The sequence below is a fragment of the Haloferax sp. Atlit-109R genome, assembly GCF_003665865.1.
Taxonomy (GTDB): domain Archaea; phylum Halobacteriota; class Halobacteria; order Halobacteriales; family Haloferacaceae; genus Haloferax; species Haloferax volcanii.
Genome location: NZ_QPLO01000002.1, coordinates 1,454,029 through 1,511,699, shown reverse-complemented (window position 1 = coordinate 1,511,699; position 57,671 = coordinate 1,454,029). Strand labels below are relative to the sequence as shown.

The 57,671-nt window shown below is 66.2% G+C and carries 48 protein-coding genes (2 of these 48 only partly in view); 23 read left to right on the top strand and 25 right to left on the bottom strand.

What is annotated here, in order from left to right:
• Together DVK03_RS15965 and DVK03_RS15960 are read right to left on the bottom strand one after the other, a co-directional pair.
• Positions 1 to 696, bottom strand: the 5' portion of a protein-coding gene (locus tag DVK03_RS15965; RefSeq protein WP_081606137.1) for an inositol-3-phosphate synthase. 501 nt of this gene lie to the left of the window's left edge; 696 of the gene's 1,197 nt are visible here — the first part of the coding sequence; its start codon is at positions 694 to 696; its stop codon lies beyond the left edge, outside the window.
• Between the two features lie 81 nt (positions 697 to 777).
• A complete protein-coding gene (locus DVK03_RS15960; RefSeq protein WP_115803354.1) occupies positions 778 to 987 on the bottom strand; it encodes a hydrogenase expression protein HypA/HybF in 210 nt (69 codons plus the stop codon).
• A 181-nt stretch (positions 988 to 1,168) separates the two neighbouring features.
• Here DVK03_RS15960 and DVK03_RS15955 point away from each other — a divergent pair, with 181 nt between their 5' ends.
• The 6 genes from DVK03_RS15955 to DVK03_RS15925 all read left to right on the top strand — a co-directional run bounded on the left by DVK03_RS15955 (position 1,169) and on the right by DVK03_RS15925 (position 9,079).
• Entirely contained in the window at positions 1,169 to 1,948 is a 780-nt protein-coding gene (locus DVK03_RS15955) for a TatD family hydrolase (protein WP_006600115.1), read from the top strand.
• Between the two features lie 3 nt (positions 1,949 to 1,951).
• Positions 1,952 to 2,827, top strand: a complete 876-nt coding sequence (locus DVK03_RS15950) for a sugar phosphate isomerase/epimerase (protein ID WP_115803355.1) — start codon at positions 1,952 to 1,954, stop codon at positions 2,825 to 2,827.
• Positions 2,828 to 2,872: 45 nt separating this feature from the next.
• Positions 2,873 to 3,835, top strand: coding sequence for a UbiA family prenyltransferase (locus DVK03_RS15945; protein WP_115803356.1), 963 nt, complete (start codon positions 2,873 to 2,875; stop codon positions 3,833 to 3,835).
• A 95-nt stretch (positions 3,836 to 3,930) separates the two neighbouring features.
• Positions 3,931 to 4,782, top strand: coding sequence for a sugar phosphate isomerase/epimerase (locus DVK03_RS15940; RefSeq protein ID WP_115803357.1), 852 nt, complete (start codon positions 3,931 to 3,933; stop codon positions 4,780 to 4,782).
• A 451-nt stretch (positions 4,783 to 5,233) separates the two neighbouring features.
• Positions 5,234 to 7,204: a PGF-CTERM sorting domain-containing protein gene (locus tag DVK03_RS15930; protein WP_233521831.1), complete on the top strand. Its 1,971-nt coding sequence runs from the start codon at positions 5,234 to 5,236 to the stop codon at positions 7,202 to 7,204.
• Positions 7,205 to 7,423: 219 nt separating this feature from the next.
• On the top strand, positions 7,424 to 9,079 hold the full coding sequence (locus tag DVK03_RS15925) for a multicopper oxidase family protein (RefSeq protein WP_115803684.1): 1,656 nt from the start codon (positions 7,424 to 7,426) through the stop codon (positions 9,077 to 9,079).
• 16 nt (positions 9,080 to 9,095) lie between these two features.
• Here the strand turns inward: DVK03_RS15925 and DVK03_RS15920 are convergent, their stop codons facing one another.
• Both DVK03_RS15920 and DVK03_RS15915 read right to left on the bottom strand, forming a co-directional pair.
• Entirely contained in the window at positions 9,096 to 9,701 is a 606-nt protein-coding gene (locus DVK03_RS15920; protein ID WP_008606005.1) for a YqaA family protein, read from the bottom strand.
• 199 nt (positions 9,702 to 9,900) lie between these two features.
• A complete protein-coding gene (locus DVK03_RS15915) occupies positions 9,901 to 12,927 on the bottom strand; it encodes an FAD-binding and (Fe-S)-binding domain-containing protein (RefSeq protein ID WP_115803358.1) in 3,027 nt (1,008 codons plus the stop codon).
• A gap of 153 nt (positions 12,928 to 13,080) precedes the next feature.
• On the opposite strand from DVK03_RS15915, the gene DVK03_RS15910 reads away from it, so the two are divergent.
• A complete protein-coding gene (locus DVK03_RS15910; RefSeq protein WP_004041332.1) occupies positions 13,081 to 13,962 on the top strand; it encodes a GAF domain-containing protein in 882 nt (293 codons plus the stop codon).
• A 182-nt stretch (positions 13,963 to 14,144) separates the two neighbouring features.
• Positions 14,145 to 14,909 (top strand): IclR family transcriptional regulator, encoded by a 765-nt coding sequence (locus DVK03_RS15905; protein WP_004041333.1) that lies wholly within the window; start codon positions 14,145 to 14,147, stop codon positions 14,907 to 14,909.
• A gap of 80 nt (positions 14,910 to 14,989) precedes the next feature.
• Here the strand turns inward: DVK03_RS15905 and aceB are convergent, their stop codons facing one another.
• On the bottom strand, positions 14,990 to 16,300 hold the full coding sequence (gene aceB / locus DVK03_RS15900) for a malate synthase AceB (protein WP_115803359.1): 1,311 nt from the start codon (positions 16,298 to 16,300) through the stop codon (positions 14,990 to 14,992).
• Between the two features lie 862 nt (positions 16,301 to 17,162).
• Positions 17,163 to 17,624: a nucleoside deaminase gene (locus DVK03_RS15895; protein ID WP_255409753.1), complete on the bottom strand. Its 462-nt coding sequence runs from the start codon at positions 17,622 to 17,624 to the stop codon at positions 17,163 to 17,165.
• Between the two features lie 1,152 nt (positions 17,625 to 18,776).
• On the opposite strand from DVK03_RS15895, the gene DVK03_RS15890 reads away from it, so the two are divergent.
• Positions 18,777 to 19,973, top strand: a complete 1,197-nt coding sequence (locus DVK03_RS15890) for an ABC transporter substrate-binding protein (RefSeq protein ID WP_115803360.1) — start codon at positions 18,777 to 18,779, stop codon at positions 19,971 to 19,973.
• A gap of 6 nt (positions 19,974 to 19,979) precedes the next feature.
• On the top strand, positions 19,980 to 21,092 hold the full coding sequence (locus tag DVK03_RS15885; RefSeq protein WP_004041337.1) for an iron ABC transporter permease: 1,113 nt from the start codon (positions 19,980 to 19,982) through the stop codon (positions 21,090 to 21,092).
• 45 nt (positions 21,093 to 21,137) lie between these two features.
• Here DVK03_RS15885 and DVK03_RS15880 read toward each other — a convergent pair whose 3' ends face one another.
• On the bottom strand, positions 21,138 to 22,700 hold the full coding sequence (locus tag DVK03_RS15880; protein WP_115803361.1) for a PAS domain-containing sensor histidine kinase: 1,563 nt from the start codon (positions 22,698 to 22,700) through the stop codon (positions 21,138 to 21,140).
• Positions 22,701 to 23,030: 330 nt separating this feature from the next.
• Here DVK03_RS15880 and DVK03_RS15870 point away from each other — a divergent pair, with 330 nt between their 5' ends.
• From DVK03_RS15870 to DVK03_RS15860, 3 genes are all read left to right on the top strand, one after another.
• Complete coding sequence (locus DVK03_RS15870) at positions 23,031 to 24,215, top strand: outer membrane lipoprotein carrier protein LolA (protein WP_115803363.1); 1,185 nt, start codon at positions 23,031 to 23,033, stop codon at positions 24,213 to 24,215.
• Positions 24,216 to 24,567: 352 nt separating this feature from the next.
• On the top strand, positions 24,568 to 24,939 hold the full coding sequence (locus tag DVK03_RS15865) for a helix-turn-helix domain-containing protein (protein WP_004041341.1): 372 nt from the start codon (positions 24,568 to 24,570) through the stop codon (positions 24,937 to 24,939).
• 1 nt (position 24,940) lies between these two features.
• The gene (locus tag DVK03_RS15860; protein WP_004041342.1) at positions 24,941 to 25,252 is read left to right on the top strand and encodes a hypothetical protein; all 312 of its coding nucleotides are present in this window, start codon (positions 24,941 to 24,943) and stop codon (positions 25,250 to 25,252) included.
• Between the two features lie 122 nt (positions 25,253 to 25,374).
• On the opposite strand, the gene DVK03_RS15855 is transcribed toward DVK03_RS15860, so the two are convergent.
• A complete protein-coding gene (locus DVK03_RS15855; protein WP_115803364.1) occupies positions 25,375 to 26,799 on the bottom strand; it encodes a DUF6498-containing protein in 1,425 nt (474 codons plus the stop codon).
• A 151-nt stretch (positions 26,800 to 26,950) separates the two neighbouring features.
• Between DVK03_RS15855 and DVK03_RS15850 the strand changes: the two genes are divergently transcribed.
• A complete protein-coding gene (locus DVK03_RS15850; RefSeq protein ID WP_233564214.1) occupies positions 26,951 to 28,255 on the top strand; it encodes a DUF6498-containing protein in 1,305 nt (434 codons plus the stop codon).
• On the opposite strand, the gene DVK03_RS15845 is transcribed toward DVK03_RS15850, so the two are convergent.
• The 6 genes from DVK03_RS15845 to DVK03_RS15820 form a co-directional block, all read right to left on the bottom strand.
• A complete protein-coding gene (locus tag DVK03_RS15845) occupies positions 28,177 to 28,917 on the bottom strand; it encodes an ABC transporter ATP-binding protein (RefSeq protein ID WP_115803365.1) in 741 nt (246 codons plus the stop codon). The genes DVK03_RS15850 and DVK03_RS15845 overlap by 79 nt on opposite strands.
• Entirely contained in the window at positions 28,917 to 29,804 is an 888-nt protein-coding gene (locus tag DVK03_RS15840) for an ABC transporter permease (protein WP_115803366.1), read from the bottom strand. The genes DVK03_RS15845 and DVK03_RS15840 overlap by 1 nt, the downstream gene beginning before the upstream one ends.
• Positions 29,801 to 30,739: an ABC transporter permease gene (locus DVK03_RS15835; protein ID WP_115803367.1), complete on the bottom strand. Its 939-nt coding sequence runs from the start codon at positions 30,737 to 30,739 to the stop codon at positions 29,801 to 29,803. Before DVK03_RS15835 ends, DVK03_RS15840 begins: the two co-directional genes overlap by 4 nt.
• Positions 30,740 to 30,741: 2 nt before the next feature.
• Positions 30,742 to 31,845, bottom strand: a complete 1,104-nt coding sequence (locus DVK03_RS15830; RefSeq protein WP_004062008.1) for an extracellular solute-binding protein — start codon at positions 31,843 to 31,845, stop codon at positions 30,742 to 30,744.
• Between the two features lie 161 nt (positions 31,846 to 32,006).
• Entirely contained in the window at positions 32,007 to 32,981 is a 975-nt protein-coding gene (locus DVK03_RS15825) for a deoxyhypusine synthase (RefSeq protein ID WP_004062009.1), read from the bottom strand.
• Between the two features lie 97 nt (positions 32,982 to 33,078).
• Positions 33,079 to 33,522 carry a DoxX family membrane protein gene (locus tag DVK03_RS15820; RefSeq protein WP_004041354.1) on the bottom strand — a complete coding sequence of 148 codons (444 nt, stop codon included), beginning with the start codon at positions 33,520 to 33,522 and terminating at the stop codon, positions 33,079 to 33,081.
• Positions 33,523 to 34,214: 692 nt separating this feature from the next.
• On the opposite strand from DVK03_RS15820, the gene DVK03_RS15815 reads away from it, so the two are divergent.
• The 9 genes from DVK03_RS15815 to DVK03_RS15775 all read left to right on the top strand — a co-directional run bounded on the left by DVK03_RS15815 (position 34,215) and on the right by DVK03_RS15775 (position 46,481).
• Positions 34,215 to 34,952 (top strand): 2-phosphosulfolactate phosphatase, encoded by a 738-nt coding sequence (locus DVK03_RS15815; protein ID WP_006600132.1) that lies wholly within the window; start codon positions 34,215 to 34,217, stop codon positions 34,950 to 34,952.
• Complete coding sequence (locus DVK03_RS15810; protein WP_004041356.1) at positions 34,945 to 35,742, top strand: sugar phosphate isomerase/epimerase; 798 nt, start codon at positions 34,945 to 34,947, stop codon at positions 35,740 to 35,742. Before DVK03_RS15815 ends, DVK03_RS15810 begins: the two co-directional genes overlap by 8 nt.
• A 282-nt stretch (positions 35,743 to 36,024) precedes the next feature.
• Positions 36,025 to 36,888, top strand: coding sequence for a hypothetical protein (locus DVK03_RS15805; RefSeq protein WP_223174106.1), 864 nt, complete (start codon positions 36,025 to 36,027; stop codon positions 36,886 to 36,888).
• Between the two features lie 19 nt (positions 36,889 to 36,907).
• Positions 36,908 to 38,749 carry an ABC transporter ATP-binding protein gene (locus DVK03_RS15800; RefSeq protein ID WP_115803369.1) on the top strand — a complete coding sequence of 614 codons (1,842 nt, stop codon included), beginning with the start codon at positions 36,908 to 36,910 and terminating at the stop codon, positions 38,747 to 38,749.
• Entirely contained in the window at positions 38,746 to 39,705 is a 960-nt protein-coding gene (locus DVK03_RS15795) for an energy-coupling factor transporter transmembrane component T (protein ID WP_115803370.1), read from the top strand. The genes DVK03_RS15800 and DVK03_RS15795 overlap by 4 nt, the downstream gene beginning before the upstream one ends.
• A 236-nt stretch (positions 39,706 to 39,941) precedes the next feature.
• Positions 39,942 to 41,198, top strand: a complete 1,257-nt coding sequence (locus DVK03_RS15790; RefSeq protein ID WP_115803371.1) for a sensor histidine kinase KdpD — start codon at positions 39,942 to 39,944, stop codon at positions 41,196 to 41,198.
• 120 nt (positions 41,199 to 41,318) lie between these two features.
• Positions 41,319 to 41,960: a rod-determining factor RdfA gene (rdfA, locus tag DVK03_RS15785; protein ID WP_115803372.1), complete on the top strand. Its 642-nt coding sequence runs from the start codon at positions 41,319 to 41,321 to the stop codon at positions 41,958 to 41,960.
• A 361-nt stretch (positions 41,961 to 42,321) separates the two neighbouring features.
• A complete protein-coding gene (locus tag DVK03_RS15780) occupies positions 42,322 to 44,310 on the top strand; it encodes an archaea-specific SMC-related protein (protein ID WP_115803373.1) in 1,989 nt (662 codons plus the stop codon).
• 956 nt (positions 44,311 to 45,266) lie between these two features.
• Entirely contained in the window at positions 45,267 to 46,481 is a 1,215-nt protein-coding gene (locus DVK03_RS15775) for an inorganic phosphate transporter (RefSeq protein ID WP_006600136.1), read from the top strand.
• Here DVK03_RS15775 and DVK03_RS15770 read toward each other — a convergent pair whose 3' ends face one another.
• The 11 genes from DVK03_RS15770 to DVK03_RS15720 form a co-directional block, all read right to left on the bottom strand.
• On the bottom strand, positions 46,482 to 46,805 hold the full coding sequence (locus DVK03_RS15770; RefSeq protein ID WP_115803374.1) for a hypothetical protein: 324 nt from the start codon (positions 46,803 to 46,805) through the stop codon (positions 46,482 to 46,484).
• A gap of 276 nt (positions 46,806 to 47,081) precedes the next feature.
• Positions 47,082 to 48,380: a P-loop NTPase gene (locus tag DVK03_RS15765; RefSeq protein WP_004041365.1), complete on the bottom strand. Its 1,299-nt coding sequence runs from the start codon at positions 48,378 to 48,380 to the stop codon at positions 47,082 to 47,084.
• Between the two features lie 2 nt (positions 48,381 to 48,382).
• On the bottom strand, positions 48,383 to 49,213 hold the full coding sequence (locus DVK03_RS15760) for a HEAT repeat domain-containing protein (RefSeq protein ID WP_004041366.1): 831 nt from the start codon (positions 49,211 to 49,213) through the stop codon (positions 48,383 to 48,385).
• Positions 49,210 to 50,109, bottom strand: a complete 900-nt coding sequence (locus DVK03_RS15755) for a hypothetical protein (protein WP_004041367.1) — start codon at positions 50,107 to 50,109, stop codon at positions 49,210 to 49,212. The genes DVK03_RS15760 and DVK03_RS15755 overlap by 4 nt, the downstream gene beginning before the upstream one ends.
• Positions 50,106 to 50,852, bottom strand: a complete 747-nt coding sequence (locus tag DVK03_RS15750) for a molecular chaperone TorD family protein (protein WP_004041368.1) — start codon at positions 50,850 to 50,852, stop codon at positions 50,106 to 50,108. Before DVK03_RS15750 ends, DVK03_RS15755 begins: the two co-directional genes overlap by 4 nt.
• A 10-nt stretch (positions 50,853 to 50,862) precedes the next feature.
• A complete protein-coding gene (locus DVK03_RS15745; protein ID WP_004041369.1) occupies positions 50,863 to 51,678 on the bottom strand; it encodes an ethylbenzene dehydrogenase-related protein in 816 nt (271 codons plus the stop codon).
• Positions 51,679 to 51,735: 57 nt separating this feature from the next.
• Entirely contained in the window at positions 51,736 to 52,806 is a 1,071-nt protein-coding gene (locus tag DVK03_RS15740) for a 4Fe-4S dicluster domain-containing protein (RefSeq protein ID WP_115803375.1), read from the bottom strand.
• Positions 52,803 to 55,754, bottom strand: coding sequence for a molybdopterin-dependent oxidoreductase (locus DVK03_RS15735; protein ID WP_115803376.1), 2,952 nt, complete (start codon positions 55,752 to 55,754; stop codon positions 52,803 to 52,805). Before DVK03_RS15735 ends, DVK03_RS15740 begins: the two co-directional genes overlap by 4 nt.
• On the bottom strand, positions 55,751 to 55,963 hold the full coding sequence (locus DVK03_RS15730; RefSeq protein WP_004041372.1) for a hypothetical protein: 213 nt from the start codon (positions 55,961 to 55,963) through the stop codon (positions 55,751 to 55,753). The genes DVK03_RS15735 and DVK03_RS15730 overlap by 4 nt, the downstream gene beginning before the upstream one ends.
• Positions 55,956 to 57,404: a cytochrome bc complex cytochrome b subunit gene (locus tag DVK03_RS15725; RefSeq protein WP_004041373.1), complete on the bottom strand. Its 1,449-nt coding sequence runs from the start codon at positions 57,402 to 57,404 to the stop codon at positions 55,956 to 55,958. Before DVK03_RS15725 ends, DVK03_RS15730 begins: the two co-directional genes overlap by 8 nt.
• A protein-coding gene (locus DVK03_RS15720; protein WP_004041374.1) for a ubiquinol-cytochrome c reductase iron-sulfur subunit crosses the window boundary here: on the bottom strand, positions 57,404 to 57,671 show its 3' end. The gene runs 386 nt beyond the window's last position; the window shows 268 of its 654 coding nt (coding positions 387-654); its start codon lies off the right edge, out of view — the gene reads right to left on this strand; its stop codon occupies positions 57,404 to 57,406. The genes DVK03_RS15725 and DVK03_RS15720 overlap by 1 nt, the downstream gene beginning before the upstream one ends.

The window sequence follows — 57,671 nt, the reverse complement described above, 5'->3', positions numbered from 1 at the left end:
GCCGGTCTTCCCGTCGCGGCCCATGTGCGGCACCTCGTTTCGCTCCGCGAGTTCGCGGAGGCCGCCGAGCGAGGAGCCGGTACTGGGGGTGAAGTTCACGTACGGGTGGCCGTCGAGGAGCGCAGCGTAGGCGTACAAGGCGCTCGCGGGGAGGTTCGGGTCGTCGCGCTCGACCGCCGTCTCGAACGCCGCCAGCGTGTCGTAGTCGCCGGGCGTCGGAATCGGCGGCTCGGTCGACGCGGCGTTCACGACGACCAACCGGTCGACGCCCTGCGAGTCCGCGAAGGCGGCGTAGTCGGCCCGTATCTCCTCGACGATGTCGGCAACCGACACGTCCTCTCCCGTCGTCTCCGAGGACATCCCTTCGACCGCCTCGCCGCACCGCCGGGCGGTCCCGAGTTCGACGCGCTCGTCGATTTCGCGGAGGTCCTCGCGGACCGCGTCGAGGGTGTCTGGTGCCACGACGCCGCCGTGGCCCGCCATCTCCTCGGCGGTCTCCTCGATTCGCTGGGACCGGATGTCGTGGCCCCCGAACACGAGGTCGTCGACGGCGGGGAGGTCCAGCGCGGCCACCGGCTCGCGGGCCGTCACCATCCCGGTCGTGTCCGCGACTCCGCGAGCGATTGCGCGCGCGCCGGTCATCGAGACGCTCGCGACGTTACCTCTGGCTCCGATAATCCACACTCCGACTGTCATCGACTCACGATTGCGGTGGCCGATACATAACCTTGTCCGTCAATCATGATTGTTTCCGCGTCGGTACCGGCGGGCGACCGCTCACCAGTCGAGGTCGGTGTCGACGTCCCGCCTGTCGAGTTGGTCGCCGTGCTTGCTGAAATCGAGAGACCGGTCGAGAACCGTCTCCTCGGGGTGTCGCCACGTCTCGTCGCAGTCGGCGCAGCGCCACTCCTCGTAGGGGCGACCGTCCTCGGGCGTGACGCGGGTCGATTCTATCGGCTCGCCGCAGAACGGACAGTGTTCCGGCATCGACTACGGCGTCGGCGCGGACGAGTAAATAGCTGTCTCCGCCGTCGCTCGCGGCCGCGTCGGCCGGGCGTTGCGCGGCCGTGGCGCCCCCGCCCCCCGGCCGTCACCGAATCCACCGAAACAATGATTAACTACCATCAGAGAGGTAGGTCACATGTCGATACCAATTATCGACCCGCACATGCACATGGTGTCTCGCTCGACGAGCGACTACGAGCGCGCCCGACTCGCGGGCGTGGAATGCTGCGTCGAACCGGCGTTCTGGAGCGGGACGGACAAGCAGCACGCGGCGTCGTTCTTCGACTATTTCGAGCAGATAATCGAGTTCGAGACCGACCGCGCGGAGCGGGCGGCGGGCATCGACCACTACGTCACGGTCGGCCTCGAACCGAAGGAGGCGAACTACCCCGAGATGGCCGAGGCCGTGATGGACGGCCTCCCCGAGTACCTCGACCGCGAGCACGTCGTCGGACTCGGTGAAATCGGGCTCGACCAGGGGACCGAGGCCGAGGAGTACGCGTTCAGACGCCAACTCAGGATGGCGGAGGAGCGCGAACTGCCGGTCATCATCCACACCCCGCACACCCAGAAGCCCGAGGGGACCGAGCGACTCGTCGAGATGATTCAAGACGAGGACGTGACCGAGGAGCGAATCGTCATCGACCACAACACCGAGAACACGGTCGACATCTCGCTGCAAACCGACTGCTGGCTCGGCTTCACCCTCTACCCCGGAAAGATAGATGCCGAGACGACCATCGACATCCTCGAAGAGTACGGCACCGACAGGATGCTGCTCAACAGCGCCGCCGACTGGGACCCCTCGGACCCGCTCGCGGTCCCGAAGGCCCGAGACAAGATGCTCGACCGGGGCTGGGACCGAGACGAGGTCCGGAAGGTCGTCTACGACAACCCCCGGGAGTTCTTCGGCCAGTCACCGAACTTCCACTACGAGGTGTGACCGATGGAGTTCGGCTTCTCGATGAACGCGTTCCGCCAGCGAACTCTCACCGAGGGGGTCGAGGCAATCGCCGACGCCGGCTACGACGGCGTCGAAATCCTGCTCGACGACCCGCATCTGTTCCCGGGGACGGCCGACGGCGACGATTCCGAACGCGTTCGGACGCTTCTCGACGACTGCGGCATCGAAGTCAGCAACTGTAACGCGTTCATGCTCAGCGCCATCGAGCCCTCCGCGGCGAGTCGGGCGGCGACGTTCAACCGCGACACCGAGGCGTTTCACCACCCCTCGTTCGTCGAACTCGCGGCCGAGGACCGACAGGCGCGGGTCGAGCACACGCAGAACGCGCTCGCCACCGCGGCCGCGCTCGGCGCGGACAGCATCTCGGTCCCGCCGGGCGGCCCCGTCCCGGAGCGCATGACGCGGGCGGACGCGCTCGACGCCTTCGTCCGAGGGCTCCGCGAGGTCGCTGACACCGCGGAGAAACTCGGCGTCGACGTGCTGGTCGAACCCGAACCGCACCTGCTCATCGAGACCTCCGAGGACTTCCTCGACCTCGTCGACCGGGTCGACTCGCCCCGAATCGGCTGTAACTTCGACGCGGGACACTTCTACTCGGTCGGCGAGGACCCGGTCGAACTGGTGGAGACGCTCGACCCCCACACGCCACATTATCACCTCGAAGACATCCCCGCGGACCGCACCCACGAACACACCCAACTCGGTGAGGGGGCGATGGACATCGACGGCTTCCTCGACGCGGTCGAGGCGACCGGCTACGACGGCCACGTCACGGTCGAACTGTACCCCTATCAGGAGACTGCGGCGGAGACGGCCCGAACCGCGATGGAGTACCTCGAAGCCCATGGGTGGACCTGACCGCCTCGCTCGAACGCGAGCACCCGACCCAGCGACTGGCCGACGATGAACCGAACGAACGCGACACCCGCGACCGGCGGCCTTCGACGCTCGCTTTCGAGCCTCGCCAGACTCGTCCGCGTCCCGAACCTGTTCACCGCGCCGCCCGACGTTATCCTCGGGGCGGTGCTGGTCAGCGGCGGCCGCCCAGCGGTTCCGCTCTCGTCGCTCGCCGGCACCGCGCTCGCCTCGGTGCTGCTCTACGCGGCCGGCACGACGCTCAACGACTACGCCGACGCCGACGAGGACGCCCGGCTCCGCCCGGAGCGACCGATTCCGTCGGGAGACGTGTCGCGCACGCGAGCGAGAAATCTCGGCATCGCGCTGCTCGGTGCCGGGGTCGTCGTCGCCGCGGCCGCCGGGGGACCGACCGCCGGAATCGTCGCCGCCGTCCTCGGTTCGTTCATCGCGCTCTACGACGGCGCGCTCAAGGGCACGCCGCTGGGCTTCGCCGCCATGGGTGGCTGTCGGGGGGCGAACGTCGCCCTCGGCATGGCGGTCGTCGCTGGGTCGCCCTCCGCCCCGACGACCCTGACGCTCCCGGCGTGGGTGTTCTTCGTGCCGGTCGTCGTCGCGCTCTACATCGCCGGCGTCACGTACATGGCCGAGCGCGAGACCGGTGCGGGCGACTCGCGGGCGGTGCTGGTCGGAATGGCCGGTGTCGGACTCGCCGTCGGGTCGGTGGTCGCGGCCGGCGCGGCGGTCGGCGTCGGCCCGAGCGATACCGCGACGGTCGTCGTGGCCGGTGGCTTGCTCTGCTGGTTCGCGGCGTGGACCGGCCGCGACCTCCTGACCGCCTACGCCGACCCTCGACCGAGCACTATCGGCCCCGCCGTCGGCGCGTGCGTCCTCGGTCTCGTCGTCCTCAACGGGGCGCTTTCCGGACTGCTGACACCCGTGTGGGGCGTCGTCGCGGCGGCGTTCGTCGTCCCGGCGGCCGGCCTCTCGTCGGCGTTCGACGTGTCGTGAACCGACGGGCTCCCTCGGCGGCTCGCTTCACGTTTTTCGGCCCGAATGAGTGACAGTACCAAAACAATTATTCATGTGTGACTGTACCACGACGTATGGTACAGTTAGCCTTCTCCACGAACGCGTACACGCGTTTCGACCTGCCGGAGGCAATCAGACGAATCGCAGACCACGGCTACGACGGGGTCGAAATACTGGCGGACGTGCCGCACGCGTTCCTCGCGGACTTCGACGAGCGCGACCGCGAGCGCGTCTTGACCGCGCTTGACGAGACCGGCCTCTCCGTGTCGAACGTCAACGCGAACACGACCCGCGGCTACTACGACGACGCGCCGCCCTCGGCGTTCTTCGACCCGACGCTCATCTCGGGCGACGAGGAGGACCGCCGGTGGCGCATCGATTACACGAAGGCCGCGCTCGACTTCGCGGCGCTGGTCGGCGCGCCCGCGGCGTGCGTCGCGAGCGGGTCGGCGCTCCCCGGAACGCCGCCGGACGAGGCCTACGACCACCTGCTCGACTCGCTCGACGAACTCACCGACTACGCCGAACGCGTCGGCGTCGACCTCGGCATCGAGTTCGAACCCGAACTACTCGTCGAGGACACCGAGGAGGTGCTCACCCTCATCGACGACGTGGGGAGCGACGCGCTCGGCGTCAACTTCGACGTCGGCCACGCGGCCGTCTGCGGCGAGGACCCGGCCGAGAGCATCCGGCAGTGCGCCGGCCGCATCACGGGCGTCCACCTCGAAGACATCGCGGGCGGCCGCGGCGGGAAGCACTACCACCTCGTCCCCGGCGAAGGTGACATCGAGTTCGAGCCCGTCTTCGGCGCGCTCGACGACATCGGGTACGACGGCTTCGCCACGTTCGAACTGTACACCTACCCCGACGACCCCGACGACGCGGCCCGGCGCGCGCGAGACGAACTGGCCGACTACGTCCGCTGAAACGCCGAAAACGGGCGCGGATTCGCGGCGCGACTCACCGAATATCGCCCCGAATGGGGCTCGGACTCCGACGAGCGGCGTCCCGCGAGTGGCGTCGCGGCCCGCCGAGCGCGGGACTGAGTCAGATAATCGTTAACTATTTGCATGGCGATTTCGATTCACACGCTGATTGCATGCGTTCCAGCGAGAGCCAGCTATCGGCGTTCAGAGGTAGCGCGCGCCCGAGACGCCCGTCTCCAGACCGACGAGTCGAACAGACACCGCCGGCGGCCGCGACCCGTCACACGACCGCGACCCGCCGGGGCGAATCGAAGCCCCCGACGGCCGCTTCGCACGTCGCTCGCGGAACGAGTGACCCGTCGGGACCGAACTCCGCTCGCTCACCATGAGACCGGACAGTTCACGCCCGAGGCTGTCGTCGGAGGTGCGACGTGCGCTCCCCGTCGTCGTGATGGCGGCCCTTCTGGTGGTCGGGTCGCTCGGGCTGGGGGCGGCTATCGCGCCGGTCGCCGCGGACGCCCACGGCGGGACGCTCACTCGGACGGTCGACGAGTCGTCGCTCGCGCCCGGCGAGTCGACGACGGTCACGGTGGCGATAAACGCCTCCGAACGGGGGAACTTCACGGTGGTCGAAGAGCTGAGTCCGGGCTTCGCGTCGGTCGAAATCGTCGACGCCGACGGCGCGGACTTCTCCGGGGTGCGCGACGGCAACGACGAGCTGTTCGCGACCTACGGCGACCGCGAGAACGTCACCCTCGTCTACGAGGTGACCGCGGCCGATAACGCGACCGCGACGACCCACGACCTCACCGGCTACGGCGACTTCGGGCTCGAAGATATTCGCGCCTCGACGACCGGCGACGAGGAGATTAGCGTCTCGTCCGACGCCGGCGCGAGCGTGGTCCGGTCGGTCGACGAGGCGACGCTCGAACCGGGCGAACCGGCGACCGTCTGGGTCGATGTCGAACGGGACGCGGCGGCGAACTTCACCGTCGTCGAGGAGTTCACCCCGGCGTTCGGTTCGGTCGAAATCGTCGACGCCGACGGCGCGGACTTCTCCGGCGTCCGTGACGCTAACGACGAACTGTTCGCCACCTACGGCGACCGGAAGGCCGTCACCCTCGTCTACGAGGTGACCGCGGCCGATAACGCGACGACTAGCACGGTCTACGAGTTCGACGGCTTCACCGACGTCAACGGCTCTGAATCGCTGACCGGCGGCACCGACGAAATCAGCGTGCAGCCGTCGGACGGCGACGAGGCCGGTGCGGTTCGGTCGGTCGACGACGAGACGCTCGCGCCGGGCGAATCGACGACCGTCCGCGTCGAGGTCAACCGCGACCGGGCGGCGAACTTCACGCTGGTCGAGGCGTTCACCCCCGCGTTCGACTCGGTGGCAATCGTCGACGCCGACGGCGCGGACTTCTCCGGCGTCCGTGACGCCAACGACGAACTGTTCGCGACCTACGGCGACCGCGAGACGGTCTCGCTCGTCTACGAGGTGACAGCGGCCGACGACGCGGACGCCGGAACGGCCTATCAGTTCGACGGCTTCGCCGACGTCAACGGCTCCGAGGCGGCGACCGGCGGAACGGACGAGCTCGACGTCCAAAGCGGGTCCGACGACGACGACAACTGGGACCTCACCCGGTCGGTCGACGACGAGACGCTCGATCCCGGCGAATCGGCCGTCGTCTCGGTCGAAATCACCGGCGACGAGGCGACGAACTTCACCGTCGTCGAAGAGTTCAACCCCGGCTTCGCGTCGGTCGAAATCGTCGACGCCGACGGCGCGGACTTCTCTGGGGTGCGCGACGCCAACGACGAACTGTTCGCCACTTACGGCGACCGCGAGAACGTCACGCTCCAGTATCGCGTGACCGCCGGCGAGGACGTGGACGAAGACGCCTCGTACCGGCTCAACGGGTTCACCCAGTTCGACGCCGACGGCAAGGAGATGAGCGTCGACGGCGTCGAGACGCTCGCGGTCGGTTCCGACGACGACGCCGGTGGCGGCGGTGGTGGTGGCGGCGGCGGCGGTGACGATGACGACGACGATAGAGATGACGACGATAACGACGAGAGTGATGATGACGATACGGACGACGAGAACTCCGATACGCCCGAGTCCACGGACTCCCCGGACGACGGCGACGATGACGACACTGGTGACGACAGCGACGACTCGAACGACGGCGATGACGACTCGGGCGACAGCGACGACTCGAACGACGGTGACGACGCAGGCGACGGTTCCGACGGGTCGGACGGCGACTCGGGAGGGACTCCGGAGACGACGACCGACGATAACACGCCCGCGACGACCACGACCGACACGCCCGTCCCCGGGTTCGGCGTCTCGGTCGCGCTCGCCGCGCTGGTAATCGGCTCGGTCCTCCTCGCGCGCCGGCGAGCGACCTAGCGAAGCGAGACGGCCCGCCCGTCTCGCACTCGAATCGCCGCGGTCAGCCACGCTCTCGACGCCCGTTCTCGGGCCTGATTCGGACATTCAGAAGATTTAATATAATAACTCCCAAGTCGTAGTTCAGGGTCCATCATGACAGACTGGTCTAGGCGGCGGTTCTTACAGACAGGCGCAGCCCTCGGCATCGCCGGAACGCTCCCGCAGACGACGACGGAGGTGTCGGCGGCGTCACCGACGTTGGAGAAGTTCGTCCAACCGCTTCCGATTCCGTCGGTTCGAGAGCCCGACGGACAGCGAGACGGCGCGGACGCGTACGAGATAGCGGTCACCGAGTTCACCCAACAGCTTCACCCGGACCTGCCGGAGACGACGGTCTGGGGGTTCGACGGGTCGTATCCCGGCCCGACCATCGAGGCGGACGCCGGGAGCCCGGTCCACGTTCGCTTCGACAACAGCGGCCTCCCGAGCGAACACCTCTTTCCCGTCGACGACCGACTCGGCGGCACGACCGCGGAGAACCACCCCGGCTACGACGGTCCCGTGCCGGAGGTTCGGACCGTCACGCACTTCCACGGCCTCGAACTCGACCCCGCGAACGACGGGCAGTCCGATATGTGGACCTCGCCGGGCGGGGTCGAGGGACCGCGGTTCGACTCGGCGTGGCAGGAGCTTCCGATGGAACAGGGGCGAACGACGTCGACGTACCACGACCACACGCTGGGCATCACGCGACTCAACGCCTACGCCGGGCTTCTCGGTCTCTACTCGATTACGACCGACGCGGAGCGCGAACTCGGCCTGCCGTCGGGCGACTACGACATCCCGCTGTTGCTGCAAGACAAGGAGTTCAACGACGACGGCTCGCTGCACTACCCCGAGGAGTTCGTCTCGGCGTTCCTCGGCGATACCGCCGTCGTCAACGGGGCCGTGTGGCCGTACGTCGAGGTCGAACCGCGGCGGTACCGGTTCCGCATCCTGAACGGCGCGAATCACCGCTCGTTCGACCTGCAACTGGAGAGCGAAGGCGGGTCGGGCGTCCCGACGATGTACCAGTTCGCCCCCGGTCACGGCTTCCTCGAATCGGTCGTCCCCATCGGCCCGAACGGCGACCTCGACTCCCTGCTGCTCACGCCGTTCGAGCGCGGCGAACTCGTCGTCGACTTCTCCGACCACGCGGGCGAGACGCTCACGCTCGCCAACGGGGCCGACATGGGTCCCGAACTGACCGACCTCGTCGAGTTCCGCGTCTCGGACCCGTCGACGCCGCCGGAGGACGCGAGCGCCGACCCGACGAGTCTGTCGCTTCCGACGCCGGCCTCGTACGACGAGAGCGACGCGCGGGTGACCCGCGAGATGACGCTCGGGACCGAGGTTCGAAACGGCCTCATCACGCACACGCTGAACGGCCACGTCTTCGGCGACGAGGACGCGCCGGTCTACCCGCAACTCGGATCGACCGAGATATGGGAACTGCAAAACGAGTCGGGCGGGCGACACCCGATTCACCTGCATCTGGTCACGTTCAGAGTCATCGGCCGCGGACCCGACGGGACGCAACCGCCGGACCCCAACGAACTTGGGCCGAAAGACACCGTCCGCGTCGACCCCGGCGAACGCGTGCGGATACTCGTGACGTTCGAGGGCTACACCGGACAGTTCCCGTGGCACTGCCACATGCTCGAACACGAGGACAACAAGATGATGATTCCGTTCGTCGTCGAGAACCCCGTCGCGGACTACGCGAACGAGGAGAACGTCGTCGACGCGACGGGGCTGACCGACGCGGTCGGTGACTGGCGCAACGAAACCCTCGAAACCGAGGTGCTGCTCGAAGTCATCGACCAGTGGCGAAGCGGCGACGAAGTCGCCTGACCGCGGTTCCGCCGACTTACTGCACCGGCTCGGCCGAGCGGTCCGAGAACCACCGATTGCGGACGACGTACGCGACGAGGACGACCGCGGTGGCGACGCCGATAATCGAGTACACGTCGACCTCGGTGAGCGACCGGGCGGCTTCACCGAGGTAGACCGCCAGTATCGCTTCGAGAGTGTACCGCCCGCCGCGGCCGAGCACCGACGCCGCGAGGTACGTCCGGAGGTCGAGGTCGAACACGCCCGACCCGATGGAGAGCAGTTCGTACCCCTCCGGAATCGGCGCGAACGCTCCGAACGCGACCGTCACGAACCCCGAGCGTTCGAAGTAGCGCTCCACCTTGTGAATCCGCTCGCCCGCGAATCGCGAGTCCAGCGCGCGCCGGCCTCCTTTCTTGCCCATGAGGAAGCCGACCAGCCCCGCCGACACCGACCCGACGGTCGCAACGACTGCGTACGGGAGCGCGAACCCGGGGTTCGTCGCCGACAGCGGGACCAGCACCAAGTCCGGCGGGACGGGTAGCAAGAAGAATTCGAGAAACGCCACGAGCAGCAGCCCCGGCGCGCCGAGCGAGGCGAAAAACGCGGTCGAGAGTTCGACGGTCTCCAGTACGTCTAGCATCGTCGTCTCTACGCAGCCGCTGCTGTCAGTAATAAGTATCGCCGGCCGTGAACGTCGGCTCCGCGGGTGGGAACCGGCGGCACGAAACGTCGCCGCGGGTGCAAGGCGGCGAGTTCGGTGCTGGTTCGTGAACCGCGTCAGGCTGGCTGGTCCGGGGGGAGCGCGTCAGGCTATCGGCTGTCGGCTGTCGGTGGCGTGGTCAGTCGAGGGCTTCGGCCATCTTCTCGATGGGGTGGGGCGGGCGGGACTCGCCGGGTCTGTCGCCGAGTTGGGAGCGACACGACGCGCCGGGTGCCGTGACGACGTCGCCGGGGCTGTCGTCGACCTGTCCGAACAGGATTTCGCCGATGCCCTTCGAGAGTTCGTAGTGCTCTTCCTCGTAGCCGAACGACCCGGCCATCCCGCAGCAACTGGAGTCGAGCGGGTCGACGGCGTAGCCGGAGCGTCGCAGGACGCCCACGGCGTGGTGGTCCTTGTTCGTCGCCTTCTGGTTGCAGTGGCCGTGGTACGTCAGCGTCTCGGCGGGGGCGTCGAAGTCGAGGTGGTCGTCGGCGCGCGCGGCGTCGAGGTACTCCATGACGCCGTAGGCCGACCCCGAGACGAGTTCGACGGCCGTCCCGTCGAGGAGGTCGAGATACTCGTCTTGGAACATCACCGCGTCGGAGGGCTCGACGAAGACGACCGACCAGCCGTCGTCGACGTAGGGGCGAAGTCGCCCGACGTTGTGTCGCGCTCGGTCGCGGGCCGTGTCGAGCATCCCCATCGAGAACGCGGCGCGACCGCTCGATTCGAGGTCGCTCGGAATCCGAACGTGGACGTTCGCGGCTTCGAGGACCTCGACCGCGGCCTTGCCGGGTTCGGGGTAGTTGTAGTTGGTGTAGGTGTCGGGGAACAGAAGCACCTTCCCGCGGGCCTCGGCGGGCGGCACCGACGACCCGCCGCGGGCCTCGAACCACTCCTCCAGCGACTCGCTGCTGAAACTCGGCAGGTCGCGCTCGCTGGCGATGCCGAGGACCTTCTCCAGCAGGAGACGGCTCCCCGGAAGCTCCGCGGCGACGTTCGAAAGCGGGGCGAGTTTGCTCCCGAGTTTCGACAGCGTGTCGACGTTGGCGAACACCCGCGAGCGGAGGCTGGTGCCCTCTTTCTGGTGGTACTGGTGTTTCACCTCGGATTTCAGCTTCGCCATGTCGACGCCGGTCGGACAGTCGCTCTGACAGCCCTTACAGCCGACACAGAGGTCCAGCACCTCGGTCTGGAAGCGCTCGGAGTACAGTTCGTCCTCGGGGAGTTCACCCGAGATGGCGGCCCGGAGCATGTTTGCGCGCCCGCGGGTCGTCTGGACTTCCTCCTTCGAGGCGCGGTAGGTCGGGCACATGGTGTTCGAGTCGGTCTGCCGGCAAGTGCCACAGCCGTTACAGAGTTCGACGAGGTGCGAGAAGCCGCCCTCGTCGTCGAAGTCGAGGTCGGTCTGGGGCTCAACGGACTGGTAGTCAGGACCGTAGCGGAGGTTCTCGCGCATGTCCGCGCCGACGCCCCGGTCGCTGTCCGGGCCGGGGTCCGAGGGTCCGTCGCGGTAGACGACGTTTCCGGGGTTGAACAGCCAGTCGGGGTCGAACGCCGTCTTCAGTTCCTTGAACGCGCCCCAGAGTTCGGGTCCGTACATCTTCGGGTTGAACTCGGTCCGGGCCATCCCGTCGCCGTGCTCGCCCGAAAAGGCCCCGTGGTGTTCGACGACGAGGTCGGTCACGTCGTCGGTGATGGAGTGCATCTTCTCGATACCCTCGTTCTCCTTGAGGTTCAGAATCGGGCGGATGTGGAGCGTCCCCGACCCGGCGTGGGCGAAGTACGCGGCCGACGTGCCGTGGTTCTCAAGGACGTCCTCGAACTTCTGGACGTACTCCGCGAGTTCTTCGGGCGGGACGGTCGCGTCCTCGATGAACGGGTACGGCTTCGGGTCGCCTTCGAGGCTCATCAACAGCGGAATCGCCGCCTTGCGGAGCTTCCACAGTCGGCCTTGGCTCTCCTCGGAGTAGGCTTCGAGCACGTCGAACGCCGCGCCGGAGTCGACGAAGTGGGCGTTCGTGTCCGCGACCGCGGCCTCGAAGTCGTCGACGAGTTCGTCGTCCCACTCCAGCATCAGCGCCGCCTTCGCGCCCTCGGGGATGGGTTCGGCGTACTCGGCGTAGCCCTCCGACTCGCGGGCGAGGCGGAACACCTCGTCGTCCATGAGTTCGACGGCGCTGACGGGGAATTCGAGCGCCTCCGGGACGGCCTCCATCGCGTCCACGAGGTCGTCGAAGCAGTACAGCGCGAGCGCCGTCTCGTCCGGCTTGGTGACGAGCGAGACGGTCGCCTCGACGATGACGCCGAGGGTGCCCTCCGCGCCGACGAACAGCTTCGAGAGGTTGATGACCGCCTCGCCGTCGTCGTTCTCGTAGATGACTTTCTGGAGGTTATACCCCGACACCGAGCGCTTGAGGCTCGGATACTTGTTCTCTATCTCCGACTCGTGGTTCTCGACGAGCGCCCGGACCGTCCGGTAGATGTTCGCCTCCAGGTCGTCTTGGGCGAGAATCGAGTCGTACTCGTCGCTGTCGAGGACGACCTCGCGAGTGTGAATCAGCGAGCCGTCGGCCAGAATCACTTCCAACTCCTCGGTGTAGGCGTCGGTGATGCCGTAGCGGACCGAGTGCGCGCCCGTGGAGTTGTTGCCGATGCCGCCGCCCACGGTCGAGCGATTCGAGGAGGCGGGGTCCGGCGCGAACTTGAGGCCGTGGTCCGCGAGCGCGGCGTCGAGGTGGTCCTGAACGCACCCCGGCTGGACGGTGGCACGCCTCGCCTGCGGGTCGATATCGACGATATCGTCCATGTACTTCGTGAAATCGATGACGACGCAGCCCCGTCCGACGGTCTGACCGCCCAGCGAGGAGCCCGTTCCGCGTGGCAGAACGGGGACGCCGTGGTTTGCCGCGGTCTCCACGGTGGCGCGAACGTCGTCGGCGTCCCTCGGCAGGACGACCCCCGCGGGTCGCGCCTGATAGATGCTGCCGTCGGTCGCGTACAGCACCTGCGCGTACTCGTCGAACTTCACGTCGCCGTCGACGCGGTCCCGTAACTCCGTCGCCAGTGCAGTGTAGGCCGTCGCGTCCGGACGGTCCACGTCGAGCGTCGTCGCCGATGTCTCTCCTCCCCGTGGGGAGTCGAGCACGTCTTCAACTGCCATCATCAATGATACACATACGCACGGATTAAATCCTCTGGTGTTGCGACACGTTCTCGTCCCCCGAACGGCTCTCACGACCGACGTGGGGATTTATAGTCGCGTCCTCGGTACGTATCCTCATTCATGGTCAGGTCACCGAACTGGAATCAAACTGACGTGGCGCGCGCCATCCCGACGGCGTCCAAGACGGAGGTCGACCAACTGCTCGCGAGCCTCCAGCGACTGACCGGTATCGGCGTGTGGTCCTACGACGTGTCGCGCGACGAACTGTGGTGGAGCGACGAGGCAAAGCGAATACACGGGTTCGACGCGGCGGCGACGCCGACCGTCTCGGACGTCGTCGAGCAGTACGCCGAAGGCGACCAAGACGGCGTGTTGGTTCGCCTCGGCGACGCTATCGAACACGGCGAGCCCTTTGCTATCGACGTGCGGTACGCGAGCGAGCGAACGACCGAGCGGTCGATACGGCTTTCGTGCGACCCGCTGGTAGAGGACGGTCAGACGGTCACGCTCTACGGTGTCGTGCGGGACGTGACGGACACGAAGCGTCAGGAACAGCGCATCGAGATTCTTCGCCGGACGAGCCAGGAGTTACGGAACGCGAGTTCGAAGGCGGAGGTGGCGGAGATACTGGCCGACGCGGCGAAGAACGTCCTCGGCCTCGTCAACACGACCGTCCGGTTGGTCGACGAGAACCGGAACATGCTCCAAACCATCGAAGCGACCGAGGAGTGTCTGGAACGCGCCGGCGACCGGCCGAACTACTCGGTCAGCGAGGACACGCCGGCCGCGCGGACGTACCGGACGGGCGAGCCGGTCATCCACGCGAACCACGAGCACACCGAAGACGACCACAGTCGGGGCGCGCTCCAATCGGGGCTGTACGTCCCCATCGGGAGCCACGGCGTGCTCAGCGCCGGCGACGTGGTCGTCGACGCGTTCGAGGAACACGACCTCGAAGCCGCGGGCCTCCTCGGCCAACTCGGCGCGGAGGCAATCACGCGAATCGGCTGGGTGAAACGGTCGCGGGCGATTTGACGGCCGACCGAACAGCCACGACGCACGCGAACCGAACAGCGTTCGACGCATCCCACCGTTCTATTTCGTTTGTTCCCGCGGGAATACGAGAGAAACATGCCCGGATTGACCGGGCTGGCGGGGCAGTTCAGCTGATTTACATTATGGCAACAGTTATGAACCATCATGATAATAATTGGTGTATGATTGAGAACGTGACCGGGCGACGGCTCAAGACGACCCAGGCCTCGCTGGAGATTCTCAGCCTCATTCTGGAACACGACGGTCTCACACTCGCTGAACTGGACACGATGGTCGACAGTTCGAAAAGCTCCATTTGTAGTCACCTCAACACGCTCTTGGAGAGTCGGTATCTGGTCAAGCGCGACGGCGTCTACCGCGTCAGTTTCAGGGTGGCGCTGTTGGGCGAGCGCGCCCGACATCGGTATCCGAGCGACGAGGTCGTCGAGCGGGTCGTCGACGAACTGGCCGACGCGACCGGCCAAGAGGCGAACTTCACTATCTTCGAACACGGTCGGCTGCTCATGTGTTACGGCTCGTCGACCGACGAGGGACGGGACGCGAACGGCATCCGCTACCGGTCGGAGTACCACCTGCACAACACGGCCGCGGGGAAAGCCATCCTCTCGGAACTGGACCGCGACGAGGTGGCGTCGATAGTCGACCACTGGGGCCTGCCGCGGGAGTCGGAGGGTACGATTACGAACGCCGACCGGCTGTTCGACGCGTTGGACGAAATCGCGACTCAGGAGTACGCCGTCGTCGACGAGGAGTTCGCGCCGAATCTCATCGCCGTCGGCGCGCCGGTCCACGACGGCGACGGGCGTATCGTCGGCGGCCTCAGCGTCGGCGGCCCGAAGTATCAGGTGGATATGACGCGACTCGAACGCGAATTCGCCGACGAACTGCTGAACGCCGTCGAGTCGCTGGAAGCGGCGCTCTCGTAGGCAAACACCGCCGTCTCAGGTACCAAGCGCGAAAATGGCGGGTGCGGGTTGGCTGGCGTTGTCAGGCTGACTGCTGGTCGTTAGTCGTCCGTCCCGACGGCCATCGCGCGCTCGACGATGCCCTCGCCGTACATCTCCTCGAGGGCGTCGTGTTGGTCCGGGCGGTGCTCGTACACGTCTTGGAACAGGGCGACGGGCGTCATCGCGGCCTGATAGGTCGCCTCGTCCCACATGCGGTCCTTGGCGATGTCGACTTCGACGCCGTCGATGACGAGCGTCGTCGCCTGCGTCATCGCAATCGCGCCCTTGCCGGCCTCCTTGGCCGCCTCGAACTCCTCCATGGAGTCGACGATGTCGTCCATGCTCGGGACGTAGGTGGTGAGGTCGAGCAGCTCCTCGTGGAGTTCCTCGCCGTCGAGTTCCTGTTCTTCGCCGTCGACGCGGAGCACGTAGCTGTCGTCGCCGACCTGTTCGAGCGAGAGTTCGTCGCCGTCGTACACCTGTCGACCGTCCTCGGCGTCGAGTTCGATTTCGTCGTCGTCGAGTTCGAGGAGCCAACTACCGGTCTTCGGCGGCAGCGGTGCCTCGTTGGCGGTGACGACCTGCCCGGGCGTGAGCGCCCAGATACCCGTCATCCCCATGGCGCGGTTCTCGACCATGCGTTCGCGGTAGCCCTCCACGTCGCGGATGTCGTCGTAGGGGCCGTCCACGGCGATACAGCCGGCGGCGCTGGCCCCGCGGGAGGTGTTGTGCCGCAGTTCGGCCCACGCCGGAAGCTCGCCGGTCGGCGTCATGGCGCGCATGTCCTTCGTGTAGTCGACCTGCCCGTCGACGAGGAGGAACAGCCGTTCGAGGTTGTTGGAGGGCTTGCCCTTCTCCGCGCGGAGGTCGCTCATCGCGAGTTCGGCCTCGCCGCTCTCGATGATGACCGACATCGAGAGGCTTCCCTCGTCGAGACCGTGTTCGTTCTCGATGATGGTGATGAACTCGTCTGCCTTCTTCCAGTCGTCGAGGTCACCGACCTCGGGGATGACGAACCCGTCGATGTGCTCGACCGCACCGTTTTCGGGGTCGGTGATTTCGAGCATCTGCTTGAAGCCCTCGTAGCGGGTCGAGGGGTCGTCGCGGTGCCAGACGACGCGGGGGTGAATCTCGCCGGGGAAGTCGGCTCCGTGTTCGGAGACGACCTCGACGAGGTTCTGGACGCCCTCGGCCCGCATCGTCGGTGCCGTGGCGTCCTCGTTGTCCGGAATCCATGTGTCGGGGGCCTGCATCCCCCGAAGTTGGGCCGCGCTCTGCAACATCTTCGCCGAGTTCTCGCCGCTGACCGCCGTCGGCGAGGTGAAAAACGTCCGTACGAACTCTCGTTCGTAGTTTCTGTCGCTACTCATATCGACAGTCGAAACGTCTCTTGCGAAACATATTAAATATTTAGACTCGCCCAACTTCGAGTCGAACTCGGGCGGTTCGCCGTGATTTCGTTCCTGAGCTCACCCGACGAGTGCGACCGACGATACACCCCACCGTTCGGTCACCGCACCGCCTCATCACCACTATCATCACTAACTTACATTATGTAAATGTGTATGATGTCATGTGTGCACATTATACAGATATATGGGATTAAGTGAAAATTGATTACAAGCATATGGTTGTAATGCTTTGCGGTGGGTCGCCGTGAGGTAGACCATCGTTCGAATTATGTAAATACTCGTTGTCGCTCAGTCCAAGCGCAACGTCTCGTCTCGATACCGGCCGACGACGGGTCGGTCCGTAGCTTGACGTGGCTTCACCGAGTTGCCCGTTCGTATCAATTTTCAATATTACTAAGAGAACAATTAGATAGTCAGATACAGGAGGCTCGGATTGCGAACGACGGCCGTCGTCGAACGTACCTCATCGACCGCCGAACTGAGTAGTACACCCATTACAGAGCACAAACAGCGTTTGGTGCACGAATGAGAGATTCGGAGACGAGATGGAGCGGTTCCGAACACGTCGCTCGATTCGAACGCGCCCTCGTCAGCCGTGAATATACAGCTAGAGGAGATACGCCGCCGGTATCGACATTCAGATTCAGCGAGTGGGCCCGAACGCTCGTCGATACGGTGTCGACCTGTGAATGTAGCTGTGATTGATATTTGATACGGGTATTCGAATGAACTATTGAATTTCTGACTGTTCGAAACGCCCGATGCTCCGGGCGTTCGCGCTCCGGTTGAGTCGGCGTTCGTCGCGGTGGTTGGCTGGCTCCTACCACTCGTACTCCCGGTGAACCCGCCGGGCCTCGTCGTTCAGCACGGGGCCGACGACCTCGGTGACGCCGTCGAGAACTGCGGCCGACCGAACGCCGGGATTCGAACCCGTGAACTCCCCGATTTCGTCGCCGCCGACACCGTACACGACGCGCGCGAACCCGGCGGTCGCCATTCCGCCGGCGCACATGGGACAGGGCTCCGTGCTGGTGTACATCACCATCGCCGCTCGCTCGTCGGCGTCGTACTCCCGACACGCCTGATAGGCGAGTTGTAACTCGGGATGGCGTCGGATATCGGACTCCGTCACGATTCGGTTCGAGTCGCGCATGATGACCTCGTCGTCGCGGACGAGTACGGACCCGAACGGTTCGTCGCCGCGAGCGGCCGCCTTTCGGGCGAGTTCGAAACTCTCGCGCATGTGTCTCTCGTGGTCGAAGTCGTCGAAGTGCGTCGTCACGGTCGCCTGTGCTCACTCCCGAGACCGAGTTAAATCGAACGGCGGGTCGTAATTCGGGTTTGTCGAGTTATCTAAATTATTCTGATTCCGTGGATTCTTTCGATATTCTGAGCTAGTAGGATTTTCCGGAAAATCGAACGCCACCGGATTCCTCAACGATGTGCAGTTCCGGGGGACATCCGAGCAATTCTGGTAATTTAAATAATTTACAGTATCTGGATGTGGAACAGTATCTCGACTGTGGGCCATCGAGGTAACCGACGATAGCGAAATAATCTGAATAACGAGACGTATAATGATAAGCCGAAGTAGACAGATTATGTATCTCCTCTCATCTGGGTGGATACTGCGACGACGACGAACGAGCCACAGAATTGCAGTTAATTGAATTACTCGACGAATATAGATAATTTAGGTTATCTACAATATCCTTATTACGCACGTTTAGGCAGCTGACTCCGCGCGCCCGAATCCGCGGCCGCGGTGATACACTTCGAGACTGTGTGTAATTCAGATAATGTGAAGTATGTGGCTTAGATAGAGTATCTAAATACTGTAAAGTTGGTCGATAATGGCCTGTTGTCGAATTATGCATCGACCCGATGGGGCACCGTATCGACAGTACCGACACTACCGAAGTACTCCAGACAATCCACATAATTCACAAATCGAGGTAGTTCGGGAAATTCAAATTATTCGAATTACTCAGATAGGGTGGATGTGGTCGGTCGAATACACTCCGTGGGGAGGGTTGAGACTGGCACCGTGTCGCGCTGGACTGGACGGCGGCGCGGTGACGACAAACGCGAGAACGGATTAGCCCAACTTCGACAGCAGTTTGCGACCGGTCCACCGGCTAACTCCCGGGAGAGGACGAGCCATTCGACGCGACAGCACGACGTAACACGACCGAACGCCCGTCACCGCGGACGCGAGCGTCGAAAACCGACGCGAGAGTGTTAGTAACCCCATCTGATAATTTGGATATTCGCTAGCTGGACAACCCGGATTAGAGATGGGCGATACCACAGTTATAATCATTATATCTACGGTCGAAATATGCGTGTGGCCCGACATTGTCGTGCGATATCCTGTTATTAGGTTTGCCTAAACTTCGAAACGGTTATCTGTCTTTAGGCAGGCCTAAATAATATGGTTCGAAGACGACAGATACTCGCAGGAAGTGCAGGACTCTTCGCATCGGCTCTCGCTGGCTGTACCGCGGGCGGGAGCGCGGATTCCGAGTCGACGGCCGCCGCGGAATCCGAAACCGAGGCCGCCACCGAGTCGACGACGACCGAACAGACGACCGAGAGCGCCGGGCAGTACACCGTCGAGATAGAACCGAACGACCCGTACACGTTCGAAGCAGTGCCGGAGACGTACGGCGTCGCCTCCGGGCCCTTCCTCGATATGGGGATGGCGCTCGGCATCCATCCGAGTGCGACCACCGGCCTCGAACGCGCGCCGCTCAAGTTCTACGACCTCCTCGGGCTCGAATTCGACGAGAGTCGAATCACCAAGCTCGCGAGCGGTGCGGAATCCGGCTTCGACAAGGAGAACTTCTACGCCGCCGACGCCGACGTGTGGCTCATCGCCCGCGCCACGCTCGGCCGCTACGTCAGTTGGGGCGCCTCGGACTACGAGGAAGTCGAATCCCAGACCGGACCCTTCCTCGGCACGACTCTCCGGTTCGCCCCGACGGCCGCCGTCAGCAACGAGCCGAATCCGTACACGCTCTACGAGGCGTTCGAGAAGGTCGCAACGGTGTTCCAGCGCCGACAGCAGTTCCAGGCGTGGCAGTCGTTCCACGACGACTTCATGAGCACTATCGAAGCCGGTCTCCCACCGGAGGACGAACGCCCCACGGTCGCCGCCATCTGGCGCGGCGTCAGCCCCGACTCCGGCCAGTTCCGCGTCGCGCCCCTCCACCGCCTCGGCAACAACACCAAGTCGTACTTCCGGGTCGGCATGAAAGACGCCTTCGAGGGACGCTACCCCGAGGGACCCATCGGCTACGAGGAGCTCATCAACGTCGACCCCGACTACATCGGCGCGGTGGGCGCGCTCACCTCCTCGACCCGCGAGGAGTTCGTCGACACCGTCGTCGAGCCGTTCGAGAACAACGAGAGCGGACAGCGGCTCACGGCCGTTCAGGAGGGCAACCTCATCCGAAGCGCCGGGCAGTACATGGGCCCAATCGTCGATATGTTCTCGACGGAAGCCGTCGCCAAGATGGTGTATCCCGACCAGTTCGGTGAGTGGCCGGGTGCGGTCGGAGACGTGCCCGAAGACGAACAGCTGTTCGACCGCGAGCGCCTCGTCGACATCGTCAACGGGAACTTCTGACGCCCGATGAGCAAGGTTACAGACGCGGTCGGTGCGGTTCGCGCGGAGTGGCGCGACCGGTACGCCGACTCGATGCTCGCCCTCGTCATCGTCGGCAGCCTCGCGGTCCTCCTCGGGGCGACGCTCTTACAGGTGAGCTTCGGCGCGTACCCCCTCACCCTCTCCGAAGCGTGGGGTGCTGTCTTCGACTCGGCGGTCGTGTTCGACGCCGACGTGTGGCGTGCGTTCCTGCTCGGCGGCGACATCCCCGAATGGTTCACCCAGCGCCAGTTCGTCGTCTGGAACATTCGCCTGCCGCGGGTTCTCGTCGGCGTCCTCGTCGGTGCCAACCTCGCGGTCTCGGGCGCAATCTTCCAGGTCGTCACCCGAAACGAACTGGCGAGTCCGTACGTCCTCGGCATCAGCGACGGCGCGGGGCTCGTCGTGCTCGTCACGCTGACGTTCCTGTCGGGACTGCTCCCGCTCATGCCGGTGCTCGCCGCCGTCGGAGGCGCAATCGCGTTCCTCCTCGTCTACCTCATCGCGTGGAAGAACGGCACCTCGCCGGTCAGACTCGTCCTTGCGGGCGTCGTCGTCGGGACGGTCTTCGGCTCCGTCCAGCGCGCGATGTTCTTTTTCATCAACGACCTCGGCGTCGTGATGTCCGCGCAGGCGTGGCTGTCCGGGTCGCTGCTCGGAACCGACTGGGCGCAGGTGCGTATCGCGCTCCCGTTCACCATCGTCGCGCTCGGACTCGCGCTCGCGGTCACCAAGGAACTCGACGTGCTGCTCCTCGGCGAGGAGACCGCGCAGTCCCTCGGGATGCCCGTCGAGAAGGTCCGCTTCGCCGTCGCCGGTATCGCCATCCTCTCGACGGCGGCGGCGATAGCCGTCGCGGGACTGGTCGGCTTCGTCGGCCTCATCGTCCCGCATATGGTCCGGAACCTCGTCGGTAGCAACTCGAAGCGGCTCCTCATCGGCTGTGCGTTCCTCGGGCCGGCGCTCCTCGTCGGTGCCGACGTGGGCGCGCGACTCGCGCTGAGTCCGATTCAGCTCCCGGTCGGCATCATCACCGGCCTCGTCGGGGGACCGTACTTCCTCTACCTCATGCGGAAAAAAGAGGACATCGGGTCGGTCTGAGGCCGTCGCCCCGCGTTCTCGGGCGGTGAGGCCGATACAGCCGCGTCAGTGCTCCGGCGTGGGGAGCCTGACTTCGACCGTCGACCCACCGCCGGCGCGGTCGACGATAGAAACCTCGCCGTCGAACTGCGTGACGAACCAGGAGACGGTCCACAGTCCCATCCCGCTCCCGTGCGACAGCGGCGTTTCCTTCCCGCGTTCCAAGATTTCGCGTTCCGTCTGCGGGATTCCCGGCCCGTTGTCTTCGACCGTAATTTCGACTCGCTCGCCCGAGATGCGGCGCGACGCGACGGTGACCACGGGGTCATCCTCGTCGTTGTGGACGATGGCGTTCTGCACGAGTTCGTCGAGCGCGAGGGAAAGCGAGTGCGCGCTCGCGAGCACGGTCTGCTCGCCTGCCCGGAGTCGAATCGTCGCATCGGGATATCGCCGCTCGTACGTCCGCTTGATATCCGACAACACGTCGTCGACGCGGACCGGCTGCTTGTCGGTGGATTCCTCCACGACGTTCTCGAACCGCCGGGCCTTCTCGCCGGTCGACATGAGGTCGTCGGCGTTCTCGATGATTCGGTCCGTCTTCGAGACCATCGCCTCGACCGAAAACTGACTCACCGCGGTGACTATCTCGTCGAGCGCTCGAAGTTCGGCATCGATACCGCTGGTCGTCTCGCTGAGGTTCGTCACCGTCTCGGCCAACAGGTCGTAGTCGCCCTTCTCCGTCGGGAGGTCGACCGCGTCGAGGTCTCGGCGCAACTCTCGTGCGTACCCGCTGACGATATTAAGATTGTTCCGCAGGTTGTGCCGAAGCACCCGATTCAGCACCATGAGTCGCTCTTCGCGCTCTTTTCGGTTCGAGATGTCGCGCACCGCGCCGCGGACGCTCATGCCGTCATCCGCTGCCTCGCCTCGGATTTGAACCCACCGCGTTCGACCCGAAGCCGTAATCACCCGCATCTCGATGTCGAACGACTCGCCGTCGGCCCGCGCGCTCTCGATAGCCTCATTGATAATCGTCCGGTCGTCCTCGTGAAAGAACTGTCTGAGCTCTTCGAGCGTCAGTTCCGTGTCGGGCGGGAGATCCACCAGTCGTTTCGTCCCGTCGGTCAGCTGTAAGTCGTTGGTCCCGTAATCGACTTCCCACCCCCCGATATCGGCCAGTTGTTCGGTGCGTTCGAGCCGGTCTCGATTCCGTTCCAGCTCTTGTCGGTACTCGTAGGTCTCGGTGATGTCCCGGACGATTTTCGTGAACCCGCGGAGCTCCCCGCGGTCGTTGGTCAACGCGCGAACCGTGACGTGCGCGAGAATCCGCGACCCGTCTTTCCGGACGCGCCACCCCTTTTCCTCGTAGCTCCCCTCCGCTTCGGCGACTGCGAGCACCGTCTCGGGCGACGTACCGTCGCCGCTGTCGGGGTAAAACACCGACAGATGGCGGCCGAGAATCTCGTCGCGCTCGTAGCCTTTGATTCGTCTCGCGCCCTCGTTCCACGTTGCGACGTATCCGTCCGCATCGAGGAGAAATATCGCGTATTCAGTTACCTCCTGAAAGAACTCTCGTAGGATGAGATCGGATTCGATGTGTTCGAACAGCTCTCTCCGCTCGCTTGACATTACTGGTTGAGTACCATCCGCACGCGCATAAACTCCCCGGCGTTCGAGGCGTGTGCGGTCGGAAGCGCCGTCGACCGGTCGTCGAGTCACCCGTCAGCGAGTCGAGCAACGAGCGTCGTCTCGGCGACGAACGTCTGCACCAGACCCATTGGAGGGCGCAGACCAACGCCCGCGTTCGCGTCGAAGGCGTCGTGGAGGGCGACATATCAGACCCGTCTCGCGCCTTGCGCGTGTAGCTATCGGTCCGGTGGGCGCTCGGCCCGGCGTCCAGAAGTATTTAGCCGTCGGCACTCCGACACGCAGTCGAACTTCCGCCAGAGTGCTTCCAGTATGACCCGCCCTCCACTCCGACTCAACCGACGCACGCTCGCCGCGTTCGTGCTCGTCGCCGTCGCGCTCTCCGCGGTCCTCTGGACGACGGGGGGCGCGATAGGCGACGCGAGCCCCGCAGTCGACGCGAACGTGACCGAGCGCTACCGCGGCATCGACGCGCTCACCGGAACACAGACGGTCGAGGTCCGAGCCGACGACACGGTTACGTCTCGGACCGTCGCCGACGTGACGCTCGTCCCGGAGACGGAGCGAAAGCGCGTGAACTTCCGGAACGCGACGAATCGACAGTACGACCGGCAGGTCTCGAACGGGTCGACGCTCTGGCTTCACGAGACAGACAGGGATGCGGTGACCGTCATCGAACTGACGGGGCCGCCGACCGAGTCGAGGACGGCCGAACGGCTCCAACTGCTCGTCGCGGCCGCGGGGCTGACCGACGACGCCGGTCGTCCGCAGTCCATCGGCGTGTCACCGCTCCCCGTCGTACCGCGGCACGCCGGTGTCGCCCCCGGAGCCGACGCGAACCGTAGCTACACCGTCAAGTTCGTCGAGACCGACACCGTCGGCGGGCGCGAGGCGTACGTCCTCGACATCGTACCCGAGACGAACCGGAGCGAGGCGGGCTACCGCCAGCGGTTGTGGCTCGACACCGAGCGGTTCTACCCGCTTCGCAAGCAGACGGCGTGGACGGCCGACGGGACTCGGCGGTCGGTGACGACGACGTACACGAACGTGACGTTCGACGCGGCGGTGTCGGCCGACACGTTCCGCCCGGACATCGGCGCCGGCACGACCGTCGAGCGTCAGGAGACGCCGAACACGTCGTGGTTCCGGAGCAGGGCCGACTTGGTGGCGCGGAGTTCGATTTCGGTTCCCGAGCCGACGGTTCCGTCCGCGTACGAACTGGTCTACGCCACGCGGACCACCGGCCGCATCGACGGGGTCGGACTCCGCTACGCCGCCGGCGGCCGCGAACTCACGGTCGCGAAGTTCAACTACACCCTCGACATCGACGCCGACGAGCGCGACGCGACGGTCGGCGGCCGGCCGGCGACTATCGACTACGGACCGACCACCTCGGTGTCGTGGAACTGCGACGGCTACGGGTACACCGTCCGCGGGACCGGCGTCGAGACGGACCGCCTCGTCGAAGTCGGTCGCTCGGTCGGCTGTCCCGCCTGAAAACGGGCGAGTTTCTGGGTCAGAAACTGGCCCCCGTTTTATATGGGCTAACGGCGCGTCGGTCGAACTGCGATGGGCCCCGCCGAACTGACGCCGGACTGCCCTCCCGAGCAGTACCGGACTGTGCCCTCTGACAGCACCCCGGCACCCATCGCGGTCATCGCTGACGCAGCAGCCCCTCCACAGCATCGCCGTACTACCCCGCAGTATCGACGCACTAACCCGTACCATCGTGCTCTCTCGACAGCCCCGCCGTGCTCCAGCCCCGATTCGGACTCCAACTCGGTCGCCGCGACCAACAGGGGTGGAAACCCGTGGGCCTATTAATCCGACGAGCAGTCATTCGACCACCGTGAGTGAGGATCCGGCGCTGGGCGATATTCTCGACCTCCTCAGCGACGAGTACGCCCGAGACATCCTCGCAGCGACGAGTACCAAACCAATGTCCGCACAAGAGCTTGCCGACGAGTGTGAGATGTCCAAACCGACGGTCTACCGCCGGGTGGAACGATTACAAGCGTACGGACTCCTCGACGAGCAGACCGAGATTCGAACCAGTAACAACCATTACAGCGTCTACACCGCCACGCTCTCCGAGTTCTCCGTGGCGCTAGACGACGGGTCGTTCGAGGCGTCGCTGACGCGTACCGACGACGAGTCGTTCCCCGGCGAGGGGGAATCCGACACCGCCGACCGCTTCAAACGGATGTGGGAGGACCTCTGAGATGGCGACGCTGTCGGCCGTCCTCGACTGGCTTATCGTCTCGCTCGCCCTCGGGTCGACGCTCGTCGGGAGCTACGTCGGCTATCAGGCCTATCGCGGCTACCGCCGTCACGACAGCCGGACGATGCGGGCGCTGTCCGCGGGCCTGTTCCTCCTCACGGCCGTCGCGTTCGGCGTCGCATTCGTCGGCTCGGTGCTCCTGCGTCAGGGCTACATCGGCCTCCAGTACCAACAGCCGCTCACGCTCGTCACGCGGCTGTTCCAGTTCTGCGGCGTGGTGCTCATCGCCTACTCGTTACATTCGCGAGGGTAGTCCGTCCGCGGGCCGTCGCGGCGGTCTCACCGGGTGGTACTCCCTACATCACGTTACTCGCTCTCCTCGCACTCTCTCACCTACTCGCACTTACTTCTGAAGCGACAGTTCCGACTCTCGCCTCACGGGTGTGCGAGCGTCCAGAACCCCTTGGGAACGGCGGCGAAAACCGGAAACAGGAACAACGCGAGCAGCCAACTCGTGGAGGGACCGAGTGGAGTGGTCACCACGGTGACGACGCCGACCGCAGTGAGAACGACCGAAGCGACGGCGGCCCCGGCGAAGCGCCGGTCGAGCGGCGGGAGCGTCGTGGACTCGACCGGCAGGTCGAACGCCTCGACGACTCTCTCGGCGTCCGCGACCGGCCCGAACGCGCGCTCCGTCTCGTCGTCGCCCCGGCCGACCGTCGCCGCGATGGTTCGCGTTCCGAGATAGCGGTCTGTGGGACGGGTCGCCACGACCTCGGCGTCGCGGAAGTCACCGACCGCCGCCGCCCACTGCGGTTCGCCGGTCAAGCGGTCGTGAGCGACGAGTCGGCCGCCGAACCGCCGGTAGGTCAGCCACCCGCTCGCGAGCGTGTCCTCGACCACGTCGCCGGCGAGCATGAACCCGAGGAGGGCGAGTCCGAAGAGGCCGAATCCGACCCAGACCGCGAGCGAGGCTTCCTCGGCGACGAAGGCGGTCCCGCCAATCCAGACCATCGCGGCCATGGTGACGTAGAACGGACCCGTCGTCGTGACCGCGCGCCAGACCGCGGCCGCGACGACCGCACGGCGGTCCACGTCGACTTCGGCCGCGGGTCGGCCGTCGGGAACGTCGAGCGCCTCGCGGGTCGCCTCGCTGTCGGGGCCGGAGAGCCAACTAGTGAGCCGGCCGCCGCCCCGGTCCGCGCGGAAGCCGGACCACTCGAAGAGGAGTTTCACGAGCACGAACGCCGCGAGGGCGACCGTCGCGCCGCCGAGGACGACGACGAACAGGAAACACGCGAGGAACATCGCCTGCCGGGCGGGGATTTCGACGAGGGCGTACGGCGAGCGCTCCGCGTATCGGTCGCCGCGGAGGAACGCGGCCGCCGTCTCGCCGACCTGCCCGACGACGAGCGCGGCGACGCTGACGACCGCCTCCGGGCGGGCGAGCACGTCGAGCACCGAGACGACCTCCGAGAGCGGCGCGAGGAGGAAGACGCCGACCCACGCGCCGCCGCCGACGACGGCCGTCGCGAAGGGGACGTTGCGGGGATACACCGGCGGGAGTCGGTCGTGAATAGTGACGCTCCCGCGCTTATCCACGAGGTCGCTTTCGGACCGGCTGAGCACGCCGCCCTCGCGGGACGAGGTCGGCGGTCGGCCGGCGAACAGCGCTTTCACACCCGAAAGCGGGAACAACAACAGCAGTTCGAGCGCGTAGACCGCGAGGAGGGTTTCGGGGTTCCAGCCGAACCACAGCACGCCGACGAGGGGGAGAAGGTTCGCGGAGAGCACCGGGAGAAACCCGATGCCGGCGGGGAGAGACGACGGTGAGGCGTCACCGTACCGTGGAGGGGCCATCGGATGCGTCGTTTTACGCATCCAATCATATAACTGCTGAAACCCGCGCTCGAATCGGCCCGGCGGCGCGCGACGACTCGGGAAGCGACTCCGACGCCCGACGCGAGTCAGACCACCTAACTGTCCCGAGTGAACTGTCCCTGTATCGACAATGCTCACTCCCAGCGAGAGGCGGCGAGCGAAAGTGGCGGTGTTGCTGGCGGTCAACGCCGTGCCGCTCGTCGGCGTGCTCGCGCTCGACTGGTCGCTCGTGGCGCTGTTGGCGGTCTACTGGGTCGAACTCGGCGCGTGCCTCGTCGGTGCCGCGGTGAAGGCGCTGTTCGCGGAGGGTAAGCCGACCTACAACGCGAACGGCTTTTCGTGGCTCGTGTTCGGTGCCCTGTCGGAAAAGCGCGGCCGCATCAGCCTTCCCGTCCTGCCGCTGTCGATTCAGGTCGCGAACCTCCCGGCCATCATGATGACCCTTGCCGTCGGCAGCGTCGGTTGGGCCCTTTTCGGCGCAATCGGGGTCGGCGGCGTCGGGGAGACCACGGGCGCGACGATGACCGACGCCGAATCGCTCTCCGTCGGCTTGGGCGTGCTCGCCGTCATCTTCGGCCGCGCCGTCGACGTGGGTCGGTACTTGCTCGGCGGAACCCACGCGTCGGTCCCGCCGCAGCAGCCGCTTCGGTCGGCGCTCACGTCCATGGCCGGAACCGGTTCGGCGCTCCTCGTCGGCGGCGGGTTCGTCATCTCGGGTGCCCCGCCGCCGTTCGTGCTTGCGTTCGTCCTCGCGGTGAAACTGCTCGCCGATATCGTCGACGTCTACCGCGACCGACTGGAGGCGTTCGACGAGCGCACGTCGGTCGAACTCGGGTTCGCTCCCGACACCCCCGAGTGGGAGCGAATCGAGAGTTCGCGGGACGGGTCCGAAATCGTCCGTCCGAAGCCGTCGGCGGTCGTCGTTGGCGGGGTCGTCCGCGGGCTTAGCTCTCCGCTCTCGGTCTTGCTGGTGGCCTCGTTGACGCTGCTTGGCCTGCTCAGCACCGCGACGACCCCCGGCGTCGCGGTCGAACTGCTCGGGGGAGCGGTGGTCGTCGCCGGAGCGTTCACCGCGCTGGGCGTCTTCGACTGGTCGTTCCGGTATCTGGCGATGGAGTACCGCGTCGACGACGCGGACGACGCGGACGCCGACCCCGGGCGAGTCGTCGGCTACGACCGCCTGTTCGGGCCGCAGTGGCGACTCGCCTCCGAGTCGCGCGCCGAACTGGAGCGCGTCCGAAGCGTCACCGACCGCCTGTTCGGAACCGAGACGCTCCGCCTCGAACGCGATGACCGCGTGTACCGACTGCCGCACCTCTCCTCGGACGCCGTCGCACTCGCGCCGCTACGGCCGAGTCACCAGCTGACGAACGGGAGGTCGGGCGCGTCGAGCGCGACGAACTCCGAGACGAACTCGGTCGCCGGCGATTCGTAGATCTCTCGGGGCGTGCCGACCTGTTCGACGCGACCCTCGTTCAACACGGCGACGCGGTCGCACATCACCATCGCCTCCGCTTGGTCGTGGGTGACGTAGAGGCCGGTGACGTCCAACTCGGCGAGGAGCGCGCCGACTTCGGTCCGCAGGCGCGCCTTCAGTTGGGCGTCGAGTCCCGTCATCGGCTCGTCCAACAGGAGGACGTTCGGCTTGATGGCGAGCGCGCGCGCCAGCCCGACGCGCTGTTGTTGGCCGCCGGAGAGCGTCGTCGGGTCGCGGTCGCCCATCTCGTCGATGTCGAGCATGTCGAGCAGTTCTGCGGCCCGGTTCCGTCGCTCGCGCTTCCCGACGCCCCGCATCTTCAGCCCGAACGCGACGTTCTCGATGACCGTCATGTTGTCGAACAGGGCGTACTCCTGGAACACCAACCCGACGTTGCGGTTCTCCGGGGGGACGTTCGTCACGTCCTCGCCGTCGAACCTGACCGTCCCGTCGGTCGGCGTCTCGAAGCCGGCGACGGTTCGCAGGGTCGTCGTCTTCCCGCACCCCGAGGGGCCGAGGACGCCCAGAATCTCGCCGTCCGAGACGGTGAGCGAAACGCCGTCCAGCGCCGTCGTGTCGTCGTAGTCCTTCCGAACCGCGTCTAGTGTCACGTCTGCCATTAGCCACCTCTGATGTCGAAGCCGCGGCGACCGACCCGCTGCAAGAGGAGGGTGACCGCGACGATGATGAAAAAGAACATCGACACGGCGGCCGCCGCCTTGGTGAACGAGCTGTTCGAGATGTGTCGCTGCAAGAAGAGCGCGAGCGGTTGGGTGCCGTTCGCCCAGACGATGTACGAGAAGTTGAACTCCGCGGCCGCGAGCGCCCAGCAGATGATGGCTCCCGAGACGATGCCCGAGCGGGCGTTCGGCACGATGACCGTCAGGAACGTCCGCGGCCACGACGCGCCCAGCGAGCGCGCCGATTCCTCCAGTTGCCGGAGCGGCATCGACTCGAACTCGCTTTGGACTGCCATCACCATGAACGGCGCTTTCAACAGGGAGTAGCCGACGATGAGCCCGAAACTCGTCGCCGAGAGGTCCGGATACGCCCGGAGGAACGCGACGCCCAGGATGACGCCCGGCACGAGCGGGAGCACCGAGACGGCGTTGACCCACTCTCTGCCCGGGAACTCGTATCGAGCGACCGCGTACGCGATGGGGACGCCGACGACGAGGTTGATGAGGACGCCACCGAGCGCCAGCCCGATGCTGAACGCCAACTCCGCCGGGACCAACACCGTCAGCGTCTCGCCGCCGAGCGGGAGCCTGAACAGCGGGCTCCATCCCATACTGCGCTGGGAACCAATCGTGTCCGCGAGCCCCAGCACCGCCCGCCAGTTCTCGAAGGTGACGAAGCCCGAGGGGAGAACGCCGGTCCAACTCGCGGCGAACGAGGCGACGACGGTGAGGACGATGGGCGCGATGAGGAACGCGACCGTCGCGAACAGGGTCAGCGCCACGACAGACCGCCCGAGCCGACGCGAGAGGGACGGGGACGGCCTCATATGCCGACCTCCGCGCTGGTGTACCGAAGTCCGAGGACGGTGAACAGGAACGTGAACGCGAAGTAGACGGTCGCCATCGCACCGGCGACCTGCACGTCGTAGCCGACGCCGAGTTCCCGCGAGAGTTGGAGCGTCCAGACGACGAGCGTCTGGATGACGACGAGCGTCCCGAAAATCGCCAGCCCCGTCCGGAACGTGAGAATCAGCGCGCCGGTGATGCCCGGTCGAATCTGCGGGAGCGTGACGTACCGAAACGTCTCGAACGGCGTCGCGCCGAGGGCTTGGGCGGCCTCCTCGGCTGCCGAATCGACCTCGGCGTACGTCCCGCGGAGGATGAGCGTCGCGCGCGGCACCATCGAGTACACGAAGGCGACGAACAGCCCCGGGACGCTGACCGCAAAGGCGAGGTCGGTGGGGCGGCTCCCGGTGAGGGCGGCCGCGACCGCGGTGACGACGCCGTTGTTTCCGAACAGCACCAGAATCATGAACGCGGCGACGATGCCGGGGAGGCTGATGGGAAACGAGACGAGCGTGACGAGGAGGTCCTCGCCGGGGAGGTCGTACTTTTCGAGGGCGTGCGCGATGGGGACGGCGAGCCCGACCGAGACGAGCGTCGTTCCCGTGGTCAGCCACAGAGAGTCGAACGCCACCCGGCGGTAGTAGGGGTCCCCGAACAGCGTCGCGTAGGCGTCGAGCGAGAACCCGACCGACCGATACTGGGCGGTCGAGACGCTGATGCGAACGACTTCGGAGAGGGGATACAGCCCCGCGACGACCACCAACGCGGCAAACGGCGCGCACAGCGCGACGATGCGGCGGTACTCGCGCTCCCGTTCGGTGACGGGGTTCGCGACGGTCTCGACCGCGCCGACGACTCGCGCCGTGAGCGCCCGGACTGTCGAGAGCGAGCTGTTCTCGGCGTGTCGGTCGGACATCCTCAGATGTTCGCGCCGCGCGTTATCTCTTGGATGATGTCCTCCTGCTGGTCGACCAACTGGCCGTAGTCGACTTGGAACTCCGTCCGGTCGTACTCTGCCGGGTCGATGAACTCCTCGGGAAGCTCCAGCTCCGAGGAGCGAATCGGCCTGACGTAGGCGTCGAGGAACTGCTGTTGGCCCTCCAGCGAGAGGACGTAGTCCATGAACAGTTTGCCGGCCGCCGGGTTCGGCGCGCCCTCCAAGAGCGCGTAGCCGTACGGCATGTTGAGCGCGCCTTTGTTCCCGTTTTCGCCGCCCAAGAGCGCGACGCCGACGTTCTCTTCCGCGACCTCGTCGTTGTTGTACTTGAGATCGAGGCCGGAGTAGTCGTACCGGATGAACGTGGCGTACTCCCCGCGGGAGAACTGCGCGAGGAAGTTGTCGGTGAACTCCGCGCCGCCCTCCTGAATCCGCTCGTAGTAGTCGATGACGGGCTGGAGGTCGTTCATGCTACCGCCGCGGGCGTTGTTAATCGACAGCGCCGCCGCGAGTCCGACCGCCGCCTGCGGGGTCTGGAGCGCGAGGTCCTGCATGAGTTCGGGCTGGAGCAGGTCCTCCCACGTGGTCGGCTCGTCGAGGCCGCGTTCCTCGTAGATGTCCTTCCGATAGGTCACGGCCGTCGTCACTCGACGGGTCGCCGTGACGTGGCCGTCGTCGGTCTTGAGCGAGTCAGGCACCTTGTCCCACCCCTGCGGCTTGTACGCCTGGGTGAAGCCCTCGTTCCGGGCGACGATGCCGTAGGTGTAGCCGCCGTTGTACCCCGAGTGGGTCATGTTGTTCGAGTGCGAGCGCATGTGCTGGAGCGCCTCGCCCGACGAGCGGTCGTCGTCGTGGACGGCCACGCCGTAGGAGTCCTCGAACGACTGCATCAGCGACGGCCAGTTCATCCACCCGGACTGGACGCAGTAGAAGTACAGCATATCGGGGAACGCGGTGGCCTCGATGTTCGTCTGGAAGTCCCGATAGCCGACCTCGTACGTTTCCGCGTCGCCGCCACCGGACCCCGTCGCGTCGGCGTCACTCTCGGAACTGCTCGTCGTCAGACAGCCGGCGAGACCCGCCACCGCCGCGGCAGAACCTCCGATGAAACTTCTCCTGGTTGATACCATCACCCGGTCAACATGACTGTCCGTTAAAGGGGATTGCTATGAGCCTAACGTAGCCGTTTCGACGGTTGGGACACCTACATAGCGCTCCGAAGGGAACAATAGGGTGCGGCGGCGCGCTAGTTCTTGAACGCGCCGGCGACGAGGAGCGGGAAGACCAGCGTCGCCTCGGCTTCGACCTGCGTGTAGTTCGTGTCGTGGTCCTTGATTTTCCCCCACGACACGGCTTCGTTCGGGGGCGCGCCGGACAGCGAGCCGTCGCCCTCCATCCCCGTCGAGATGTAGACGACGTAGTCCGCGCCGCCGCGGAAGAGGTTCGTCATGATGGCGTGGTGCTTTGGGACGCCGCCGCCGACGGCGATGAGACCGGTTTCGTCCGCGAGGAGGCCGTCCTGGATGAGCGAGTCGTAGTCGTCGAGAATCTCGATACCGACCTCCTTGTCGTAGCCCTGCCGGTAGTAGTAGAGGAAGTTACCGACCTCGGCGTCGGTGAGCGCCGGGCAGTAGACCGGCACGTCGTTGTCGGCCGCCTGCTTCAACACCGAATGTTCGTCGTCGAGGGTCGCGCCCAGTTCGCGGGCGAACGCCGTCGGCGTCCGCACTTTCTCCTCCGCGAAGAAGTCCTCGAAGAAGTCGTAGAGGTACTGTTCGAGCCAGACGTACCGGTCGGAGGGGACGTAGATGTTGCCGAGGCGGTTGATGCCGCGCTCTCGGAGTTCGCCCTCGTCGGCGTCCCACGAGCCCATCTTGAACGGCTTGGCGGTCTTGATGACGTCCTCGGTCAGCGACCCAGAGGTCGTGATGAGCACGTCGACGAACCCCTCGCGGACGAGGTAGGCGACGGCCTCGCGCAGGCCCGACGAGACGATGTTCGAGGTGAACGTCAGGTAGACGGTCGCGTCCGCCTCCTGCATCTCCTCCGCGATGTCGATGGCCTCAGCGAGCTGCGTCGCCTGAAAGCCGGTCGTCGCGTACGCGTCGAGGAACTCGTCGAAGTCGAACGCGCCGTCGAAGTCGTAGCCCCGAACGTCGGCCGAGTCGATGGCCTCGTCGCTTCCGGGGACGACGCGGTCGTGAGTGTCATCTTCGGTCATCGGGTACGGCTCGCACCGGCGCGCTTGAATCAGTTCCGTTTGGACGCGAAAAACCGCGTGACAGCATGGTGATTCACACCAATTCGCTCGGAGACAGTCACCGCACCGAACGCGACTCGTCGGCCTCGACGGACTCGGGGCGAGTGTACCACCACGCCCACGCGACGAGTACGCCCTGAAGCGGCAGGCGAAGCCACAGCGCGGCGTCCGAGGGCTCCCGAAACGCCGCCGGAACGCCGTCGAGCACGATGTCGCTCGTCGCCATGTAGACGTTCGCGGGGAAGACCGCAATCAGCAGTGCGATGAGCCCCCACGCGGCGACGCGCTGAGTGCGGCGGACGCCGACGCCGACGCCGAGGGCGATTTCGACGACGCCGGAGACGTAGACGAGAGCGAGCGCCGCCGGGAAGACGGGCGGAACGACCTGCGCGTACGCGTTCGGCACGACGAAGTGCATCACGCCGGCGAGGACGTAGAGGCAACCCATCGCGTACCGGAGCGGCGTCTTGAATCGGCGGAGTCGTTCGGTGGCGAGAGTCATCTCGAATCGACGTTGGGCCGGCGGTGGAAGACGCTGTCGGCGGCAACGACGCGGCGGCAACGACACGGCGGCCACGGACGCTTTCGAAGCTCACTAATCAAACAGTAAGACAGTAGATATACTGATAACTTTGTCCGTCCGTCTCGTGGCCGAAGCGACCGAAGTCGGGGCAAACCGCCGGCGGGCTGGGAGCCGACCACGGGACTCCCGCGTCGATAGCCCCACCCACGACGACGGCGTCGTTTGCCACGAACAGGTGAAATTCGGGCGATTGAGAGTGTTACGGTGATATCTTCGTGGCGGTGTGAGCGCGGTCGCACGCGCCGCGGTGGAGCGGGTGCGTTTCGGGGCATCCAACAGTTCGGGAACGCGTCCAAATCACGACCGAGGTGGGACGTTCCCGACTGCTCGGCTCGTTCGAACGAAGAAACGCCGAGTGTGGCGCTGTACGCCCCCGAACCGACAGGGGGTGAGACAGACGATTCGTCGGAGGAACGTCGTCGTTCCAAGCCGCGGTCGGGACCGCGACCGGCGAGAGAGAACCATCAGAATATCTAGTAGAAAATAGTTTGTTTTCCGAGTATTCTCCCGACCCCGGCGTCGTCGAACGCGGCGTCCGAACTACGGATAGTACGGTCGGATATATATCGCTACTAGCAACTGACTTGTGGGTGTTGTCGAGAGCCTGGGCTATGTCCGCAGATGGACGACAGACAGAGCCGTTCGTAGAGACGTTGATAGAGGGCTGTGAGAACATCCCGGCGGAGCCGACGCCGGGCGACTACGTGGTGGTGGACGTGACTCACTTCTCGGCGACCGTCGCGGAACTGCTCGCGCTCGGGGCGGAGTACGTCCACGTGACCGACGAGCGCGGCGACGAACCGGCGTACCAAGAGGACCACCCCGACTGTCTCATCGGCGGCGGCAAGACCGACGACTACGAGCCGAACCCCGGCTACGACTTCTTCAACTCGCCGAGCTACGTCCAGCAGTTGGACCTCGACGGGCGACCGACCGCGATGACCTCCACGAACGGCGGGCGCGCCGTCTCGACGCTCCGCGAGCGCGGCGGGTCCGACGTCGAGGTGTTCGTCGGCGGCTACACGAACGCCGCGGCGGTCGCGGACCTGCTCGAAGCCCGCGGGCGGCCGGTCACTATCGTCGCCAGCGGGTCGAGCGGCCAGCCGACGCCCGACGACACCCTCGGCGCGGCGCTCATCGACGAGTGCCTCCACGGCGACGGCCTCACCGACCGCGACCGCGAGCGGTACGCGCGCCTCCTCGTGACCGCGAAGGGGCCGCGATACGAGCAGAAACACGAGATTCGGCGGCGCGACCTCCACGAGTTCGAGACGGCTATCGACTCCCGGTCGGTCGTGCCGGTCCTCCGCGGCGACCGACTCGTCCCCGCGAGCCGGGTCGATGTCTGAGGCGACGCCCGTCCAGCGACCGCGGTTCGGTGCGTCGATGGACATCCGCTACGCCGACGAGGTGGCCTCGTTCGCCGGGTTCCTCCGGCGGTTCGACCTGAACCACGTCGAACTCCGCGCGGGGTATCTGGACGTGCAACCGGGCGAGCGAGACGCCGAGCGCCTGCGGGCGGTCGCCGAGGAGTTCGACGTGAGCTACACGGTCCACGGCCCGCACCTCGACGTCGCGCCCGGGAACGTCAACGAGCGCCTTCGGAACGCCGCGGTCGCGGCGACCAAAGAGGCAATCGAGCTCGCCGCGGCAATCGACGCCGGCGGCGTCATCGTCCACGGGGGGTCGGTTCGGACGCGCTACCCCGACCACGTCCGCGAGCACACCCGCGAGCAGGCGGTTCGAACGCTCCGCGAGTGCGCCGAGTTCGCCGCCGAAGTGGGCGTCCCGGTCTGCCTCGAAAACCAGCGCGACAAACCGGGCACGCGTCGGCACACGGCGACTCCGGACCGACTCGCCGCGTTCCTCGACGACGTCGGCGTCGGCGACGAGTTCCTGAAGCTGACGCTCGACGTGGGGCACGCGAAGGCGACCGGCGTCGATTACGAGCGGTTCGTCGAGCGGTTCGGCGACCGCATTCAGGTCGCGCACCTCCACGACAACGACGGCACCGAAGACGCGCACGAACCGCTCCCGTCGTTCCGGTCGGTCGCCGCGGACATCGACGCCCCGTACAACGTCTTGGAGATGAAGTCCCGCGCTGACGTCGAGCGCTGCGTGAGCGGGACCGACGCCTGACGGTCGGGGTCGGTATCGGCGTCAGCGTCGGTGTCGGCGTCGGCGGCATCGCCACCGCTCGATTCCCGGTTCCGCGCCGTTCTTTTTTTCGACGCGAGCAGTTCGTGCAGTCGCATCCGAAGCGGTTCGCGAGCGCCGCGGCCGGTCGGCGTCCGGAGCGCGATATACTGATGCGATTGCTATGTACTGCCACCGATTACTCCACAGAGTATAGTCGGATATACAGTCGTACGCTGTGCTCATACCAACGATTAACCAATTCGCTTAACGACCACCACCCGGATGGTGACAACGTCCAACAACTCGAGTAGTGCGTTCAGTTTCGACCACAGGGACATGATGGCGTTCATCCTCGTCATGTCGCTGCACGGTTTGCAGAGCATGATTACGGAACTCCTGCCGGAGTTCTCGATAGGCGGGTTAGGCGTCTCTATCGGACCGTTCTGGTTCGTCGCGATGTCGGTCGTTCTCCTCTTCCGGTCGTTTTGGGCCTGTCTCGCGATTCCGGTCGGCGGCATCGTCTTCGGTGAGATTCTCATCGGTGACTTCAGCGCGCTCGGCGCGGTCGAGGGCCTCATCGTCATCACGCTGTCGTGGTTCTTCGCGATGTCGCTCATCACGGACCCGAAGAACGTCAAGCAAATCGCGGCGGTGGGCTTCCTCGCGAAGGCGATGGAAGAGACCGCGGCGTGGTTCATCGACGTCGGGAAGTTCTACGTCGGCGTCGAAGAGCTCGAAGCGATTTCGTGGCTCCCCGAGACCGTGTGGGCAACCGAGGGAATCGGGGCGCTGCTTCAGATTATCATCGCCGGCGTCGTCTTCGGGGCGATTCCGACGCTGTTCCTCTACCCGCGACTCCGCGGGAAAATCGAACCGCTGCTCGGCATGAGCCCCGTCGAGGGCCGCGACGGCCCGATGTTCACGCGCACGTCGCTGAAGCGACTCATCGCGTGGGTGGCGCTGATACCCGTCGCGTTCGCGTTCGAGACGCTGAGCGAGACCAGCGGCGGGCTCGTCACGTTCACGCCGGAGTTCGTCGAAACGTACGGCCAAGCGTTCCTGTTCGTGCCGATTGCCATCGCGGCGGTCATCTCGTTCGGGCTCGTCGCCTACCGCCAGCGCAAGGTCGACGGCTTGCAGGACTGAACCCCCATCTTTTGTTTTCATGAGCAGCAACAACATCGTCGTCGAGGACCTGACGTTTCAGTACCCCGGCGGCGACGAGGCGGTACTGCGCGACGCGAGCGTGACGATAGAGCCGGGCGAGTTCACGGCCGTCGTCGGTGGCAACGGCAGCGGCAAGACGACCCTGTGTAAGACGTTCAACGGCCTCATCCCGCACTTCTTCGAGGGGACGTTCGACGGGCGCGTCAGCGTCGCCGGCACCGACACCCGCGAGTCGGACGTGGCCGAACTCTCGAAGACGGTCGGCTACGTCTTTCAGGACTTCGAGAACCAACTCGTTCAGGAGACGGTCCGCGACGACGTGGAGTTCGCGCCCCTCAACCACGGGCTCGACGACTACGCCGAGCGGGCGACCCGCGCGCTCGAAACCCTCGGTCTCGACCACCTCGAAGACCGGTTCATCTGGGAGCTGAGCGGCGGCCAGCAACACCTCGTCGCGCTCGCGGGGGTGCTGGCGATGGACCCCGAGTTCATCTTCGTCGACGAGCCGGCCGCACAGCTCGACCCCCGAAACGCCCGCGAGACGTACGAACAGCTCCGACGACTCAACGAGGAGCGCGACAAGACGGTCATCGTCATCGAACACCACTCCGAGTTCATCGCCGACTACTGCGACGAGATGGTGCTCGTCTCCGACGGCGGCGTCGCCTGGAAGGAACCGGTCGAAGTCGGCCTCAACAGGCTCGACGACCTACTCGCCCACGACATCCACCCGCCGCAGGTCACGCAAATCGCCGACGGCCTGCCGTCCGAGGCGGGCACCCTACCCAGTGGTCGGTATCCCGTGACCGTCGACGAGGCGGCAACGGCGTTTCAGCCCGCCACGGCGCGCGGGTCGCGGGCCGCGGTCGACGGCGGCGCGGTGGCGACAGCCGGCGCGGACACCGGCGGCGCGCCGACCGACGGCGAACAGGATAGGGACGCGCTGGTGACGATGCGCGGTGTCGGTCACGGCTACCCCACGCTTCGAGAGGGGTACAACCACGTCCTCGATGGGCTGGACCTCGAACTGTACGCGGGCGACCGGGTCGCCCTCGTCGGTGCCAACGGCTCCGGGAAGTCGACGCTGTTGCGGTTGCTGACGGGGGTAGAGTCCCCCGACCGGGGGACGGTGACGGTTCTCGGGCGCGACACGAGCGAGACGCTTCCCGAGCAGTTGGCCGACGACACCGTCTACATCCACCAGAACCCCGAGGAGATGTTCGTCGAGGACACCGTCCGCAAGGACATCGCCTACTACCTCGAGAACCGCGACGCCCCGAACGTGGACGACCGCGTCGACGAGATTCTCGCGTATCTGGACCTCGAACACCTCGCGGACCGTGACGGTCGCCTGATGAGCCTCGGCCAACAGCGCCGCGCGTCGCTCGGCATCGGGCTCGCGACCGACCCGACGGTCGTCCTCCTGGACGAACCCACGGGCAGTCTGGACCTCCAGAGCCGCCGCGAGGTGACCGGCATGCTCCGGAAGGCCGAGAGCCGCGTCGAAACCGTCGTCGTCGCCTCGCACGACCTGCAACTGGTCGCGGCGTGGGCCAACCGCGTCCTCGTCATGGGCGAGGGCGAGGTGCTCGCGGACGCGCCGCCGGCGGCGGTGTTCTCCGACCCGGACCTCCTCGCCGAGACCGACCTGCGCCAGCCGCAGGTGGTCGAACTGAGCCAGCGACTCGGGCTGGAATCCCCCGCCCTCAGCACCGACGCGATGTGCGAGACGCTGGCTCGGTCGCTCGGTGACGACGTGGTCGAAGCTGGCGGTGGCGGCGGCATCGGTGAGGCCGGCGATAGCGACGACGAAGCCGAGTCGGACGGAGGGGCGCGATGAAGTACGTCGACGCGCTCACCGACATCTCGGTCACCGACATCAAGGTGGACCTGATGCGGACCGCCTACGACAACGAGGACGCCCTGTTGAACAGCTTCGACCCGCGCGTGGTGCTCGTGTGGACCGTGCTGTTCATGATTATTCCGTGGCTGTTCTACGACACGCTCCCGCTGGCCATCCTGCTCGCGGCGGCCTTCGCGCTCGCCGCGCTCTCGCAGGTCAGCAAATACCTCCTCGCGTTGCTCCTGTTCGGCCAAGTCACCAACGTCGGCTTCTTCGTGGTGTTGGTCCCGCTCATCGGCGGGGCGATGCGAGCGGTGGGCCACCTGGGTGACAACGCCGGTCGGGTCGTCGAAGGCGTCACGACGGGTGATGTGAGCGTGTTCGCCGAGACCGGAACTATCGTCGCGGCCGCGGTCGGTCGGGGTATCCACACCGCCACGACCAGTCAGGAAGTCGGAATCGACGCCGTCGGGGCGCTCGTCCCGTTCTTCCTCAAGCTCACGATTATCTCGGTCATCAGCCTCGCCGTCTTCTCGGCGATGAGCCCGCAGAAGCTCAGCAAGGGGATGTTGCGTCTGGGCGTCCCCCGTCAGCTCACGTTCGCCATCGCCTACGGCTACCGGATGATGCCGCTTCTCGTCGAGGAGTACCACGCGCTCATCAACTCCTTCCGCCTCCGGAGCAAGGTTCCCGAAAAACAGGGACTGTTCAGGTGGCGCTACTTCTCCTACCTGCTGATGCTCTCGGTCAAGGCGTTCTACCCGCTGATTTTCAACGTGGCGAAGCGCTCGCGGGTCACCGTCGAGGCGATGGAGACGAAGGGGTTCTCGCGCTCGCTGGGCGACGAACAGAGCCAAGCCCTCCGGACCGAGGGCATGATGGTGCGGACCCGAGACGTCACGTTCGTCTTCGGGTCGCTGCTGTTCGTCGCCGCAGTCTGGGTGTTTACCTGAGCTGACGGCACGCGTCGGCACGCGTCGACCCGCGAACTATTTTCGACTCCGTACGACTACCGAACACGGGGGACGGCTACCGAACGGAAAGTGAGGCAGACAATCCACATAGCAACCACTTCATCGGACATCGCCGTCAACGAGAGTATGCAAGCGAGACAGACGCCGCCGGTCGGACGCGGGAGACGCTCGGGGTGTGGTGAACCGAGATGAAACCCGAAACACGGACGCGAGGAGTGGACGACGAATCAGCGGAGGCAAGCGAGGGACCCGCCGGAGCCACGCATCGATACCTCCCGTGGGCAGTCGCCGCCGGGTCGGCAATCCCGGTCGTCGCGCAACTCGCGGCGCTCCCGCCGGACCCGACGACGACGGCGCTCGACCTCGTCGGCGAGGGCGTCGTCGTCGCCGTGCTCTTCGCGTGTCTGTTCGTGGTGCGACGAATCCGCGACCCATCGGTCTTCTATCCGTTGGCGGGCGGCGTCGCGGCCTCGTACCTGTTCGCGCTGACCGACTTCCTCGACGAGTTCGTCGAACAGCCCGTCTGGTTCAGCTACCTGTTCGAAGACGGCGCGCAGGCGGTCGGCGCGGTGCTCCTCGTGTTCGGCCTCTATCGGTGGACCGTCGCGCGCCAGCGACGCGAGACCGAACTCCGCCAACAGCGCGAACAGCTCGCCGTCCTCAACCGCGTCCTCCAACACGACATCCGCAACGACGCGCTGGTCATCCGCGGGTGGGCGTCGGTCGTGCGGAAGGAGGCCGGGTCAGGGGCCGACGAGCGACTGGAGAACATCGTCGCCGCGAGCAACGGCATCATCGACCTCACCGAGAGCACGGCGCAGTTCACCGACGTGCTCACCTCGGACCGCGCCGCCGACCTCGAACCGAAGCCGCTTGTCGAAACCGTCGAGACCGAGCTTCAGAAGGTCCGCGCCGGGTACGACGCCGACGTGGTCGTCGCCGGCGACCTCCCCGAGGTAAACGTCCTCGCCCACAGCATGCTCTCCGCGGTCTTTCGGAACCTCCTCGTCACGGCGGTCGAGCGGGCGGACGCCGAGCGCCCGCAGGTCCGTCTGCGCGCCGATTGCGGCGCGGAGACCGTGACCGTCCGCATCTCCGACGACGGAGCGTCGTTCCCCGAGGACGCCCTCCTCGACGCGGGCGAGACCGTCGCGGAGACGCCCGACTCCCGAACCGGTCTCTCGCTCGTCGCCGCGCTCGTCGATCAGTTCGGCGGGAGCATCGCGGTCGAAAACGACCCCGACGGCGGCACGACCGTCGCAGTCACCCTCAGAACCGCCGAGGACGCGACGGAGTCTCCCACCGACCGGGTCGCTGAGAACGCCGGCGACGCCGAATCGACGCCCGCGGGGTCGCCTGCGACGAGCGTCGGCGGGGACGCCCGAGACGACTTCGCCGCCGTACATTCGGACCGCGAATCGTCGGCCGGCCGAGGCCCGTCGGCCGGTCGCGGCGACGCCGCCAACTACTGAGGCTCCGTCTCGGCTTCTCGTTTGCACCCGCCGTCCTCCGTCTCCACCTTCGCACCCTCGCCCGGAATCACGTCTCCCCCCGCGTCAAGCATATGTGCACGCACCGAATAGCAGTCGGTAGTGAGCGACTCACACGACTCCCCGGGCGGGAAACGCGGCCCCGAGAGCAAGGTCAGCCGACTGCTCCGCGAGCGCGGCTTCGACGGCTTCGGCGCGGAGCTCGAACGCCGCTGGACCGCTGAGGCGGACGCGCGGTCGAGCCTCCGCGACCTCGCTGACGCGTTCAACCGTCGGCTCCTCCGCGCGGCGCTCGACGGGCGAAACGAGCGCGCCCTCGACGGCGAAATCGAGACCCTGTACCGCGTGCTCACCGACGACGGCGTTTCGAGCGGGGCGCGGACGAAAGCGGTCCACCGACTCGAACGCACCGGCGTCGACGTCGAGCGACTGGAGGCCGACTTCGTCTCGCATCGGGCGATGCGCACCTATCTCACCTCGCACCGCGGCGTGACGCCGCCCTCAGAGACCGACCGCGACGACGGCGACCTCCGCGAGCACCGCACCGAAACCATCCGACGCCTGCTTGGTCGCGTCGAGCGCGTCACCGAGAAGTCGCTGTCCGACCTCGCGGCCGCCGACGAACTCGACGTCGACCCCGAGACCGCCGAGGTGTACGTCGACGTTCGCGTCCACTGCCCGGACTGTAACGCTCACTACACCGTCGAATCCCTCATCGACCGCGGCGGTTGCGACTGCGACTAACGCCGCTTCGCGCTTCGTCCTCCCCGATATCGAGCATCCCGAAGCGACTGGGTTCCGAGTTCGAAAGCCGTTCCGAAGCCCGCCGCGGTTCGAAACACGTTCCACCGATATCTGTGGAACGGATTGTATGCCACCGCCGTCAGACGGAGATACGAGGCAGAAAGACGAATGGCACGAAGGCCGTCGCGGACGAATCGACGACTGAATCGACGATTGACTTCCCGAGACGGCTCAAACCGCGGTCTCAAGACGCCGATACGCGGATTCGAACTCGGGGCGAGAAACACGTTCCAAAGATATCTATGGAACGGATTTCGGACTCGTCACCAACTGTTTTCACGGGGCCCGGTGTGGTCACCGTATGGCCACGACGAACGGACCGGCCCGCCTGACCGTCGCCGGAATCGGCGGCTTCGACGAGACCACCGTCGCGTTCGAACGCGGCGTCACCGTCCTCACGGCGGGGGACGCCGCCGACCGAACGTCGCTCCTTCGGGGTCTCGTGACCGCGCTGGGAAGCGACGAGTACTCGCCCGACTGCGACGCCGATACCGACGACAGCCGGGTCGAACTCGCCGTCGAGGGCGAGCGGTACGTGCGGACGTTCGCGGGAGAAGGCGACCGGGTCGTCGCGTCCGGCGACCCGTATCTCGACGACCCGGCGGCCGCCGACCTGTTCGCCTTCCTCCTCGGCTCGAACGAGGCCCGACAGGCGGTCACGGCCGAACGCGACCTACGGAAACTCGTCGTGCATTCGGTCGACATCGACGCCGTCAACGAGGAAATCGCTGACCTCCGCGCCGAACGCGCCGAGTTGGACGACCGAATCGAGGCGCTCGCGGCGCTCGAATCCGAGCGGCCGGGGCTCCGCGACCGCCGCGACGAACTCGACGCGACTATCGAGCGACTCGAAGCCGAGTTAGCGGACCGGCAGGCGACCCTCGACGGAATCGAATCGGCGGCGGTCGACGGCGACACCGACGCCGAGGCGAACCCCGAACCCGACGCTAACGGGTCCGATGCAGAGGCGCGACAGGGCCGGCGACGGGAGTTGTACGCGGCGCTCGACGACATCGAGTTCGAACTCGAAGCAGAGCGAGAGTCGCTGGACGCGCTCGACGCAGAAATCGACGACATCGAATCGGAACTGGACTCGCGTCCCGCCGACCCGGCCGCCGAACTCGACGACTTGACCGCCGAACTCGCGGAGTCACGGGCGCGAAAACGACGACTGGATGCCGACATCACGGACGTGCAGCGGACGCTCCAGTTCAACGAGCAGTTCCTCACGTCGGAGACATCGCCCGTCGCCGCTGCGAGCGAGGTCGAACGCGAGAGCGAGAGCGAGAACGACGAAAGCGACGGCGAGTCGGACGACGGCGACAGCGTCGTCTGTTGGACGTGCGGAACGTCGGTTCCCGAAGCGAGCATCGAATCGACGCTCGACCAACTCCGAGCGCTCCGCGACGACCGCCGCGAGGAGCGCGCCGAACTCGCAGACCGCATCGAACGGCTCCAAGAACGCCGGTCGGAACTCGAAGCCCTGCGAGAGCGACGACGGGACCTCGAAACCCGACGCGAGGAGTTACGCCGCGAGCGCGCCGAGCGTCGGTCCCGCGTCGAAGACCTTCAAGCCCGACGCGACGATGTCGAATCGGACATCGTCGACCTGCAACGCGACGCCGAGGACGCCGAGGCGGGCGAGGGCGACCGCGCCGCGCTCCTCGACGCCCACCGCGAGGTCAACCGCGTCGAATTCGAGTTGGAACGGCGGCGCGAGGAACGCGACGCCGTCGTCGACGAACTCGAAGCCCTCGACGCCGAACTCGACCGACGGACGGACTTCGAAACACGGAAGGATGAAATCGACGACCGAATCGACGGCCTCCGAGACCGCATCGAACGGCTCGAACGCGCGACGGTGTCGGCGTTCAACGACCGCATGGCGGACGTTCTCGACGCCCTCGAACACGACCGACTCGCCCGTGTCTGGGTCGAACACCGGAACGACGGAGACGGCGACGACGACGCGCTCTCGACCGGACGGTTCGTCCTCCACATCGAGCGCCGGACCGACGACGGGAAGACCTACGAAGACGTTATCGACCACCTCTCGGAGTCGGAGCGCAAACTCGTCGGCCTCGTGTTCGCCGTCGCCGGCTACCTCGTCCACGAGGTGTCCGACGACGTTCCGTTCCTCGTTTTCGACTCGCTGGAAGCCGTCGACGCCGAGCGCGTCCGCCGACTCCTCAACTACGTCCGCCCGCACACCGACTATCTCGTCGTTGATGTGTCCGGCGAGAGCGCGCGAGCGCTCTCCGAGTCGTACCGACGACTTCGGGCTCTGTGACTCTGAACTGCCGGTTCGAAAGAGCCAGACCTGACAGGCCTATGTCTGTAATCACAACCGCTGCAAACGAAGTACTCGGGGAGCAGCCCGAAGCCACGCAGGGGGTACACGGGTGGGTCTGTTATGCACGGCCGGTCTTCATCGGTACGACGGCAGCGAGAGTCAAACCCACGTGCAACGGTGTCGACTGCGGTAGCTACCGATTTCTCGGTGTGATTCCACCATTAATAGAATTTATCTGTCCCCCGTCGAGGCCGTGGGGTCCGTGTTACTGAACCTGAACGACCCCTTCAGGTCGTACTCTTGGCCGAGAACGTGGGGGAACTCGACGACGTTGCCTCCGTTTTCCCCGTGCTGGTAGTAGTTCCATTGTATTCCTTTTGCCGTGCGGGCCAGCGTCGTCGATGGCGTGAGAGAGGATTCGTCGTGGACCGGCGGTGCAGCGCGCTGAGTCCGTCAACGACTGACACCGAGAGAAACGCCGAGGCGGGGTTACTACGGGGGCCTGTTTGTCATCAGTCATGTAGATAACTAGCACTTCTAATATAGGCCCGGGTGGAGTGAGAATATATCAGTATCTCATAACCCGATGTAGTAGTACCTCAAAAGCACAAAATATAAGCTTAAATCCGGTTTGGGACACAACCATATTACGTTATCCAAATTATCCAACTTATTTAGATTTTTCAGAATATATCATACGTTTCCTCCCGCCGGTAATAATGCTATTATTAATCAATACTCTTAGTCACTAATCACGTCGCGGACGGCCGGGGTCAGTCCCGCTATGAACTGCATTAGTTATCCAGACGATTCGCTCATTACCAGTCGATATACCCGAATTCGGTGGGTTCATCCGTCCCCTACCACGGTTTTCTCATACATGGGCATACGTCGTTGTAGCCAGTGGCAGTCTCCCTCTTACCGCCAGCGACCGAGGAGGGGGCGTTGACAGCATGGCGTCGGTCATCGCCGTTCTCGCAATCGCACTCTTGGCGGCTCTGTTTATGTCGTTCACCGTCGGTGCAAACAGTAACTCGGCACCCGTCGCGCCCGCCGTCGGCGCGAACGCTCTTTCGGTTCTCCGAGCGGCCCTCCTCGTCGGCATCGTGGCCGGACTCGGAGCGATTCTCCAAGGTGGCAGTATCTCGGAAACCATCGGCAAGGACCTCGTCACCGGCGTGTCGATTACGCCGCTCGCGGCGGCGGCGGCCCTGCTGACCGCCGCGACGCTCATCACAATCGGCAACACCTACGGCTATCCAATCCCGTCGGCGTTCACCGTCACGGGGGCGATGATCGGGGCCGGTCTCGCCCTCGGCGGCGGCTTCGCCGTCGACGAGTACGTCGTCATCCTCGGGTTCTGGTTCGCGATTCCGCTCGTCGAGGGCGTCCTCGCGTACGGACTCGCGCGCGGCCTTCGAAGCGACGCCATCCCCGAAACCGTCGGGATTCCCGTCCTCGGTGGCGCGGTCGGCTACGCGTTGGCCAACATCCAGCTCACGGTCATTCCAACCGCAGCCGGTACACAGGGGTCAGTCGCCCGATACCTCGCCACCACGTACCAGTTCCTTCCGACGGTCGTCGGCGGCTCGTACACCCTCGGGATGGTCGTCGTGAGCGTGGTCGGCGGGCTCGTTGCGCTCGTCGGGACACGGGCGTTGCTCCACCGCGACGAGACCGCGGGCATCAATCAGTTCCTCGTCGCGCTGGGGCTCGTCGTCGTGTTCACGAGCGGCGGCACGCAAGTCGGCCTGGCGACCGGTCCGCTGGAAGCCGTGTTCGAGACTGACCTCCAGCTCTCGTCGATTTACCTGCTCGCGCTGGGTGGCGGCGGCATCCTCCTCGGGGCGTGGATTCGAGGGCCGCGACTCGTTCAAGCCGTCTCGAACGAATACGCGTCGCTCGGGCCGAGGCGGTCGATAGCCGCCCTGATTCCCGCCTTTCTGATCGCACAGCTCGCGATTGTCCTTGGGATTCCAATCTCGTTCAACAAAGTGATGATTGCGAGTATCGTCGGAAGCGGACTCGCCGCCAGTTCGTCGGGCGGAAGCGTCTCACCGCGGAAAGTCGGCATCACGATCGGGTCGTGGGTCGGGTCGATGCTGGGCGCGGGCGTCATCAGCTACGGCCTGTACCTCCTGTTGAACGCGGCCCCGGTCGTGGGGTAGTCAGGAGACGAGTTGGTCGATAATCTCTTCCTCCGCGGCCTGCGTTTTCATCCCCTCCCACGTCTCGAAATCGGTCGTGGCGACGATATACTCGTTGAGGCGGTCACGCGAGATGTCTTGGGCGTCGTCGATGTCGTCGAATTCCCACGGACTCTGCTCACAGAACCCGGCGAACGAGTCGAACTCGGTGTGGTCGCGCATGAACGACTGCGAGAAGAAGGCGTCCGACTGGACTCGGGTGCCCGCTTGCAGTTCACCGATTCGAGTGAGCGCGTTCCCGACTCTCTCCTCGAGGTCCTCCAGCTCGGTAATCTGAAGTTCCATAGCGGGGGTGGCGTCTCGACGCGGGTAAAAGCCACGACCAGTCACTGGCGTCAGTTCGAGGAGACACACGGCCCCCGCGTCCGGTTCGTACCTCGTCGGACCGGAGGGCCTGAGGACTCGTCGGAGCCGGATAGATTCCGAGACACGGAAATGGGCCACGTGCTGGGGATGCCGGTCAGGGCGTGTGTCATCCACCTCTCCGCGTCGAGCGCGGCACAGAGGCCGGCGACGAGCGCGATACCGGTCACCGGTGGCTGTCGTTCCATCGGCTCTCGCTTACGGTTTCGTCGCAGTCAACAGCCAGTCGTTCGGCGTTCGGCGTTCGACGCTGAACCCGTCGATTTCCGCGGGGGCGCGGTCGGTCAGCCCGCCGAGGAACCGCCGGACTGGCGTCGGGTCGCGGTCGCTGACGAGTGCGAACGTTTCGCCGCTCGCCAGCGCGGTGAACCGTTCTGCGACCCGCTCCTTCCGTCGTTCCGGCGGGTCCCCGCGGATGTCGAGTGCGCCGTCGGGAGCGTCGACATCCCACGCGGTCGCCGCCGCCTCGGAGACCGACTCCGCGAGTGTCTCGAACGCCGGTGCGGCGTCGCCGGGCGCGGGCGTCTCCTGAAACTGCGGGGAGAACGGTAGCTCGGCGAGCACCGTCGCGTCAAGCCGTTCGCTGGCGGCCTCACCGGGAAAGAGCCGGTGAGTGTCGCCGCAGGAGGGGCAGGCGAACTCGCGCATATTGACGACCGCCCCGAGAACCGGAACCTCGTTGTCCCGGAAGAGTTCGATGCTCCGCGCCGTGTCCTCCAGGCTCGACTCGAAGGGCGTCGTCACAACGACGACGCCGTCGACGGAAATCTCTTGAAGCGTCGTCAGAACCACGTCGCCGGTCCCCGGCGGAAGGTCCAAGACGAGCGTGTCGTCGGCGCTCCAAGCGGTGTCCGCGAACAGTTCGGTCAGCGCGTCGTGCGCCATCGCGCCCCGCCACGCCAGCGGCGCGCCCGACTCCATCAATCCGACGCTCATTACGTCGAGCGAGGCGTCGGGCCCCGCCACCGAGACGGGAAGCGGGTGGCCCTCGTCGTCCGAGTGGACGGGACCTTCGACGTCGAGCAATGACGGGACGTTCGGGCCGTGGATGTCCGCGTCGAACAGCCCGGCTGAGTGCTCGCCGGCGAGTGCGCACGCCAAGCCGGTCGAGACGGTCGACTTCCCGACGCCGCCCTTGGCACTGGCGACGGCGATGACGGTATCGAACGCGTCCACGCCCGTTGCACCGCCGCCGGACGACGGCGAGACGGGTTCGACGTGCGCACTCTCGACCGCGGGTACGTCGCGGACCGCCTGCGCCATCGCGCGCATGACCTGCGTCGCGTTCGCGTCGTCGAACTCCGTCACGGCCGCGCGGACGGTCACGCTCGCCCCGTCGACGGTTATCGATTCGACCAGTCCGGCCTCGAAAACGTCGAGGTCGGCATCGGGGTCTCGGACGGCTCGGAGCGCCGATTCGGCGCGGTCTCGAAGCTCGGGCTCGGTGTCTGGCTCGTCGTTCGCCGGTTCGTGGTTCGTCGGTTCGTGTTCGCTCATGGTCAGAGGTTCGGCGTTCGGTTGAGGTCGTCTTCGCCGGGCAGGGTGCGGTCGGTCTCGTCGAGGACGCCCGTGAACTGGCGTCGGAAGCTCCCGGAATCGACCTCTTGGGCCCGAACCGCCGTTTCTCGCACGACGCTCTGTTCGTCGTCGGCGAGTCGGGACAGCGCCTCGGCCGCCCGGTCGGTTTCGACCCCGCCGAGCAGGTGCGCCGCCCACTCTCGAACCCGCTCGCTCGGGTCGTCGGCGGCGGCAACGAGCGCGTCACACGCGCCCTCGCCGCGGAGTTTGAAAAGCGAGACGAGCGCGTTTCGCCGGGCGGCGTGGTGCTCGTCGTCAAGTGCGGCTTCGATGACCGCTTCGTGTTCTCCCCGGTCCAGGCGGTCGAGCGCGACGACGGCCTCGGCCCGAACCCACGGGTCGGGGTCGTCGGTCAGCGCCCGCGCGGTCTCGGCCGCGAGGTCGCCGCCGTGTTTCGCCAGCGCCTCCACGGCGAACTGCCGCACTTCGGCGTCCTCGTCTGTCGTCGCCGCGCGGGACAACGCTTCCACAACGACCCTGTCGCCCTCCCGTTCGGCGAGCGCGAGTGCGGCCCGCCGACGCTCGACCGCGCCGTCACCGGCGAGCGACGCGAGCAGGTCAGAGACCGGGTGGTCCTCGACGGGCTCCGTGTCGCTTGCGCCGAGGTCGGCGAGCGTCGCCTCGCCGATGGTCACGTCGCGGTCGACTTCGATGTCTTCGAGGCCCACAGGGTCGACACCGAATCCGGGGCTCTGTTCGGGGTGTAGCTGCGGGTCCGGCGGCCCGTCGGTCGCCTCCTCTTCGTCTCTCACGCTCGCTCACCCCCGTCGTACGCGACCAACGCAGCCGCGACGACGACCCCGGTTGCTCGGAGCACTGTCGCGGGGACGCCGGCCACGCAGAACAACGCGGCTCCGAGCGCGACGGCGGGCCGACCGTCGCGGAGCGCGGAGACGGCGCCGGCGGTTCCGCCGGCCGCGGCGAAGGCGACGAGACTCGTCGGAACGCCGACGACACCGCCGCCGACGAGCAGTACCGCACCCGCGACGTACGGGGCGCTTGCGACGATTCCGAATGTGGCGAGTCCCGCGGTTATGCCGGCTAGCGCACTGATTCTATCCCAGCCGACAGCGAGTGGGACGACGCCGACCGCGGCGAGCGCGACCCCGGAGCCGAGCGGTCGGAGCGTCGCCGGCCACACGCCGGCGGCCGCCGCGAGCGAGGTCGCCACACCGACCGCGGCGAAGCCGACCGGCGCGGCTCGTCGGGCTCCGTTCCACTCTCGTTTCCGTCCGGGCGCGACGAACCGGTCCGCCGCGACGACCGCGACCCCGACCGAAACGCCGATTGCAGCCGGCTGCCACGCCGCGGCCGCTGTCCCGAGTGCCAGGACTCCAAATCCGCCGGCGAAGGCGAGTCCCACGCGCTCGACTTTACTGTCGGCGGTCGCCGCGAGGAGCAGCCCCGCGAACGCGGGACCGACCACGGCCAGCGCCGACCAGTCGGCCGCAAGCGTCGTGACGCCCGCCGGGAGACCGCCGGGAACGTTGTGGCCGACGCGGTACGCCGTCACCGCGGCGAGCGGGACGACTGCGAGGACGCCTGCTAGTGTTCGAAGCACCCCGTCGGGCGTTCGAGACCGGAGCGCGGCGACTCCGGACGGCCGTGGATTCGAGCCGACGGCGTCCTCGACGCCCCGACCGGTCACGGTCCGTCACCTCCCTCGAAACGCGCGGCGAGCGCGCGCTGGTCGGCGGCGACGAACCGGTCGAGGAAGCTCGCGACTTCGCCGTACAGACCCGTACCGGGCGTGTCGGCCGCTCGTTCAGCCAAGCCCCCGGCGACGACGTGGAGGTGACGGTCATGGAAATCGAGCCGTGCCCGCGCCGCGTCGTCGGCGCGCCCGTCACCCGGGTCGGCCGCGGCCTCCAGCCGCGCGAGGTAGCTCGCGAACTCCAGTTCGTACGGGAGGTAGTCGTGGTTGTCGCGGGCCTCTCGGTCGATTTCGAGCCCGAAGTAGTCGTAGGCGCGTGCGAGGTCGAGATTCACGTCGTTCCACGCCGCGTCCGGCCGGTACGACGACTCGTACAGCGAGATACGCGGCCCCTCGCTGTCGAGCGAGCCGTCCGTCCGGTCCGCGTACTCGGCGTAGCCCACCGTGAACAGGTCGTTGAACCGGGCGCAGGCCGTCTCGTAGTCGTCGTCGACGGTCAGTTCCGGCGGGGCGACCGAGAGTCCGGTCGCATCGAGGAGCCCCCGGACGGTCTCGTCGACTTCGCCGGCGGCGAGTCGCTCGTGGAGCCGCTCGTCTGGCTCGTCGAGCAACGTCGCCAGCGCGGTATAGATCGCCGCCTGCGCCGCCGCGGGTCGGTCGACCCCGCTCGAATCGACTCGGTCGGTGTCGCGGTTCGTGTCGTCAGTTCGCGTCTCCGCGTTGGTGTTCGTGTCCATCGTCGTGTCCTCAGTTCTTCCGCACCGCCTCGATAGTCACGAGCGCGACGCCGACGATGGCGAGGCCGGCGACGGTCCACAGTATCGACTCGTACGGCGGCCCCTGCGGTCCGGGGCCGAACGGGAAGTGGTACCACTCGCTGACCGACTTCCGGCCGGAGCGCTCCATCTCGGAGCCGTTCCACACCGCGAACGCCACGTCCACGTCGTTGTCGACGGCGAACGAGGTCCGGTTGGCGGCATCCGAATCGAGCGGGCGCGACATGACGACCGTCCACCGGCCGTCGTCGTGGCTCGCCGTCGTCTCCACCGCCGTCCGTTCGAACTCGGTCGTGGACCCCGGGCCGCCGGCGAGCAGTTCCTCGGTCTCCCCGTCGGCGCTCCAGTACCAGACGTTCACAAGGTTCCGCGTGCTCCCCATCGAAATCGGGGGGCGGACCGAGGTGTTGACCGGTACCTGCACCGCGGCCGCGTCGAGGAACGACCTCGGACTGGTGGCGTTGCGGTCGGCGGTTCCGTCGGCCCACGAGAGTCGGAGATACAACCGCTCGTCGGTCTGGGCCGACTGGACGCGAACCGATTCGACGGAGGTGTCGCTCGCGTTCGGAACGCCACTGGGCGCGCTCGTCAGCGGGACGTTCACCGACGGAACGGTGTTCCACGCCTCGCTCGTGGGCCGCTGGGGTCGGTCGTCGGCAGCGACCGATTGGACGGGAATCTCGTTCGCGGGGCGCGCGGACACCGCCGCGGGGCCGGCCACCGCGACGAGCAGGAGCAGCACCACGACGGCGACTGCGGCGACTGCGGCCGTTCGACGTTCACTCATCGTCGAACACCTCCGGAACGAGTCCCGGCGAGCCCGACTTCGCTCGCGTTGCTCGCATCAGTCGAACACCTCCAACCGGTACTTTCGGGCCGGGTTGGTGTCGGTCAGCATATCCAGCAGTTCGCTTTCCCCGCCGCGGTCGACCTTGTCGCGTTCCTTCTCGATGGTGTCGAGCGCGTCGTGGACGCGGTCGCCGAACAGCTCTTCGAGGTAGTTCCGCGGGATGCGGTCCACGTCCACCGTCTCGCCGTCTTCGGAGTGCTGCGGCGGCGCGAACGGCGGGATGTAGTAGACGTTCGGCTGCGTCTGGTACTCCGGATGCAGCGGGAGTGCGACCTCGTACTCCTCGACGAGCTTGTGAATCGGCCCCTGTTCGTCGTCGAGGAACCCGACGAGTCGCAACTGCGGCGGGCAGTCCTCTGCGCAGGCAGGGGCGAACGTCTCGCCGTCGGGACCTTCGCCCTCGATGCGGGGGTAACAGAAGATGCACTTCTCGGAGGTCTTCTGCGTCGCGTTGTAGTACACCTTCTTGTACGGACAACCCTCGACGCAGTAGCGGTAGCCGCGGCAGCGCTCCTGGTCGATGAGGACGATGCCGTCCTCCTCGCGCTTGTAGATGGCCTTCCGCGGGCACGCCTCCACGCAGGACGGGTGCGTGCAGTGGTTGCAGATGCGCGGGAGGTAGAAGTAGTACGAGTTCGGATACTCGCCCGCGCCTTGGTCTTCGTCCCAGTTCGGCCCCCACTCGGGGTCGCTGTCGGGACGCAGCGGCCAGTCGCCGCCGTTGTACATGACCTCCTCGTGGTTGAACGACCACGCGTCACCGTAGTCCGCTTGGTCGGGGATGTCGCCGGGGCTTCGCTCGGTGTGTTCGGCGTCCGTCCAACCGCCGCCGGAGTCCTCCCAGTCGCGCGGGTAGCCCTTCCCGGGCTTCGTCTCGACGTTGTTCCAGTACATGTAGTCGCGGCCGCCGCCCTCCGTCCAGAGCGACTTGCACGCGACCGTGCAGGTCTGACAGCCGATGCACTTGTTCAGGTCCATCACCATGGCGACCTGATGGTCGACACCGTCGGCGAGGTCGACCCCGTCGCCGTCGGCCTGTGCCGCCGGCCCGTCGTCGGTGCTCATTCGGACTCACCCCCGCCTTTCCGCACGTCGACGCGGACGTCGCTGTTGACCCCCGTCGGCCCCCAGTAGTTGGGGAAGAAGTAGAGGTGTTCGCCGGAGTCTTCCGGATACTGGACCAACTGCGTCGGCTTCATGTACATCGGGACGAGCGAATTGAAGTTCGTGTCGCCGTCGAACTGGAACCGCTCCCAGGCGAAGTACATCCGCGCCGTGCCGCGCTGGCTGCTCGGGTAGAGCTTCGCCTGCAGTTTGACCGATGCGAGGTCGTTGAACACCTCGACGGTATCGCCGTCTTCGATGCCGCGTTCGGCGGCGTCCTCGGGATGGAGGTAGACCACCGGCTCCCCGCGCTGGAGGCGGAGCAGTTTTTCGTTGTCTCGCCAAGTCGAGTGGATAGACCACCGCCCGTGGGGCGTGTTGTACTCCATCGGATAGTCACCGCCCGTCTGCGTCGGCCCCTCCTTGTGCGTCGGCAACTGCTCGCCGAGTTCGAGGAACCAGTCGTGGTCGATGTAGTACTGCTGTCTGCCGGTGACGGTCGGCCACGGGTTTTTGTCCTGGACGAAGTCCTTCCACGGCGTGTACGCCGCCCCGTCCTCGATGTCGGAGGTCCAGTGGTCGCCGGCGGCCAAGAGCCGCTGGGGTTGTTCGACCGTGTCGGCGAACGTTATCTGGTCGTCGCTCTCGGACGGATTCGATTCCTCGGAGTGTTCGAGGATGTACTCGCAGGCGGCGCGGTCCTCGGCGAGCGCGTCGGCTTCGCCGGTCTCCCAGTCGCGGACGTAGTCGTCGTAGACGGACTGGAGGTCGATGTCGCGGTCGAACTTCCGGTCCGAAATCGGCCCGACGCCGCGCTCCGTGGCGACCTCCTGAATCTTCGCGGAGAGTTCGCGGAATATCTGCCAGTCGGTCTTCGACTCCCCCAGCGGTTCGACCGCGGGCGTGAAGGGATGCACGTAGCTGTGCATGTCCGTCATCGAGAGGTCGTGTTTCTCGTAGTGGCTCGCGGTCGGCAACACGATGTCCGAGTACAGCGCCGTCGAGTCCATCCGGAAGTTGATGTCGACGACGAGGTCGAGTTTCGGCCACAGTTCCTCCTCGACGGCGACGTTCCCCTTCGCCTGGTTGAAGTAGTTGCCGCGCCAGACGAACATGGTCGTCGGGTCGGGACGAGAGCCGTCGTCGCGTTCCTCGGGGTAGACCGGCATCCATCCCTCGTCGATGGACTCCCGTATCTTCGCGGCCGTGTCGGCGTCGGTGTTGTCGAGGATGCCCGCGTGGTAGTAGGACCACAGCGTCGTCGGCACCCCGCGGACGTTGCCCGTCGGGAACGACAGCGACTTCCAGCCGTGGAACGTCCATATCTTCTCTTGGCCGACGTAGTGGTCGAGGCCGGTCCCCTGCTCGCCGAGGTTGCCCGTCAGCGTGACGAGCAACTGGAGCGCGCGGTTCCCGAGGTCGTTGTGGTACCAGTCGTTGACGCCCTTGCCCTGGATTATCTTCGCCTTGTCGGCCTCGGCGAACTCGCGGGCGACGCGCTGGTAGGTCTCTTCGCCGACGCCGGTCTCGTCGTGGACGGTCTCCGGGCCCCAGTCATCGAGTTCGTCCCGCAGTTCGGCCCACACGGTCCGGACGCGGACGCGCCCGTCTTCGGTTCGGACCGTGGTTTCGCCGTCCAGTTGCGGGTCGAAGTCGAGTTCGATGCTCTTAGAGTAGTCTTTCTGGCCGTCGCGTTCACCGAGCGACCCCGGTGCCTCGCGGAGGCGTCCGTCAGAGTCGAGCATGAGCAACATCCACTCGGGTCGGTCGGCGTCGGTCGAGACCGAGGGAACCTCGCTCGCGCGGAGGAACTTCCCGGTGTCCTGCCGGACCAAAAGCGGCATGTCGGTCTGCTCTTTGAGGTGGGCCTCGTCGTACAGTCCCTCGTCGACGATGGTCCGGGCCATGCCGAGCGCGAGCGCGGTGTCGGTGCCCGAATCGGGGCTGAGCCACTCGTCGGTGTGGATGGCCGTCTGCGAGTAGTCGGTGAAGACGCCGACGCGCTTCGTCCCGTTGTAGCCCGATTCGAGGAAGTACTTCGCGTCGGGGATGCGGGTGACGTTGATGTTCGACCCCCACGCGATGATGTAGTCGGCGTTGTACCAGTCGGCGCTCTCGGCGTTGTCGGTCTGGGTGCCCCACGTGATGGGCTGGCCCGGCGGCAGGTCGGAGTACCAGTCGTAAAACGAGTGGCTGACGCCGCCGAGGAGGTTGATGAGCCGCGACCCGCTGGCGAACGAGACGGGGCTCATCGCCGGGATGGGAGTGAAGCCGCTGATGGCGTCGTAGCGACCGGCCTGCACCTCGTCGACGACGTGCTCGGCGATTTCGGTGAGCGCCTCGTCCCACGAGATGCGCTTCCACTTGCCCTCGCCGCGGTCGCCAACGCGCTTCAGCGGGTGTTTGATTCGCTCGTCCGCGTTGACGTAGTCGGTGTAACACGCCCCTTTCTGACAGCCGCGGGGGTTCGGGTCGGGCAGGCTCTCGTCGAACCGCGGGTAGTCGCCGGCCTGCTCCTCGCGCCACACCTGCCCGTTTTTCACGTAGACGTTCCACGAGCAGCTGCCGGTACAGTTGACGCTGTGCGTCGATCGAGAGACCGAGTCCCAGTCCCATTGCTCGCGGTAGAGGTCCTCCCAGTCCCGGTAGGGGTAGTTCCCGATGGGGTCGTCGACGGGGTTCAGCCCGCCCATCTGGAACAGCGGGTCGTCGTCGGCAGCGGACCGGCCGATGCCGAGAAGCGAGGCGATTCCGACGCCTTCGAGGAACCGGCGACGGGAGACGCTCGTTCCCTCGGTCGCCGGCTCTCCCGGCGGGTCACCGACCGCCAGCGGGTCGTCCGTCTGTTCGGCTTGCGATTCGTCCGTTCCCGACTCGTCGTCGGGGGTCGAGGTGTTCGTTCGGTTCATGAATCTATCTGTAAAAAGACGGTCGTTAGTGCCAGCCCGGCGCCCAGAACGCCGAGCGAAATCCCCACGAGCGTGTCACCACCCGCGTCGAGGCCGACGGCGACGAGCGCCACGCCGAGGAGCTTACTCGCGCGGTCGAGGTGTCGGTACGTCCGAGGCGAGAGTTCGATGCGTCGCCGCGGAGCCCCGCCGGTGTTCGCGTCAGTCATCGCCGGCCTCCCCCGGAACGCGTCCGGTTCGGCTCTCGTCCGCGTCGTCGCCCAGCATGCGGTAGACGAGGGCTGCAGAGCCGATGGGGACGACGAACAACGCGACGGTCAAAATCGGATTGACGACGCCGGTTCCGACGCCGAGCGCCCGGCCGAGGAGGTTGTTCATGCCCGCGATGGAGGCAATCATGATGAACTGAATCGCGGCGACGCCGACGGCGGTCTGCCACGGCCGGTCGAGTGGGTCGGCCGTGAAGTGGACCGACTCGTCGTGGTAGTCGACGAACGGCCACACCGCCACCGCGCCGAACACGAGCGTCGGCAGCAGGACGCCGCCGACGAACTCCGTCGAGACGTGGATGTCGGTGAGCGGAACGGTGAATCCCATCCACGACGGGAGCAGTTTCAGCAGGCCGTAGACCCACATCAGGAACCAGTCGGGCATGATGAGTTCCGGCGTCCCAGCGGGGTTGTTCGGCCCGTACTCGGCGATGTTGTGGACCGGGAGGAACCCGGCCAGCATCGCCAGCGTGGCCAGCGTGAGGAAGAACACGACCGCGCTCACGGCCGCCTGATTGGGGAACGCCGGGAGGCCGACGACGACGCTGTCGTCGTCTCTCGAGACGGTCTGTTCGGTGCCGCCGTCGCTCGACGGGGACCCCTCGACCGGGCGTCGGTCCCGGCTTTCGAGTCCTCGCACGTCGTCATCGCGGGGGGCCTCCGTGTGCTTTTGGCGGACGAGAATCGCCATGTGGACGGCGAGGAGCCCCCCGATTGCCACGGGAATGACGAGGACGTGGAGGAAGTAGAGCCGCGGTATCGTCGCGCTCGACGGGAACTCCCCGCCGAAGAACGCCTTCCCGACCACGCCTCCGACGAGCGGAATCGACGTGGCGAGGTTGTAGCCGATGCCGGTTGCCGTCGCGGCGAACTCGTCGAAGGGAAGCGCGTACCCCGTGTAGGCCGCGCCCATAGAGAGGCCCGCTAGGCCGGTGCCGACGACCCAGTTCGGCTCGCGCGGATTGCGGTACGCCCCGGTGAAAAACACCCTGAGCATGTGCAGCCCGATGGACGCGACGAACAGGTGAGCCGCCCAGTGGTGCATCCGCCGGATGAACATGCCGAAGGGGATGTCGTAGGTGATGTGCAGGACGCTCGCGAACGCCTCGGGCACCTCTTGGCCTTGGAACTTCGCGACGCTCCCCTCGTATTCGACGCCGCTCGTCGACGGCTCGAAGAACATCCCGAGGAATATCCCGGTGAGGACGAGAAGCAGGAAGCAGAACAGCGCCACCTCGCCGAGGAGAAAGGAGTCCTCGGCGGGGAACGCCTTCCCGAGGAACGCGCGGCCGGTGTCGAGGTCGAACCGCTCGTCTACCCAGTCGTACGCCTCGTCGCCGGCGTCGTTGGCGCGGTCGGCGAGGCGGTCGAGTCGAGACATCACTCGCCCCCCGGGCCGACCGGCCCGTTGAAGTCGCCCGTCGCGATGAGATTGCCCTCGCTCGACAACGTGATTGGCAGTTGCGGGAGCGCCCTCGACGGCGGCCCACCGACCACCTTCGCGCCGGCGGTCGGGTCGAACTTGCCGAAGTGACACGGGCAGACGAGCGTCGCTCCGTCCTCGTTCGACACCATGCAGCCGGCGTGGGTGCAGACTTTCGAGTAGGCGGCGTAGCCCGACACCGTGTACTCAAGGTTCGTTGCGCCA

Excerpts from the sequence above, each read along its gene's own strand:
- DVK03_RS15960 (WP_115803354.1), bottom strand. The coding sequence starts at position 987 with ATGCCGGAACACTGTCCGTTCTGCGGCGAGCCGATAGAATCGACCCGC.
- DVK03_RS15955 (WP_006600115.1), top strand. The coding sequence starts at position 1,169 with ATGCACATGGTGTCTCGCTCGACGAGCGACTACGAGCGCGCCCGACTC.
- DVK03_RS15950 (WP_115803355.1), top strand. The coding sequence starts at position 1,952 with ATGGAGTTCGGCTTCTCGATGAACGCGTTCCGCCAGCGAACTCTCACC.
- DVK03_RS15945 (WP_115803356.1), top strand. The coding sequence starts at position 2,873 with ATGAACCGAACGAACGCGACACCCGCGACCGGCGGCCTTCGACGCTCG.
- DVK03_RS15940 (WP_115803357.1), top strand. The coding sequence starts at position 3,931 with ATGGTACAGTTAGCCTTCTCCACGAACGCGTACACGCGTTTCGACCTG.
- DVK03_RS15930 (WP_233521831.1), top strand. The coding sequence starts at position 5,234 with ATGGCGGCCCTTCTGGTGGTCGGGTCGCTCGGGCTGGGGGCGGCTATC.
- DVK03_RS15920 (WP_008606005.1), bottom strand. The coding sequence starts at position 9,701 with ATGCTAGACGTACTGGAGACCGTCGAACTCTCGACCGCGTTTTTCGCC.
- DVK03_RS15915 (WP_115803358.1), bottom strand. The coding sequence starts at position 12,927 with ATGATGGCAGTTGAAGACGTGCTCGACTCCCCACGGGGAGGAGAGACA.
- DVK03_RS15905 (WP_004041333.1), top strand. The coding sequence starts at position 14,145 with ATGATTGAGAACGTGACCGGGCGACGGCTCAAGACGACCCAGGCCTCG.
- aceB (WP_115803359.1), bottom strand. The coding sequence starts at position 16,300 with ATGAGTAGCGACAGAAACTACGAACGAGAGTTCGTACGGACGTTTTTC.
- DVK03_RS15890 (WP_115803360.1), top strand. The coding sequence starts at position 18,777 with ATGGTTCGAAGACGACAGATACTCGCAGGAAGTGCAGGACTCTTCGCA.
- DVK03_RS15885 (WP_004041337.1), top strand. The coding sequence starts at position 19,980 with ATGAGCAAGGTTACAGACGCGGTCGGTGCGGTTCGCGCGGAGTGGCGC.
- DVK03_RS15880 (WP_115803361.1), bottom strand. The coding sequence starts at position 22,700 with ATGTCAAGCGAGCGGAGAGAGCTGTTCGAACACATCGAATCCGATCTC.
- DVK03_RS15870 (WP_115803363.1), top strand. The coding sequence starts at position 23,031 with ATGACCCGCCCTCCACTCCGACTCAACCGACGCACGCTCGCCGCGTTC.
- DVK03_RS15860 (WP_004041342.1), top strand. The coding sequence starts at position 24,941 with ATGGCGACGCTGTCGGCCGTCCTCGACTGGCTTATCGTCTCGCTCGCC.
- DVK03_RS15855 (WP_115803364.1), bottom strand. The coding sequence starts at position 26,799 with ATGGCCCCTCCACGGTACGGTGACGCCTCACCGTCGTCTCTCCCCGCC.
- DVK03_RS15850 (WP_233564214.1), top strand. The coding sequence starts at position 26,951 with ATGCTCACTCCCAGCGAGAGGCGGCGAGCGAAAGTGGCGGTGTTGCTG.
- DVK03_RS15845 (WP_115803365.1), bottom strand. The coding sequence starts at position 28,917 with ATGGCAGACGTGACACTAGACGCGGTTCGGAAGGACTACGACGACACG.
- DVK03_RS15840 (WP_115803366.1), bottom strand. The coding sequence starts at position 29,804 with ATGAGGCCGTCCCCGTCCCTCTCGCGTCGGCTCGGGCGGTCTGTCGTG.
- DVK03_RS15835 (WP_115803367.1), bottom strand. The coding sequence starts at position 30,739 with ATGTCCGACCGACACGCCGAGAACAGCTCGCTCTCGACAGTCCGGGCG.
- DVK03_RS15825 (WP_004062009.1), bottom strand. The coding sequence starts at position 32,981 with ATGACCGAAGATGACACTCACGACCGCGTCGTCCCCGGAAGCGACGAG.
- DVK03_RS15820 (WP_004041354.1), bottom strand. The coding sequence starts at position 33,522 with ATGACTCTCGCCACCGAACGACTCCGCCGATTCAAGACGCCGCTCCGG.
- DVK03_RS15815 (WP_006600132.1), top strand. The coding sequence starts at position 34,215 with ATGTCCGCAGATGGACGACAGACAGAGCCGTTCGTAGAGACGTTGATA.
- DVK03_RS15810 (WP_004041356.1), top strand. The coding sequence starts at position 34,945 with ATGTCTGAGGCGACGCCCGTCCAGCGACCGCGGTTCGGTGCGTCGATG.
- DVK03_RS15805 (WP_223174106.1), top strand. The coding sequence starts at position 36,025 with ATGGTGACAACGTCCAACAACTCGAGTAGTGCGTTCAGTTTCGACCAC.
- DVK03_RS15800 (WP_115803369.1), top strand. The coding sequence starts at position 36,908 with ATGAGCAGCAACAACATCGTCGTCGAGGACCTGACGTTTCAGTACCCC.
- DVK03_RS15795 (WP_115803370.1), top strand. The coding sequence starts at position 38,746 with ATGAAGTACGTCGACGCGCTCACCGACATCTCGGTCACCGACATCAAG.
- DVK03_RS15780 (WP_115803373.1), top strand. The coding sequence starts at position 42,322 with ATGGCCACGACGAACGGACCGGCCCGCCTGACCGTCGCCGGAATCGGC.
- DVK03_RS15775 (WP_006600136.1), top strand. The coding sequence starts at position 45,267 with ATGGCGTCGGTCATCGCCGTTCTCGCAATCGCACTCTTGGCGGCTCTG.
- DVK03_RS15770 (WP_115803374.1), bottom strand. The coding sequence starts at position 46,805 with ATGGAACTTCAGATTACCGAGCTGGAGGACCTCGAGGAGAGAGTCGGG.
- DVK03_RS15765 (WP_004041365.1), bottom strand. The coding sequence starts at position 48,380 with ATGAGCGAACACGAACCGACGAACCACGAACCGGCGAACGACGAGCCA.
- DVK03_RS15750 (WP_004041368.1), bottom strand. The coding sequence starts at position 50,852 with ATGGACACGAACACCAACGCGGAGACGCGAACTGACGACACGAACCGC.
- DVK03_RS15745 (WP_004041369.1), bottom strand. The coding sequence starts at position 51,678 with ATGAGTGAACGTCGAACGGCCGCAGTCGCCGCAGTCGCCGTCGTGGTG.
- DVK03_RS15740 (WP_115803375.1), bottom strand. The coding sequence starts at position 52,806 with ATGAGCACCGACGACGGGCCGGCGGCACAGGCCGACGGCGACGGGGTC.
- DVK03_RS15735 (WP_115803376.1), bottom strand. The coding sequence starts at position 55,754 with ATGAACCGAACGAACACCTCGACCCCCGACGACGAGTCGGGAACGGAC.
- DVK03_RS15730 (WP_004041372.1), bottom strand. The coding sequence starts at position 55,963 with ATGACTGACGCGAACACCGGCGGGGCTCCGCGGCGACGCATCGAACTC.
- DVK03_RS15725 (WP_004041373.1), bottom strand. The coding sequence starts at position 57,404 with ATGTCTCGACTCGACCGCCTCGCCGACCGCGCCAACGACGCCGGCGAC.